Raw genomic sequence first — 57,671 nt, 5'->3', positions numbered from 1 at the left:
CATTATGGAATTGCACAAAACTGGCGAAATCGTTACAGGTTTGGTTACAAGCAAAACTAAAGGTGGTCTTATTGTTGATGTATTCGGTATGGAAACTTTCTTACCTGGATCTCAAATTGATGTTAAACCGGTTACTGATTACGATCAGTTTGTTGGTAAAACAATGGAATTCAAAGTTGTTAAGATCAACGAAACAATTAAGAATGCTGTTGTATCTCACAAAGCACTTATTGAAAGCGATATCGAAGCACAACGTGCTGAAATTATCGGTAAATTAGAAAAAGGTCAAGTACTTGAAGGAACTATCAAAAACATCACTGATTTCGGAGCATTCCTTGATTTGGGTGGCTTAGATGGTTTACTATACATCACTGATATTTCATGGGGTCGTATCAACCATCCTTCTGAAGTATTGAAGATGGATCAGAAAATTAACGTTGTTGTTTTAGATTTTGATGATGACAAAAAACGTATCAGCTTAGGTTTAAAACAATTAACTCCTCATCCTTGGGATACATTGAGCGAATCAATTAAAGAAGGTGAAATCATTAAAGGTAAAGTAGTGAACATCGAAGACTACGGTGCTTTCCTTGAAATCATGCCAGGTGTTGAAGGTTTAGTACACGTGAGTGAAATCACTTGGGCTAATACGCCGATCAACGCTAAAGAATTCTTTAAATTAGGTGACGAACATGAAGCTAAAATTGTTACGTTAGACAAAGACACTCGTAAGATGAGTTTGTCTATCAAACAAATGGCTAATGATCCTTGGAGCGAAATTGACACTAAATTCCCTGAAGGAAGCAAACACAGTGGCACTGTTAAAAACATTACTCCTTACGGCGTATTTGTTGAATTAGCAAGCGGTATCGGTGGTATGATTCACGTAAGTGACCTTAGCTGGTTGAAACGTTTCAATAACCCTAACGAATACACTAAAGTTGGTGCTACTATCGATGTGATCATTATGAACATCGACAAAGAAGGACGTAAACTTCAGTTAGGACACAAACAAATTGAAGAAGATCCTTGGAATTCTTTAGAAGATACTTTTGCAGTAGGAACAGTTCATGAAGGAACAGTTACTAAAAAAGATGATAAAGGCGCTATCGTTTCTTTACCTTATGGTTTGGAAGGATTTGCTCCTGCTCGTCATCTTGCAAAAGAAGATGGTAAAACAGTAAATGCAGATGAAGTTGCACAATTTCAAGTAATTGAATTTGACCGTAATGACAAACGTATCGTGTTAAGCCATACTCGTCTTTGGGAACAAGTACAAGAAGAAGAAAAACAAGCTGTGATCAAAGAGAAAAAAGCTGATGCTGAAGTAACTAAGAAAGCAGTTAAAAATCTTCAAAGCAAAGTTGAAAAATCTACATTAGGTGATATCAGCGCATTAGCTGATCTGAAAGCTAAATTAGATGGCAACGCTGCTGCTGATGCTGAAAAAGAAGGATAATTTTTATCTCTTTTAATAATAGATCCCATCCGTTAATAGCGGATGGGATTTTTTTTGGCTCAATATAAACATGTATTTTTTACACAATAAATTGTAAATTGAGCCTCTAAATGGAGCCATATGCTTACACAACGATTACTGATATTATTAGTGACATTTATTACCTCTATAAATGTTATCAATGCCCAGGCAAAAAAAACAACGGTCAATTCGCCGGATAAAAATATAATACTATCCTTCTGGATCAATGAAGCAGGTACACCGATGTATGCCTGCACGTACAAAACAAAAGATGTCATTTTACCGTCGGGAATGGGCTTTACCATCAAAGAAAATTTCTCCAAAACATTCTTACCATCGTTAAGATTCAATTTGGCCGTTATAAAAACAGAACAACAATCTGTTGATGAAAAATGGCAACCGGTATGGGGTGAGGTAAAAGAAATAAGAGATAATTACAACCAGCTGACTGTTCATCTTACCCAGACAAACAGCACACCGGTTCTAATGGACATTGTATTCAAAGTTTTTAATGATGGTGTCGGCTTTAGATATGAATTCCCTCAACAAAAAAATCTTAATCATTTTACCATTGCAGATGAATACACAGAATTTCATTTAACTGGTAATCATAAAGCATTTTGGATACCAGGAGATTATGACAGCAATGAATTTAATCCTGAAACGACTAATTTAAGTGAAGTTGATGCCAGCAAATCTTTGGCCTATAATCAAATCAATGCCAGGGCCTTTTTTGATAGCAATGCGGTACAAACACCGTTAATGCTGAAGAGCAGCGATGGCTTGTATATTAATATTCATGAAGCTGCATTAGTTAACTACCCGGCAATGAACTTGCATCTTGACAAAACCAGTTACACATTATCGTCAAGATTGGTGCCGGATGCAATTGGTAATAAAGCTTATTTGCAAGCACCTGCTAAAACTCCCTGGCGCACAATTATTGTATCGGATAAAGCCACAGATATTATCGCCTCCAAGCTTATTTTAAATTTAAATGAGCCCTCTGTGATCAAAGATCCCAGTTGGATTAAACCGCAGAAATTTATTGGTGTTTGGTGGGAAATGCATGTAGGAAAATCTAGTTGGGATAGAGCCAGTGGAAAACATGCAGCTAATACGGCTAATGTAAAAAAGTATATTGATTTTGCTGCAAAGTATGGTTTTAGCGGAGTATTGGTAGAGGGTTGGAATGTAGGCTGGGAAGATTGGTTTGGTCAATGGAAAGAAAATGTTTTTGATTTTGTTACTCCTTACCCTGATTTTGATGTAAAAGAATTACACCGCTATGCCGCAGAAAAAGGTGTTAAGATGATCATGCACCATGAAACATCCAGCTCCGTTACTAATTACGAAAGACAGATGGATACCGCTTACAGATTCATGAAAGAGAACGGGTATGATGCTGTTAAAACAGGTTATGTAGGTAAGATCATTCCTCGTGGAGAATATCATGATGGTCAATGGATGGTAAATCATTATGTAAGAGTAGCAAAAAAAACAGCTGATTATAAGATCATGCTGGATGCTCATGAAGCGGTCCGTCCTACAGGATTAAGCCGCACCTATCCTAATTGGATGGCTTGTGAAGCTGCAAGAGGAATGGAGTTCAATGCCTGGAGTACAGGTAATAATCCTGATCATGAAACGATCTTCCCATTTACTAGATTCATGGGAGGACCTATGGATTATACTCCGGGAATATTTGAATTAAAAATGGTGCATTGGGATAGTACGAAAGCAAATAATTTTGTTCATACCACATTAGCTAAACAGTTAGCCTTATACGTTACTATCTGCAGCCCGATGCAAATGGCGGCAGATCTGCCTGAAAGTTATGAATCAAGATTAGATGCTTTTCAATTTATCAGAGATGTGGCAGTAGACTGGGATGACAGCAAATACCTGGAGGCCGAACCGGGAGATTATATTACCGTTGCCAGAAAAGCAAAAGGAACAAACAAATGGTTCATTGGCGCCATAACAGATGAGAACAAACGCAGCACTACAATAAAATTAGATTTTTTGGATGCTAATAAAAAATACCTGGCTACCATTTATGCAGATGCAAAAGATGCTCATTGGAAAGATAATCCTCAGCCTTACGAGATAACCACACAAGTGGTAACAAGTAAATCACAATTAAAATTACAATTAGCCCCGGGAGGAGGCTGTGCTATTAGCTTATTCCCCATTGAATAAAGCAATATATCCTTATAAAAAAAATGTATCGGTTAAAGCCGATACATTTTTTTATAAGCCGGTTTTACCATCCCGTTCCATATGTTCTCTTTTCTTTTTACTGTATTTCTTTTCGTAATCAAGCACTTCCTGAGGCTTCGCTTTTTCCTTAGGCTTTTCTTTTACATCAGATGTAACTACATCAGGCTTTTTGTTTTCATCATCAGCCAGTAATCTGCCTCTGTCATACTTTTCTGCTTTCGTTAGTCTTCCATCTGTAGCAAAATATTTCCACTCACCATGTGGCACACTATATTGCGTAGCCTTTACGATTTTATATTCAACGATCTCATTGCTACCGGTTCCGTAAATAGGAATGGTATCATAAGGCGCATCCGGATTATACGCATGCCACTCTTCCTCTTTGATCAAAGAACCCAGGTAAGAATAATATTGTTGTATCCCATCCTTTCCTCCATATTTATAATTTTCTATTGCCAGCAGATCACCCTCTGTGCTATACCTCCGCCACACTCCTTCTTTTTTATCATCTTTATACACTCCCTCTTCATCATATCCTGGTTCACCTCTTATTTCGGGTACGGTTATCACCCACTTGCCTTGTTTTAATCCCTTTTTATCAGTAGCATTCAATGTATCTCCTTCGGGAGATAAACTGAAATCCTTGTATTGCGCATCACAAGTATTTGCGAATACCAAAAACATCAATCCTATCAAACTTCTAAAAAGTAAATGCTTCATTGCAATTTTAAATTGATTAGTCATCAAATGTAGTTTTTCTTTTCTTAAAATATTCACAACACCCTTACCGGACCTTGGTAAATTTATCGCTGATGATAGAACAAAAGACGACAAAAAATGTTACCCTTTACAAAATAATTATATCATCAAGTAATAAACAATTATGATACCAGAAATCGGACAACAAGCCCCAGAGTTTATTTTACACGCCAGTGATAAAAGCAAAGTAGCGCTTAGCGACCTTAGAGGAAAAAATGTTCTACTCCTTTTCTTCCCCCAAGCATTTACGGGAGTATGCACCAAAGAACTGTGCAGCATCCGCGATAATATGGCTGTTTATAACAATGCCAATGCCCAGGTTTTGGGAATTTCGGTCGATTCGGTTTTTACGCTTGCGAAATTTAAAGAAGAGCAAAACTTCAATTTCACGCTGTTAAGCGATTTTAATAAGAATGTTTCAACCGCCTATGGGGCTATTTATACAGATTGGATACTGGATATGAAAGGAGTTAGTAAAAGAGCTGCTTTTATTATTGATAAAGAGGGAGTTATACAATATGCAGAAGTACTGGAAAGTGCAGGAGATCTGCCAAATTTTACAGCAATTACCGATATCCTGAACTCTTTGTAGGGATTCAGCCCGGATAGGATTCTAGAAACCTGCCGGGCTGAATTATAGATGATTTAATCGCTTTTTTTCTACAAGAATATTCATTAATATTTGAAAAGAAATTATTACTTTTACTGTGTTGACACGACTATTGACCATATTGATTCTATTATTTGGATTGACTTTTACTTCTTTTGCACAAAATAAAACAGCCATACTTGGTGATGGCCCTGCAAAATTGATCAAAGTATATCCTACTCCTGCCAGTACAGCTGTCAATTTCGATTTTCAGCGTGGTTTTGATAAATCATTTGCTTTACAGGTATACAATTTTATGGGTAAAAAAGTATATGAGGTTAAGACAAATACGCAGCATTTTAATCTTCCTTTATTAGATTTTTATCGTGGTATCTATGTTTACCAACTACGTGATAAAAACGGCAAGATCCTTCAATCTGGTAAATTTCAGGTAGTGAAATAAGTTTTACCTGATTTTCCTCTTTTATTTTATTGCAACTATACATCTATTCATCTCTTAACTGTTTATTTATTGGATAATCGCTCAATAAGTCAGTAGAAAGAGTGTCCAATCACACTTAGTCAGCCTAAAGTCCAAAAAATTGTCAATTTGACCGCAAAGCAAGCATTGGCAAAATGTTTGACTATCGTACCTTTGCACACAATTTTTAAATTATGGAAGAAAAAGAAACAATTGTTGAAAACGGAGAAATGAATATCAATGCAGATTCAGACATCCCGGGTAATACACATTTAAGCAACCCCGAAGACACTGAAAATGCAGTTGAAAAAATTCAAAAGGAGCTGGATGAACAAAAAGATAAATACATCCGTCTTTTTGCTGAATTCGATAATTACAAACGCCGTAGTGCTAAAGAACGTAGTGAACTTTTTCAAACAGCTGGCAAAGAAGTGATCAGTTCTTTATTGGATGTGCTGGATGATTGCGACAGGGCCGAAAAACAATTGCAAACCACCGAGGATATTGCTCAAATAAAAGAAGGCATTCAATTAGTGTTTGGAAAACTAAGAAATACTTTGCAGAGCAAAGGCCTTAAAGCGATGGAAAGTATCCATACAGAGTTTGATGTTGAAAAACATGAAGCTATTACTGAGATACCTGCTCCTACAGAAGACCTTAAAGATAAAGTGGTGGATGAAGTAGTGAAGGGGTATTATCTGAATGATAAATTAATACGTTTTGCAAAAGTAGTGGTAGGGAAATAGCACCCCCCTTCACCCCCTAAAGGGGGAATTGGAGTTGGCATCATTAAAGCATTTTTTAAAATAAAAAAACTCTACATTTTTAGAGTTCAAAAATTTCCCCTTTAGGGGATTAAGGGGTATGAAAAAAGATTTTTACGAAATATTAGGTGTATCTAAATCTGCTACACAGGATGAAATAAAAAAAGCGTACCGTAAGGTAGCGATGCAATTTCACCCTGATCGTAACCCGGGAGATAAAGCTTCTGAAGAAAAATTTAAAGAAGCAGCAGAGGCTTATGAAATTTTAAGTGATGCGGATAAAAGAGCCCAGTATGACCGTTTTGGCCATCAGGCTTTTGGCTCGGGAAGAGGCAATGGCGGTGGCGGTGGATTTAGTGGCGGTATGAATATGGATGATATCTTCAGTCAGTTTGGTGATGTGTTTGGCGATGACAGTCCTTTTGGAAGTTTCTTTGGCGGCGGTGGTGGCGGAAGAAGATCTTCGGGTGGCCGTAGCCGTGGTGTAAGAGGCACAAATCTTCGTATCAAAATAAAATTGAATTATGAAGAGATGGCCAAAGGCGCTACTAAAACTGTTAAGGTTAAAAAATATGTATTATGTACTACCTGTAGCGGCAGTGGCGCTAAAGACAAAAACAGCACACAAACCTGTGGTACCTGCGGAGGCAGCGGCCAGGTAAAACGTGTGCAGAATACTTTTTTAGGCCAAATGCAGACTGTTACCACCTGTCCTACCTGTAACGGAGAAGGAAGTACGATCACCAATAAATGTACTGCTTGTAAAGGCGATGGCAGAGTATATGGCGAAGAAACCGTTACAATAGAAATACCTGCAGGTGTACAGGAAGGAATGCAATTGAGTATGAATGGCAAGGGTAACGCCGGTGAACGAGGCGGTGCAAACGGCGATCTGATCGTTTTGATAGAAGAAGAAGCTCATGCAGAATTACACAGGGATGGATTAAACGTTGCTTACGATTTACATCTATCTTTTCCTGAAGCTGTGTTTGGTACGCAGGTAGAAGTACCTACTATTGATGGTAAAGCCAAAATTAAAATACCTGCCGGTACCCAAAGCGGAAAGATATTCCGATTGAAAGGAAAAGGTTTCCCATCTGTAAACAGTTATGAAAAAGGAGACCAGTTGATACATGTAAATGTGTGGACACCTCAGCATATCAGCAGCGAGGAAAAAGAAATGTTGGAAAAAATGCAGCGTAGCCAAAACTTTACACCTAAACCTGAAAAGGGAGATAAATCTTTCTTCGATAAAGTGAGGGAGATGTTTAGCTAAATGTTTTATATAAATTAAAAGAGGCTCGAAAAAAGAGCCTCTTTTAATTTATATACTTGGGTAGTATCTAACTATCAGCAAACACAATTGTTTTCAAAGCATTATTTCTTTTTTATCTTATTCGGATAACAAATCAATCATACCCCTTCTTCCTTTTCTTCGTATAAAATTTTCTTGCTTCTTTCAGCAACTTTATAAAATCCCTTTGCAGATAATTTTCCGGATTAGCAGATGTTGTTGCAATAGATTCAATATCATTCCAATCGGCAATACCTAAATTTTTCGATTGACGAAGCTTCATCCCGAACATAGCTAGTGCAGTACCGAATTGTAATTCCTTGTCTATACTGTTAAATGGAAGATAGTTCTGCCTGCAATCAAACCTTACTTCTTTACGGGTCTTATCCGGAGAAGTATTATAACTTAACACCACCTGTGCCACCGCACCGGATGTAGGGAATTCATTGATCTTATTGATCGCTGACTTATATTCAAAGATTGCCATCACACTGTTACCACTGCCAATCTCCCCTCCTTCCAGTTCTCCTGTACTATCCGCTACCGCATCACGTTTGTTATCGAATCCGATCAAACGATATTCACTCACTAATGCAGGATTGAATTGTACATTTAAAAAAACATTATCTGCAACCGTATAAAATGTTTGTGTTACTTCTTTTACCAATACTTTTTCCGCCTCCTGAATATCATCCAGATAAGCATAATTCCCATTTCCTTTTTTGGCGAGAGTTTCTAATTTGGAATCTTTAAAATTTCCCATCCCCACACCTAAACAGGTAAGATACAATCCAGATTGTCGTTCCTTTACAATCAGATCCTCCAATGCTTCTTCTGTTGTTTCACCCACATTAAAATCTCCGTCTGTAGCCAATATCACTCTATTGGTCCCTCCTTTGATAAAAGTGCTTTTCGCTATTCTATATGCCAGCCTGATAGCAGATTCACCGGGTGTATCCCCATCTGCTGTCAACTCTTCAATTGATTGAATGATCTTCTCCTTTTGACCTCCGCTGGTTGGTTGTAACCATACCTGCACAGGCCCACCATATTTTACAATAGAGACAGTATCAATTGTCCGCAAATTTTTCACTAACATTTGAAAGGCCGCCTTTACCAATGGTAATCTATTCGGCATATCCATACTACCTGACGCATCTATCAAAAATACCAGGTTACTGGGAGGCACTTTGTCCATGTTAATTTTACGGGCACTTATATTCAGATAAAGCAGGTTATTCTTTATATTCCATGGGCATTCACTTATCTGAGACTCCACTCGAAATACCTGATCTTTTTCCGGCTCTACATAGTGTAAATTAAAATAATTCAACAATTCCTCTACCCTAACTGCATCAGGAGGAACAGAACTTTTCATATTGATGAAACGCCTGATATTGCTGTATGAAGCTTTATTTATATTTAATGAAAATCCTGTATTTGGGTATTTTTCTGCATCAACAACAGCATTTTCCACTAAGGAAAAATAAGATTCATCTCCAAAGAACCACTTGTACTTTGATGTTTGGTTAAAATCTTTGGTAATGGAAATTAATTTTTGCCGATTTTTATTATCGTTCGCATTCAGTTTTTTCATTACAATCTCCTGATAGACATCAGACTTGATCCCAACGGTTTGAGTTTCATACCCTTCGTGGATCACTGTTAAAGAATCGTATAAAAAATCTGTGCTGATGCCGAAGCCTCCGGAGTTACCTGCATAGTATGTCAGGTGGGTTGAACGTAAAATCATTTTTACATTCTGAATTGGTTGCCCCGATTTATCTTTTATTTCGCCTCGTAAATAGTATTGCGCCGACAAAGAATTTGCAAAAAAGATGGCAAGAATATATAGGATTGTTCTTTTCAACGGGATAAAATATCCGAAAGTTAAAAAATTTGTATGATATATACGTAAATGACTGTCTTTTTATTGCCTAATCTTCTATTAACTGATATATTTCAGGGATATTACGCCCTAATCCGTCATAATCCAGTCCAAAACCCAATAAAAAAATATTTTCAACACTAAACCCCAGATAATCAACGATCAGATCAGGGTGCTCCAAAGCATCCGGCTTTTGTAATAATGCAGAAATCTTTAATGATGCAGGTTGTTGATTATATAATTGTGGTAAAAATTTAGACAAAGTATTGCCGGTATCTACGATATCTTCTACAATGATCACATGCCTGTCTTTTAACGGCTCATCTAACCCAATGGAAGTTATTACATTACCGGTAGATTTAGTGCCTTTATATGACGCCAGTTTAATGAAACAAATCTCAGCTTCAATAGTAATTTCTTTAAACAGATCAGATGCATACATAAACGACCCGTTGAGTATAGCAATAAACAAAGGCTTTTTCCCTGCATAATCACGATTGATCTCTGCTGCTACTCTTTTTATCTGTTGACTTATTTTTTCTGCACCTATAAATGGTCCGAATTTTTTATCATGTACTTGTATAACTGGCATTAATATTAATTACTATTGTGAAACAATTAGTTGCTGACCTATTTTCAAAGAATCCGTAGTTAAATTATTCCATTCCATCAACTGCTGAACTTTTACTCCATTCTTTTTTGCAATAGAATATAAACCCTCCTTAGGCTGCACTTCATAATATTTGGGAGCACTTGAAGGTTTAACTATTTTATTCGTTTGATCATTTGTTTTGATCGACTTCAAGAAAAGCTTTGTACCCGGGTAAAGCTTAGTGTCTTCTTTTAAATTATTGTATGTCAATAATGCTTGGTAAGTGATCCCATTATTTTGAGCTACATCATATAAGGTCTCTCCATCCTGTGATATATAAAAGTCTTTATTTCCTACACTTTTTTTATGCTGTAAAAAAATGATCTGATCTTTGGATAATAACCCATCTTCACCCAGGTCATTATATTCAAGTAATTTACTAAGGTTGATATTATTTTTTGAAGCTATCACCAATAAAGATGTTCCTTTTTTTGCAAATACACATTTACTGCCATTGATAACAGTAGTAGCATTTTTCAAATCCAATGTTGTTTTCTCTGTATTCTCTGCAGGTGTTGCAACAGCTGTAACAACTCTTTCTTCATCCACAACAGCAGCTGCAGGCGGTTCCTTATCATCGGTAAAATCTTCTGAATTAAATTTAGGCACTTCATCAACAGCTGCTAAAGAATATTGTTGCAGATTATATTGTTCAATATGCTTGATCAGTATCTTAGGATAATTTGGATTGGTAGCATAGCCCGCTTTTTTCAATCCTTCTGCCCATTGTTTATAATCCAGTGGATTTAATCTGAATAAGAATGCATAACGTTCTCCAGCCCTTAAAAAATTACTGTGATCACGGTAAGAATCTTCAGCCGTTTTATACACTCTGAAACATTCACCCGGAGCATCGTCATCATGGCTAACACCACTTGCCGTCCATGTTGTTTTACATTTAATCCCAAAGTGATTATTTGATTTTTTTACCAATGCACTATTACCGCTTTCTGTTTCAAGAATTCCCTGTGCAAGTGTGATCGCTGCAGGCACTCCCATCCTCTTCATTTCTCTGATGGCAATGTCTTTATACAATGCTATATATTGCTCAGGAGTGATTGTCTGAGAAAACAACGCTGTATTGATTAATAAAATAATTCCTATCAGAACTGATCTTTTCATTTCAAATATTTAATAATAAATTATATTTTTCTTAACAAGAGTAAACCATCTCTAACTGTTAATAATACCTGCTCTACTCTTTCATCATTTTTTACTAACTCGTTAAATGCCTGAATAGCTTTGGCATTTTTTCCTGAAATAGTATCTTTCAAAACTTCCCCATGAAACAAAACATTATCAACAATTATAAGACCATTTTTCTTTACCGATGGCAAAATTAACTCGTAATAGCCAATATACCCTGTTTTATCTGCATCGATAAATACAATATCCCAGGTTTCTTTTAGCAAAGGTATAATTGTATTTGCATCACCAATATGCGTTTTAATTTTATCTTTATAAACAGACTGTTGAAAAAACAAATTTGCACCTTCGTCCCTGATATCAATTGTATGTAATATTCCATTGTCTGTCAGGCCTTTGGCTAAACATAAAGCACTATATCCCGTAAAAGTTCCAACCTCTAAAATCCTGGTGGGCTTTAATAATGCACTAAGCATTGACAAAAACTGCCCCTGCACATGACCACTAAGCATATGCGCCAGCGGGTGTGTTTGTACGGTTTTTTCTGCCACCGTTTCCAACAATACTTCATCAGCAGTAGTGTATGCATCTGCATATTTTTCCGCGGCAGTATTTACTAGCTCAATTGCCATCAACTATCCAATTTTCAGTTTTTATTATAAATATAAAATGCCATTTCTCATATTTTGCCGCATGAGAAATGGCACCCACTAACAGTATAAAAGTACAACTATTTTAATTTTTTTATGCTTTTTTAGAGATAATTAACAAGCCGATAAATGTAAGCAGACCATTTATTACCAGCAACTCTAACCCTATCTGGAATCCTCCAAACATATCTGCCTGATACTTATCAATAAAAAAACAAATGATCGGCGCAATTACAGCAACCACGGGAACCACAGGGTCATTCACTGTTCGTTTAGTAAGAATACCAAAGGCAAACAAACCCAACAATGGACCATAGGTATAACCGGCTACTTTTAATATTACACCTATCATGCTGGAACTATCTATCCATTTAAAGATCATCACAAACAATAAAAAAACTGCAGCAAAAGTCAGATGAACAATCTGCCTTGTTTTTTTTTGCTGACTCTCTGACAAATGACTACTACGATGCAGCCCTAAAATATCTATACAAAAAGATGATGTAAGTGCTGTGATGGCTCCATCAGCACTTGGAAACAAGGCAGAGATCAATGCAATGACAAAGATGATAGAGATATAAGGAGGCATATGCATGATGGCCGTTGCAGGAAATAACTTATCCCCTGTTTCTGTAACGCCATTTTTAGCTGCATACAAATAAAGCAAGCCGCCTAACAACAAAAATAAAAAATTCACAACGATCAGTATACCTGAAAACGTGATCATATTCTTTTGAGAATCTTTGAGAGTTCTTACACTGATGTTTTTTTGCATCATTTCCTGATCAAGCCCTGTCATCGTAACAGTAATAAAAGCTCCCGCAATAATTTGTTTCAGTATAAACAACTTATTATTAGGATCAGTAACAAATATATTACTGTATCCCTTCTCAGATAATGAGGACATTGCTGTACCAAAACTCAAATCCAGAGAATGTAGTATGTAAACAATACAAACCACCAACCCCACTAACATACAGGTAGTTTGCAATGTATCGGTATACACAATCGTTTTTACACCGCCTTTAAAAGTGTATAGCAATATCATCAATAAAATAATGAGTGTGGTAAACCAAAATGGCATATGAAATCCTTCACCTAGATTGGCAAAAATACTATCCTGCAAGATCCTCACTACCAGGTACAATCTGGCTGTGGCACCCAATGTACGGGATAAAATAAAAAATGATGCGCCTGTTTTGTAAGAGGTAAAACCCAATCGATTTTGTAAATAATTATAGATCGAAGTAAGGTTCATCCGGTAATACAACGGTAATAAAACATAGGCTATGATGGCATACCCTATTAAATATCCAATCACTATCTGAAAATAAGCAAAGCCCTCAACTCCCATACCCATTGGCTTTCCAACAGCTCCGGGCACACTTACAAAAGTTACTCCACTTAAACTTGTACCGATCATTCCAAATGCTACCAGCATCCAGTTACTGTTTCGATTACCGATAAAAAAAGAATCATTATTACTGCCTTTGGAGGTAAAGTAAGCAACTGTAAGAAGTATCAGAAAATAACCAATTACAAAAGAAAATAAAATAAATGGCGACATGGATTAAATTAAAAATTAAGAATTAGCTTGCTTTAAAATTCAAGATAGGTAAAATATGCAAATAAAATCAATCGCTGTTTTTTGTGGCAGCAAAGCGGGCGCTAACCCCTTATACACACAACATGCAGAACAGCTGGGTTTGTTATTGGCCGAAAAAAGTATCCAACTTATATATGGCGGTGGCAACAAAGGTTTGATGGCTTCTATTGCAAATGCTGTTTTACAAAAAGAAGGTAAGGTAACAGGGATCATGCCGGAGATATTAGCTCAATGGGAACATCAACACGATGGCATCACCGAATTGATCATTGTAGATAATATGCACACCAGAAAAAAAATGATCTATGAAAAATGTGACGCTGCGGTAGTATTAGCAGGCGGCTTTGGTACTTTGGATGAATTATTTGAAATTCTTACCTGGAACCAACTCAGTATCCACAACAAACATATTTTTATTTTGAACACAGATGGATTTTACACACACCTGATTGCACACATGCAAAAACTCTTTGCAGATGGTTTCTTGTATGAATCCCTCGAAAGCAGGATGACCATTCTAAATGAACCGGCGGAACTGGTAAGGTTTTTAAATTAATATTTTTTATTTCTTCCCTGAAACAATGCAATGTTATATCCGGCTCTTACTACAGGCAATACTCTGCCATAAGTATCCAGGTAAGGCGAATAGGGATCTTTAAGCACATCAAACATGAGTGAAAAATAATAATAACTATTATTACCCACAGATCTGCCACTTGTGTAGCCGGCACCGATCAGCAAACTATTGGATTCAACTTTGTAAACTGCAGGTGAGATATAACTCCCAGTAGCGGGAATATATTTTTGCCTGATAAAATTATGCTCATATTGCGCCTGCGCAAATAAAAATTTTACCGGAAAAAGCCTAACAAATGCACCTGGACCAATGGTGGTTTGTCTTAATTTATCATTCACTTCATAATAATCTCTTTGAGAGATATAATTATAATTCACAGAAACGGCTACATCAATCCATTTATTGATGCTATACCCAAAATGTGGACTAATACCAAAGGATGTGGTTCCAGAGCCAAATCCCAATCCGATGTTTCCTCCGGTAAAGAAATTTTCTTTCTTAAATCCTTTCGTTGACTCTGCTGATTTTTCTTCATCCTGTGCCTGAGCAAAAGATATTACACATAATAATGACAGTACTAAAATTGATCTTCTATTCATTGCTATTAAAATTTAGGGCATAAAACTTTACGGGTATCACCGTTATATTCACTATAAAAACCTTTCTTGGTTACATTGAATTCTGATGCACCCTGCAAATTATTGAAATTTTTCAATGCAGAGGTTGTCGCATCATAACTAAAGGTAAAACGAATGTTTTTTATTTCGAAGCCTACCATCGGAATAACAGCATCGCCTACACGATAATACACTCCTGCTATCAGTTGTTTTTCTCCCGCTTCAGATAAATTATAATTGGCATTCAACCCTACCACCAGTTCTGACGCTTTTGCCTGCATAGTATAATAGGCATTAGGATTAATGATCACCCTGTCATTTGGTTTTAAGATAGCATTGACAAAACCAATATGACGCATAGCAATTCTGCTGCTATCGCCATTGGATGAAAAAAAGGTTTCTGTTGGCCTGTTTACATGATGTATAGAATAGCCGGCATTGATGTATGTATTTTCATCAGGGAAATATGCATAATTCAACCCTGCCTGCATGTCAAAATAACTAACATTAGTAGCTACAAAATTTGGATAGTTAGCAGTAATGGAACCATCAAAAAACTTACCATTGAACTGGCTCGGAAAAGTGAGCTTACTAAGATCTATCCGTTTGTTAACCCACCCCAGGTTAAATCCTGCACTCAGTAAACTGGCATCTCCCAACATCTGGTGATAAGCAACCGATCCATATACTTTTGTAGATCTTAAACTTCCTGTTCCGGCAATGTCACTTAATACCACACCACCAACTCCCATCCATCCGTTCTCAAATTTATTCCTTAATATCTGTGCATCTCCATAAATACTGGTCGTTTTATAGGGAGCAGTCAATATAGATGACCATTGACTTCTATAATGGGCGCCAATCCTGTAATCGGCATCTGGAATGAATCCTGTATTAGCCGGGTTAGTAGTTAAAGGCGTATTAAAAAATTGAGAAAAATGCAGATCCTGAGCAAAAGCAACAGGCAATAGACAATAAGCAATACTAATTAGTAGCAATCGTTTCAAAAGAAACGGCATGTTAATTAATTTTACAGTATAATATTTTTGTCTATCGTTAAACATCTCAATCTAAATATCTCTTTTAAAATCGTACATCCAAAATCATAATTCGTAAATAGATCTATCTTAACAAAGATATATCCCCTGTTTTCTTTACTTTTTTCCCATCAGATAAAACCGCTTCTAATGTATATACATATACATCCATAGGCTGCGGCTTATTTTTATACTCTCCATTCCAACCTATCTTCGGACTTGTTGATGTAAACAATAATTGCCCCCAACGATTGTATATATTCCAGGTCATCTTAACAACACCAAACCCTGCCACTCTTATCACACTATTGATATCATTACTGTTAGGGGTAAATGCATTTGGCACATCGATCAATGGCTCTACAATTGCTTCCACAGCCTGACAAAGTGTATCTATACAACCGGCTTCGTTTTTAGCCATTAAACAAACATTAAATGTATCTGTTGCATTAAACTGATGTAGAGGATTAGCTGTTATCGAGCTATCCCCATCACCAAAATTCCATAAATAACTAACAGCATTCAATGAGGAGTTAATAAATTGTGTGGGGGTATTTACCTTCGCCGTTACAGGAGTAAAACTAAAATTCGCTGTTGGCATACTGAATATTTCAATATCAACTGTCATGGTATCTCGTTGATTGCAGGTAAATAGATCAATGGCAATTAAGCGAACGGTGAAATTACCTGCCCTGGTATATAAATGTGTTGGTGTTACGTCTGTAGATACAGGGCTTCCATCACCGAAATCCCAGATAAAATCAGTGCCTCCCAAAGACTTATTTACAAATTGAGCAGTATATGGAGCACATCCTTTTGCCGGGGTACTAAAATCAGCTTTTACAATACTTGCCAATCGAATGGTCTTTGAAAAACTTTGTGGTGTATTACAAAAGATAGAATCTATTACAGACAATTTCACATCATATGTTCCAACCGACGCATAGGTATGTGTAGTATTTGGGCTGTATGCTACTGTATCCAATTTACTACCATCACCATAATCCCAGATATATTTGACAGTTCTTTCTCCTCCAAAAATAGAAGTAGTTGTATTGGTGAACTCAAAACTTAAATTAGTACAAGGCGTCAATTTAGTAGCAGTGAAAGAAGGAAAAACCTCATTGGTTCCTACTTTAACTCTTGCATAAGCTGTATCAGCAATATTACATTTAGAAGAATCAATACCTACCAGCATGATATTATAATATCCAGATGCCATATATAAATGATCTACTGTAGCAACCGTAGTTGTTACGTTTGCAGACCCATCGCCAAAATTCCAGATATATTTTTTTGCTTTAGCAATGGTATCTGTAAATGTTATGGTAAGTGGTGCACAACCGGCAGTATCATTCGGCACACCATCTATTGACACCTGTACAGAAGACGCAATACCCGAAAAATTCATTTCAATTTTTACCGCGGCTTCATTACAACTTCCAGAACCATTTGTTCTTGCCCATGCCCCTGGAGACGTTGGGAAAAAACCCAGGTTTCTCGGACCGCCACAGTTTGCACACAATGCCTGGTAAATAATTCCGTTAGCATCAAACCTGCTTGTACCTCCATCTACGTGGTCGCCAAGTTCTCCGCCCGTTTGCCCGAAGAAACTTCCGAACAACTGGCTATTGGCATTTTTTTCCAATACAAAGAAATAAAAATCATCTCCATCTGTAGTTGACTTAATTGCATCCGGAGTAATGGGTAAACCTCTTGTTCCTGCAGAAGGATATAGTTTACTATTACTGATACCCCCGCCCCAACCAGACACATATACATTCTGACACCGATCTACTAAAAAAGCAATAGGTGAAATATTGGGAACAGGTACATTGGTTCCAAAAACAGTAGAATAAACAAATGCCGAAAGATCGGGTTCCAGCTTACTGATAAATTGCTTACCTCCGTTGCTGCTAAATAATGCATTCTTAACAGGCCAGTTTCCGGTAGTGGTACCCATGATATATGGAAACCCGAATTTATCAAATTGAACTCCGTAGAGCATATCATTACCGTTAGTGCCCAGATAAGTTGTTTTAATAAGCGAATTGCCGGCAGGATTTAATCGAAACACAAAACCATCGGTTGCACCTCCCTGATAATTCCCTGCAATCACACTTGTTTTATCACCAGGTAAATTATTACTGGTTGTAGCCCCTCCTACATAGATATCCCCATTTAACGGATTAGCAGATAAAACAAAACAAGCATCACTTCCACTACCACCAAAGAAAGAACTGGATTGTAGTGCCGTTAATTCTGATGTAAATTTTAAGAATAAACCATCTTGTCGTCCACCTCCAAAAGTATTTTGAAAAGCTGAACCAACTATGGGAAAATCGGGCGACTGTGTACATGACACTAATAATATATCACCACTAGCATTCAGTATTACTTCAGAACGGGCATCATCACCATAATTTCTACGTGTTTCAAATGCGCCATCAGTCTGACCATTAGGAGTGATCCCCGCCAATGAAACATATTTAGGTTTTATATTCACGCCATCGTCTCCTCTTCCGCCAATTCTTATTGACCCTGTCAATAATGTTCCTGTCGCATTAAATTTAGACACTACTATATCATACCCTCCCTGGGTTCCAATAAAAGGAATAGTTGTAGGGTATGGCACCCTGCCGTTAGAATTGGATCGACCGGCTACAACCAAATTACCTTGGGCATCACATATCATACTATGCGGCTGTTCATTACCGTCACCTCCCAGATAAGTGCCATATAATCTGTTAGCGCCATTAGAAGACAACTTAATGATCGCAATATCATACGGTCCATTGCCATCTTCATCTACACCATATTTAAAGTTCATTTGATAAGCTCCCGGAGAAACAGGAAAACCAAAATCAAAAGCAATACCAGCAGCAAACATAGTCCCATCGGGCCCAGGGGTTGCAGTATACCCCCAATTATCAGCAGTGCTTCCGGTGAATGTGCTGAAAATTAATGTAGGATCGATGACAATAGTTGCATCAGGAGAATAATCTCTCACTTTAAATTTGATACGATTTTTCTTTAATTGATAGCTGCACTTCAGTACCTGCTTTTCGTTATTATGTAATTGATAAGTATAAGGATATAATTCCTTTATTTCTCCCACCGATGTCTGCACCAACAATTCTTCATTTTTAATACTAAGTTGATCTGCTCCTTCATATTGCATAACAATATCATTAATCCGGCCACCCGGATTAACAATGATATCATATTTTAACGTTGTGCCATCTGTATAATAGCGTACATCAATATTAGGATAGATATTCTTATACAATACTGCCTGGTAAATTTTGCAATCTCCCTGCCATTTACTTTTATCATTCCCGATAAAGTAATTGTTATAAGTAGGTAATATTTTTTCAGGCAGTACCTGAACATTATTGGAAGCACCAACAAAATTGACTTTATATGCATGTGAACGAATGGTAATGGGTTGATCCATTTTTACCACTTCTTCTTTATCACTTTCTTTGTCGCTTCTGTTGTCAATTTTACTTTTGTTATGGCTATGACCATGTATCTGCTCGGAGAATTTTTGCAGATCATCAGGATGATGCAGCGAAACAGTAAAACCATTCTTTTCAAGAAAAAAAGCACCCGACTGTATGTCGGATTTAAAGTTTATTCTGCTATTCCACTGACCTTTATTTTCTATGAACGAAAGTTGAGCATGAGCAGATGTAACCACAAAAAAAATTGAAGCGATCAGCAATACAGATATGGATATTTTTCTCAACATAAATATTTTAACGGCTCAAATTATCTTAACAAAACATACTACCGGAATGTTCTCATTCATTTAAACCCGGATAAAGCTCTTCAATTTACGATATTTTACTCCAGATTGTTTTACCCTTTTGCCATTGCAAATATTCCTTTACAGGCAAATTTTCAGCCATTGTAAATTCAGGGTCATTTTCAACGATCACATTGGCTGCCTCTTTAGCTGCTTCCAGCATAATTCGGTCTTGGACTATATTCGCTATCTTAAAGTTTAAATCACCGCTTTGCCTTGTCCCTTCTATATCTCCCGGCCCCCGTATCTCCAGATCCTTCTCAGCAACAGCAAAACCATCATTAGTAGCGCAAAGTATTTTCAATCTTTCTTTCGCTTCTGCAGACAATTTGTTGCCTGTTAATAAAATGCAAAAACTTTTCTCAGCCCCTCTTCCTACCCGTCCACGAAGCTGATGCAGTTGCGATAAACCAAATTTTTCTGCACTTTCAATTACCATTACAGATGCATTCGGAACATTTACTCCCACCTCAATTACGGTAGTACTCACCATAATATTCGTATCTCCTGTAACAAAACGTTTCATGTTTACTTCTTTTTGTTCTGCCGGTTGTTTTCCGTGTACCATACTGATCCAGAATTTTGGTTCAGGAAAAAACGACTTCACTTCTTCAAAACCTTTCATCAGGTTTTCGTAATCCACTTTAGAAGATTCTTCAATTAACGGATACACCACATACGCCTGTCTTCCTTTTTCTATTTCCTGCCGCAAGAAATCCATTACCTGCGGCCGCTTGCTTTCAAAACGATGGATGGTATTAATTGGTTGTCTGCCCGGCGGCAATTCATCAATTACACTGTAATCCAGATCTCCGTAGGCAGTTAGTGCAAGTGTTCTTGGTATAGGCGTTGCCGTCATTACCAGGATATGCGGGGGTAGCGAATTCTTTTTCCAAAGTTTAGCTCTTTGTGCCACTCCGAATTTATGTTGTTCATCTATCACCGCAAACCCAAGATTTTTAAACTGTACTTTATCTTCTATCACCGCATGTGTACCAATTAAAATATGCAAAGAGCCATCTTCACATTTTGTCAGTATTTCTTTACGCTCTTTGGTTTTAGTAGACCCTGTCAATAACCTCACTTCAATATTCATTGTTCCTAACACCGCTGTAATTCCATTAAAGTGCTGCTGAGCAAGAATTTCTGTAGGCGCCATCAGTACACTCTGAAAATTATTATCTGCCGCAATCAACATACTCAATAAAGCCACAATGGTTTTCCCACTTCCCACATCCCCCTGTAAGAGTCGGTTCATTTGTTTGCCGCTGCCTGCATCTTTTCGTATTTCTTTCAGCACCCTCTTCTGGGCATTGGTCAATTCAAAAGGAAGAAATTCGTTGTAAAAAGTATTGAAAAAATCACCTACTTTATCAAAGATCCATCCTTTACTGAAACGATGCCGGGTACTGCGTATCAATCCTAATCTTACCTGGGCAAAAAACAGTTCCTCAAATTTTAATCTGCGTACAGCATGTTTATACATTTCTTCTGTTGCAGGAAAATGGATATGACAATTGGCTTCCCAGCGACTGATAAAACGATATTGTTTAATGATACTTTCGGGCAGATTCTCGGGCAGGTCTTTTGGAGATAATTGTTGCAATAACGCATACGTTAATTTCGCAAGCATTCTTCCATTCAGTCCCCTCACTTTTAATTTTTCTGTAGATGGATAGATAGGCTCCAGGAATTTTTTCCCTCCTGCCTTTTCTTCTGTGTAAGGCTCTATCTCGGGATGCACAATCTGTATTTTACCCATAAATGAGCCCACCTTACCAAACACCAGGTAATGATGTCCTGTATGCAAGGTTTTGGTGACCCAGTTAATCCCCTGAAACCATGTCAGTTCTATTTCGCCGGTATCATCCTGTAAATACGCCACCAAACGTTTGCTTCTCTTTTCTCCCACAATATCAAAATGCATTAACTTTCCGGCAACCTGCACATAGTCTGCATTAAAATTGATTGAGCGTATCTTGTCTACCTTTGTTTTATCCAGATGTCTTAACGGATAATGTTCCAACAAGTCTTTATACGTAAAGATGTTCAGCTCTTTCTTAAGCATATCTCCCCTTAAAGGACCCACACCCTTTAAATACTCTATCGGACTAAATAATATGTTTTGAGAAGATGAGATAGTAATTCTTTTTACAAAGATATTTTATTTGAAGCAGCTATTGCCGTCATTCTAACCAGCAGAAATAACACTATATAACAGGGTTATTGTGGTATATTATTATAAAACAACAGTAGCCAGTTCTTTATCAATTTTTTTATTCCACTCTGCCTGTTTTTCTTTATCAATTCCATTCTTTGTTTCGATATCATAACTACGCTGCATATTATTTAACGCATACGATACATCATTATATATCTGTTGGATTTCATTGCGATAATTGTTTAAAGAAAAAGTGGTTGTTCTTAATTTTTGTATAAACAAAAATGTATTGATGTAACTGATATCAAAATGTCGTTGCTCATGATTTAATACATAATCGTTAGTACTCCCCGGCTCTACCCACGATTTAAGTTTGGAGAAAGTACAATTAACTGTAAACGTAAATGTCGCCAGTTCTTCTGTACGATGCAGTTTGAATTTATATCCCAGCCCGGAAGAAGTGATGGCGGATGTATTAGCCGTATCGGTAGGTATCCCCTGGAAATCTGCCCACCTTAGTTTTTTGCCTGGCTTATATGGTATAAGTAAATTATCTGCAGGATCTGCCGGCACGTACTTCACTTCCACCGAGATCTGTTGGGCTGAAATTGCAGAAGAAATAAAAAGAAAAAACAAACCGAATAAGTATTTGTACATCATTGAATAAGATTATGATTCACCAATGCAAATATTATTCTTATTTCCCAATGGCAGGGTATTTTACAATAGTCTTAACATTGTCTTATTCTTCAACATAATTCAGATCCTTACCAAATGTTTCTTTAGTAAAGATGGCTGCAACGATCGCTATCGTCATCACGATAGCACCGGTCACCATTCCTGCCTGTACATAACTCATACTGGTTTGCAAACCGGTAAAAAGAATGGTGGTAAGAACGAGTGATCCTCTAACCATATTAGGAACAGTAGTAGCAACGGTAGCCCTCAGATTAGTACCAAATTGCTCTGCCGCCATGGTAACAAATATGGCCCAAAAGCCGGTAGCAAAACCAAGCATGGCACATACCCAATACAAATTGGCTGCGGTAGAATTATACAATTGAGTAAAGAAAATAAATATTGCTATAATAGAAAGTGAATAGAAAATATACAATGCTTTTTTTCTGCTTTTTAAATACTGACTCAGCAGGCCCACTAAAATATCTCCAATAGAAATAGCAACATAAGCATACATCACCGACTTACCACTATCAATTTTATCTTTAATATTAAAATTAGCAGCAAATTTATTAGAGAAGCTTACTAAAATCCCGATCACAAACCATGTGGGTAACCCGATCAAAATGCAGAGCATATATTTTTTAAACCGCTCTTTATTGGTAAACAGCATCAAGAAGTTCCCTTTTTGTACCGACGTATTTTTTACCTCATTGAACATACCACTTTCGGCGACAGATATACGAAGGATCAACAATAATAACCCCAATCCTCCACCAATAAAATAACAGATACGCCAATCGAACAATTGCTTGAAAACAAATGCCAGCACTGCACCACTCAACCCAATGCCGGCCACCAGTGAAGTGCCAACTCCTCTTTTATCTTTAGGTAATAATTCTGCCACTAAAGTAATTCCTGCACCTAACTCTCCGGCCAAACCAACACCTCCGATAAAACGACACCAGGCATATTGCGGCACCGTTTGTACAAAACCATTGGCAATATTTGCTAAAGAATATAAAAGTATGGAACCGAATAACACACTCAATCTGCCTTTTTTATCTCCCAACACACCCCACAAGATTCCACCGATAAGCAAACCGATCATCTGAATATTAATAATAAACAAACCCTTGCTGTCTATCTCATCGGCACTCAAACCGAAACTAGCCAAGCTAGGTTGACGAAGTATACTAAATGCCAGCAGATCATAAATATCTACAAAGTAACCAAGTGCAGCTACTAATACGGCAATATTGAAGATCGAAGAATTCTTGTTTTGCATTGCAACAAATTATACAGAAGTATTATCAGGTTTTTTTTTCTTTACAAAAAACAATTTAAAAGCAACAGGAGCTGTCGTTACTACAACTATACCTATTACAATTACTTCTAAATGTTTTTCCAGATCAAAATTAAATTGACTTTTGCAAAAAGTATTTAAGTAATGGCCAGCAAAAAGCATCGTTACTACCCATGCTACGCAGCCGATGACATTAAAGAAACCGAATTTCTTTTTATCCATACCTACAATACCGGCAACGATCGGCGCAAAAGTCCGTACAATAGGTAAAAACCTTGCCATTACAATGGCACCGCCGCCATGCTTTTCATAAAACTCATGTGCCTGGTACAGGTATTTTTTCTTGAACAAAAATCTGTCTCGCCAGTTATACATCGCAGGACCGATCTTTCTGCCAAAAATATATCCCACCGTATTTCCTAAAATTCCGGCTATGATACAAAGCGCACTAATGATCAGTAAATTAAAAAAATCATTGCCGGTATTTAAAGAAACAGAATTCACCAAAGAAGTACTTAAGATACCCGCCACAAACAGCAGCGAATCTCCGGGCAAAAAGAAACCAACAAACAAACCCGTTTCCGCAAAAACGATGAACAACAATAACCACAAGCCGCCATTCTCAATATACCATTGCGGTTGCAATAATTGATGCCAGTTAAAAGCCAACAAAATAAAATCCATCATAAAACGTAGTTGTTATTATTAATTTATGAATGCTCTAAAGCACCCTCCCATTTACTAACCGCAGCTGTTGCCAATGCATTACCTAATACATTGGTCATACTTCTGCCCATATCACAAAAAGTATCGATCGCCAAAACTAAACCAATTCCTTCAGGAGGAATGCCAAACATACCACCTGTTGCCAACACTACTACCAGCGACGCTCTGGGCACACCGGCAATACCTTTACTGGTAAGCATAAACACCAGCAGCATCGCAATCTGTGTTCCTACATGTTCCGTTACAGCAGTAACATTATATGCCTGTGCAATGAACATACTGGCAAAGGTCATGTACATCATGCTGCCATCTAAATTAAAAGAATAGCCTAATGGCAATGTAAAGGAAACAATTTTATTGTTGCAACCAAAACGTTCCATCTCTTCCACCAATTTCGGAAATACTGCTTCGCTGCTGGCTGTATTAAATGCAATGGCCATCGGATCTGAGATACGACGCATCAATACTATTAATCTTCTTCTCAGGATCAGCCACCCAACAAATAACAAAACACCCCACAACACAGCCAATCCCAAATAGAACGAACCAATATAATAAGCATAGGTTTTTAAAATACCCAAGCCTTTAATAGCGATCACTCCCGTCATAGCACCAAACACACCAACCGGTGCCAGGTTCATTACATAGCCAACCATTTTAAGTACCACATGTGTTAATGAGTCCAGTGCATTAATGATCGCATCCCCTTTTTTACCGATCGCTGTTAATGCCACCCCAAAGAAAACAGAAAAAATAACCAGCTGTAATATCTCGTTATTCGCCATGGCCTCTATCACACTCCTTGGCACCACATGTTCAACAAATTTATCTAAAGAAAATTCTTTGGTCTTACCCATCAGGTCTTTTGCTCCTTCCAGATCGGCATTAGCCAGGTTAACACCTACTCCGGGTTTTGTAATAGTAACCAATACCAACCCCAGCAGCAAACTGATCAGCGAAGCTGATATGAACCAGATCATTGCTTTACCTCCAACTCTGCCCACCGTTTTAAGATCACCGAGTTTAGCAATACCCACCACCAGCGTAGCAAATACCAACGGCGCAATGATCATCTGCACCAATCGCAAAAATATAGTAGCCAGTAATTTTATCTTGGGAGCAAAATCTTTTACAAACTCAGGAGAAGCTTTTTCATGAATGATATAACCTGCCACTATACCCAACACCATCGCAATTACAATATATAGTGTAAGGCGGTTGGGTTTAGAATCAGTTGGCTTTATAATTTCCATAAAAGCTAATTAGGTTGCAATATAAGGATGATTTGGAGATTTGATGATTTGGGAATTTGGAGATTTGATAATTTGGAGATTTGATGATTTGAAGCATTCTTGTAATCTAATAGCACCAATCATTTCCAAATCTCCAAATCTCCAAATTTTCAAATTAAAAATATATTGCTTATTTTTCCAGATCATTAAAACAACATTAATATTCATCATATGAGTTTATTTATAAAGAAACCATTACATCTTTTGATGGCTGATGCAGGAGATACAGACAAAAAAGGATTAAAAAGAACATTAACGGCAACTTCATTGATTGCTTTAGGTATCGGCGCCATCATCGGTGCCGGTTTGTTTGTAAGGACGGCTGCTGCCGCTGCACAAAATGCAGGACCTTCTGTAACACTTGGTTTCATTTTAGCTGCTATCGGTTGCGGATTAGCAGGATTATGTTATGCTGAATTATCTTCTTCCATACCCATTGCCGGTAGTGCGTATACGTATAGCTATGCCACTATGGGAGAATTTGTTGCATGGATCATTGGATGGGATCTGGTATTGGAATATGCTGTAGGTGCTGCCACCGTTGGTATTGCCTGGAGCGAATATTTAAATAATTTACTGGTAAACGTATTGCATTGGAAAGCCATTCCCTATGCCCTCTGTCATTCTCCGTTTGAGCACAGTGTAGATGGATTAGAACATGGCATGATCAATTTACCGGCCTTAGGTATTGTTGCCGCATTAAGTTTATTATTGATAAGAGGTACACAGGAATCGGCTGTTGTAAACAACCTGATCGTAATTGCAAAAGTGAGCATCGTTATTTTGATCATCATCATTGGCTGGGGTTTTATGAACCCGGTAAATCATGAGCATTATATTCCTGCCGCTACAACCTATGTAGATCATCAAGGTATCAGTCACCACTTCGGAGGCTTTTGGGGAATAGTAGGTGCCGCCGGTGTAGTGTTCTTTGCCTTTATTGGTTTTGATGCGGTGAGTACGGCAGCGCAGGAAGCCAAGAATCCCAAAAGGGATATGCCCATAGGTATTCTCGGTTCATTAGCAGTTTGTACCATCTTGTATATTTTATTTGCACACGTGCTTACCGGGGTTGCCACGGTACAAGATTTCAGAACTACCGGTAAAGAAGCATCAGTAGCATTTGCCATCAACAAATACATGATGGGCTATGGCTGGCTTGGTAAATTAGTTACCGTTGCCATCCTTGCAGGTTTCTCTTCTGTAATACTGGTAATGTTATTAGGACAATCAAGGGTTTTTTACTCTATGAGTAAAGATGGTTTATTACCAGGTGTTTTCAGTAAAGTGCATCCAAAATTTAAAACACCATACAAAGCCAACTTAATTATCTTGGTCTTGGTAGGTTCTTTTGCTGCATTCATTCCCGGAGATATTGTGGGTGATATGACAAGCATCGGAACGCTGTTTGCTTTTTGCCTGGTATGCATTGGCGTTATCATCTTACGCAAAACAGATCCCGATCTTCCCCGTCAGTTCAAAACACCATGGGTACCGTTAGTACCTATCCTTGGCGTAGCTGCTTGCCTGTTAATGATGCTTGGCCTTGGCTGGACAAACTGGTTACGTTTATTCGGATGGTTGGCCATAGGTATTGTTATCTACTTTTCTTATAGCGCTAAAAATAGTAAGCTGAGAAATCCCGATAAGAAAGCATAAAATATTTTTTTCTTTTTGGGACAAGCATTTGTTTTTCATGGCGTCATCGTTGTGTCACTCACTTGTGCGGCATACCTATGTTGAGCTTTGATTGATGCGGATATAATAATACTATAGACTTTTATTTTTTCTATGGCACAAACTTTCGCATATATTTGAGTTAGGCGTAATTAATACCCGATTATCAGATGGTGGACAATGAATATGAAAAAGTTTGCTTAATAACAGGAGCAGGAGCAATAGAAAATGCCTGGAAACCAATTATTAGGATATTAGAACCTGAATACAAGTTTGTATTTGACATCGATTCTTCTAATTTTTTCTTATCACTACTTGTATATCAATTAAGGACTATAGCTTTTGATGACAGCCCAAATTCTAAGCAACATCTTGAATTGATGCTTAGAGATTACCATCTTATAAAAAGTGAACTTTGTAGAAGTTTGATTTTTGCAGAGAAACATAAAGAGATATTTATACGCAAACAATTTTTCTCAGTTCTGGATAAATTTATTTTTCAGAAGCACATAAAATCTGTTCAGATAACCACTAATTGGGACACAGTAGTAGACAATGCAGTTAATTATTATGGACATTCAACTGAAGGTGGAATAGTTGGACGACTTGAGACATTTCACTTACACGGAAGCGTTCAAAATTCTAAAACACTTTATTTGCCCTCCGAAATTACGAGAGAACCTTACAGGTCGAAGGAAGAAAGTGTTCAAATGCTGAAAAATCATTCATCAGTACTTAATGCAGTTTCAGAATGCAATAGAACAATACTTTATGGAATTTCGCTTGACCCTTTAGACGCAGAATTAGCACAAATATTATCATTAGGTTGGGATTCTATAAATACCAAAGAAATTGTAGTAATAAACCCAGACTATAAAAAAGTTGCGAAACGAATCAGGCTCTTACTAAATGATGAAGAACGTAATATCAAAGTCACTGCTTATTTGCCTGACGACTTAGAAAATGAAGTCCAAGTTTGACTATTCCGTTAGGCGCAGGACTCTGTCCTGCAGCCGGCGAGTTACTAAAATATCATCATTTTAACGTTAATAAAGTAACGTATAGACACAGGACGGAGCCCTGCGCTTATAAAAACTCCCTCTTCTGCAATAAATCATTACTCCCCCCTCCTCGGTACGATCACTTGTAAAACTTCACCCTATCAATAAAATATCCCACCAACAAATCTGTAATACTAACAAACATAAAATAGCACTTCAATAATCCTCCACTTAAGAACCCTATAAACAATTCAAATACACTTCATGTGGCGTTGGCAGGACAAAGCGCCGGAGGCGTTGCTGTTGTCCTTGATTTTTTTTGTTACTTTTTTTTGTCAAGAAAAAAAAGTAAAGAAAACTCCTCCCTCCCGGCGGGGTTTTATCCTTGGTTGGTACTCCCCCACTCATCGTCGATCGGTGACGACACCGACCTTAGGGCCCGGAAAGCTTCCTGCAACTCAAAGCAACACATCCGCCTATAGCGGAAAGCTTCCCACAACCCAAAGCAACACATCCGCTTATAGCGGAAAGCTTCCCACAACCCAAAGCAACACATCCGCCTATAGCGGAAAGCTTCCCACAACCCAAAGCAACACATCCGCCTATAGCGGAAAGCTTCCCACAACCCAAAGCAACACATCCGCCTATAGCGGAAAGCTTCCCACAACCCAAAGCAACACATCCGCCTATAGCGGAAAGCTTCCCACAACCCAAAGCAACACATCCGCTTATAGCGGAAAGCTTCCCACAACTCAAAGCAACAAATCTACATTAGATAGAAAGCTTCCCACAACTCAAAGCAACAAATCTACATCAGGTAGAAAGCTTCCCACAACCCAAAGCAACACATCTACATCAGGTAGAAAGCTTCCCACAACTCAAAGCAACGCATCTACATTAGGTAGAAAGCTTCCCACAACCCAAAGCAACATATCTACATCAGGTAGAAAGCTTCCCACAACCCAAAGCAACACATCTACATCAGGTAGAAAGCTTCCCACAACCCAAAGCAACACATCTACATCAGGTAGAAAGCTTCCCACAACTCAAAGCAACATATCTACATTATATGGAAGCGTCTCCCTACCTTGTTTCCTGGCATACGAAACAGCAAAATAAAATGTAACAAAATTATTTCCTGTGCCACGAAACAAGGTAAAGTCCTTGACTTTTTTTGTGACACATGCCAATCATTTCGGGATTACTTTCTTTTGTCAGGAAAAAAAGTAAGGCCCCGCCGCCAGGTGAAAGCATTACAAAAAACTTTCTTATTGCTTTCTATTTTTTAATACTGTACCTTATACGGGTCGTTAACTTAAATAATGCTGCCATGTTACTACGTCCCATCTGCTTCATAGCCATACTATTCCTTTTTTCATGTTCAAAAGACCCGGCTCCTTCAGCCACTGTCGGCGCTGTTAGTTTTACCGCAAATGGCACCGCATATAGTTGGACCCAAAACACAGATTACAATGCAGAAGCGTTTATGGCCATGTATATTTACGAGCATCATGCAGGTTCGTTCCGTCTTTTCATCAGCAACGATTACAGTAATCATTTGCTTCCTCTAAGAGAAGTTAACCTAACGTTGGAAACAAGTTCGCTAGCCATTAATACACCTTACACTTATACTAATACTATTGCAGATAATACACTCCCGCCTCATTCCGTTTCTGTTTCTGCTATCACTATCAATGATCCTGCTCATTTTTATGGCGCTTCAAAAATAGGAGATGCTGCAACAGTAACGATTACCAGTATTCATAGCGGTATGGCTGATGGCACTTTCAGTGCCACATTAACACGTGGCAGTGATAACGCTGTCGTTACTATTACTGGTGGCACATTCAGGAATATAACAATTGGTCCTTAGTTACAAGGGCAACATTTTATAATGCTTACGGCACTTCTTTTGCCGTTATCATTTTTTGTTTGTAACCAACGTAACAATGATCTTGTCCATAACTCATTGTTGCAAAATTTTTACCATTTCTTACATCATTCACACCTTCTTTCCATTACCCGAAACATAGCCATACCTTGTATTAAAACAAACATACAAATATGGAAAAGCGTGTACTTGGGATCATATTATCCCTCTTCGGTGTTGTCAGTTTAGTTATTGCCGGAATGAACTTTATGGACGGTGGCACAGGCACAAAAAATGTAAAAATGGTTATTGTGTTTGGTCTTATCGGAGCCATCTTCTTTTTTTCAGGTATCAGCCTGGTAAGAAATACAAAAGACAAAGCAACCTAGAATATTCATCAACAAAAATTATCACTTTCCTGTGCTGTTAAAATCATTATTTTTAAATAATGACAGACGAAAAAGCACAACAGGAAAGAGCTGCACAATTGCGCAAACCCACCGGGGAAAATGGCATCGCCACTGCAGAGTGGATGAACCAGGGAAACCGACAGATGAACCTTGATACGATCAAAGTATTACAGGCCACTGAAGGCGACACCATTTTAGAGATAGGTATGGGTAATGGATTTTTTGTGACTGATATTCTATCACAACATAACTCCATCACTTATACCGGGTGTGATTTTTCTGAACTGATGATCACAGAATCTGAAAAGATAAATGAAGCCTGGATAGCTAAAGGCCTTGCAAAATTCTTTTTGGCCGATGTCGCTTCTCTCCCATTTGCCAACAATACATTCAACAAAATATTTACCGTTAATACCATTTATTTTTGGGATAATGCAATTGCAGTATTACATGAGATAAAAAGAGTACTCACTACCGGGGGTATATGCATCATCGCACTTCGTCCAAAACACCAGGCAGAAAAATACGAATTTACAAAATACGGATTCACTTTATATTCAAAAGAAGATCTTACAGAACTACTTACTGCCAATGGATTCAATGTTATCAAGACAATTGAAAATAAAGAACCCGACCTGGAGGTTAATGGAGAGATCTTCCCAATGGAAAACCTGATCGTTGCAGCTAAAAAAATATAATTCATTGCATCACTACAGTTAGTGCCTCATCTTTTTGTAAAGAATTGGTAAAACCAATCTTTAAATGATATATTTGAATGATCTATCTCTACCCCTTCGAACACTGCTACCGTTTATTTACTTCATAAAATAAGCAGCAATGAATATGCTCAAAATAAAAAGAATTGAATCCATCGACCTGTTAAAGGGGCTGGTAATGGTAGTAATGGCACTCGATCATACGAGAGATTATTTTCATTTCTCCGCATTCCTTTACGATCCTACAGATCCTGTCCATACCACATGGCCGATATTTTTAACCAGGTGGATCACTCATTATTGTGCACCAACATTCAGCTTTCTGGCGGGCATGTCTGCCTTTTTAATAAGCAGAAGAAAAAGTACTCCGGAGTTATCGCATTTTCTTTTTACCCGTGGGTTATGGCTTGTTTTTATTGAATTAACTATTGTGAATTTTGCCTGGTTTTTTGATATTCAATTCAGAACGCCTTCGCTCATCACCATCTGGTCGTTAGGCGTAAGTATGATCGTGCTATCAGTTATGATCTACTTACCAAAAAGAATTATTTTGATCATTAGCTGCCTGGTAATTTTCGGTCACGATCTGCTCGACAATATTCATTTTAAAGACAATATGCCTTGGGCAATGATTCATGACGGAGGCCTTTTCAATCTTTCACATGGCTATCAAATGTTAGTGGGATACCCTGTTATTCCATGGATCGCTGTAATGTCTTTAGGATATTGTTTTGGTTCATTTTATGATAAATCATATAGTAGTGTAAGACGCAGAAAAATTCTGACTTATATCGGTATTACTGCTATCATCACTTTTATCATTGTAAGATCCATCAATATATATGGCGACCCTATAGGCTGGAAATCGTATGATGCCATTTCGAAATCAATGATGTCTTTTTTAAATCCTCAAAAATATCCGCCATCACTTTTGTATCTGCTAATGACATTAGGACCATCACTTATTTTTTTGGCAAACTCAGAGCAGTTAAAAGGAAGGATCGTAAATTTTTTCTGCACTTTCGGAAGGGTGCCTTTTTTCTTCTATGTTCTGCATATATACGTTATCCATGTTCTTGCATTGGTGGCTGCTCAACTTACCGGGTATGGCTGGAATAAAATGATCTTTCATGGCGGCTGGCTAACCGATCTCCCCGGCTTAAAAGGCTATGGCTTTCCTTTATGGATCGTTTACCTGGTATGGATCGGCATCATTGCCATCTGCTATCCGCTATGCAAAAAATTTGATGCATACAAAATGAATAATAAAGAAAAAAGATGGTTGAGTTATTTATAACATAACACTTAAGGGTATTTTCAGAAAAATATTAATACTTATCTTCATCGCATAATTATTACACGTTCTGGTATGGCATTGAACATCAAAAAATTTCATCAGCTGATCATTGCTATCGCCCTACTTGTTTATTGCATAACAGCATATAATAGTCATGGTTATTTACAGGAAGATGAACATTACCAGATCATCGAATTTGCTCAACTAAAATCAGGAGCAAATATCCCACAGGACATGCCCTGGGAATATCATGCAGCCATGAGGTCTGCCGCCCAACCTTTTGTAGCCTATTGTTTGTTTAGATCCTGCTCCTGGGTAAATATTACCGATCCGTATACATTAGCTTTCCTACTCAGACTAATGAGTGCGTTGTTGGCTATATTCATTATCAACAAATTTGTAAAAGCCACAATACAACGCATCAACGAGAAATATCAACAGCTATATATATTTTGCTCATATCTGCTATGGTTTCTGCCTTTTTTAAATGTCAGGTTTTCATCAGAAACATGGTCAGGGTTGTTTTTTCTTTGGGCTACCGCCATTGTTGTAAAAAACAAAAATGAAAACTTTTTGATCGGAGTGTTGTTAGGCATAAGCTTTTTATGCCGGTTTCAAACTGCAATATTAACAGTGTCTTTATTGTCGTGGTTACTCCTCATCAAAAAAGAAAACCGGGCAAATATTTTAAAAATATGCGCCGGAGGAATAATTATTGTTCTTGCAGGAATCATACTCGATCATTGGTTATATGGTAAGGTCACTTTTACCGCATGGAATTATTTCTACAATACTTTACTATCCGACAAAGTAATTCAATTCGGAAATTCTCCATGGTATGCATATGTAAAACCGCTGATAGTAAAACCTTTTTTGCTTTTAGGAACGGCTATTGTAGCTTCGGTAACAACACTCATACTTAAGGATAGAAAAAATATTTTTCTGTGGATCGCACTTCCCTTTCTGGTAATACACTCAATTATACCACATAAGGAATTCAGGTTTTTATTCCCCCTGATGAATTTTATTCCTGTTATCATATTGATAGCATGGCAAACGATCGAACCAAAACTATCCGGAATAAATCAAATTTTATCACGAACATTCTTCAGCAATATCATTGTTATAATATTGTTTCTTATAAATGCAGTTGCATTAGTTGCTGTAATGAGTAGAGCTGCAGACGGAAGGGTGGCAATTTCCAGGTATTTACACAACACCTATCCTTTACAACCAAAAAAAATAGTATATAGTCGTTGGTGCGATTATGTTACACCAGAACTTCCTGCTACATTTTATACAGATAAAAATACCGCATTGGTTCAGTTAGATGCTTTATCATTATTCAACATCTCTTTTATAGATACCACAAAACTTAATTTTTTTGTCCTTCGGAGAGGAATTGATCAGGCGCAAAATGATGCTAAGGGCAATCTGCTTGAAACATTGGGTTATAAAAAAGTAAAACAGAGTCTTCCGCAATGGATAGCCAATATAGGCATTCCCTGCAAAATGATTTACGAAACAGAGATCCTCGAACTGTATCAGAAGCAATAAAAAAGTCCCGAAAAATCCGGGACTTTTTTTATTGCTCTTTTAAAATATTTTAGAACGGCAGATCGTCTGCAACAGGCGAATCACTTGCTATCGATCCGCTTGATGGCGAACTGGTAACTGATGATGAAGAAGAAGCCGGACGTTGAGCCGGAGCGTCTCCGCCACTACCGCCAAGCAATTGAACACTTTGCACTCTCATACGCAAAGTAGCTGCCGCCTGATTATCTTTATTCATATATGCTTCTGCTTCAGGCGCCCCTTCAGCATACACTGTTTTTCCTTTAGTAAGATATTGTGCAACGGCTGTTCTATCTGTCCAGTAAGCACATTCTACCCAGGTTGTTCTTTCTTTTTGATTTCCCTGACTGTCTTTAAAACGCTCTGTGTGAGCAACGCTGAAGTTAATTACGTTCTTTCCGTTTACTTCTTTTACAATGCAATCCTTACCAAGGTTGCCTACAATTTGTAACTTGATCATAACTGTGTGTTTTTAAATGTTTAATCGATGTATCTGAATCTGAAAATTATGAAAATTACTTTTGATTGATAAGGTTTGTAAGAACTATTTAGTCACCGGTTTTTCAGGTTTTAAAAGAATTCTCTCTTTATTCAAAAAAAGACTGTTTTAATATTACTTAATAACTCTAATGTAAGGCACTAATTCATTTTCTTTTTCAATGTACTCACCTGGCTCTGCAAATTGTTCACCATACTTGCCAGCGAATTCACATCCCAGCGTTGCTGTGCACTAACTTTACTGATGACCATCTGTGCTGCCCACAATTCCACCACATCCTCGGCATTCACCTGGTAAGGCTGATACTGCGGATTATCACTTACCAATGTTAGTTTATTCTTTGTTTTATTATTTTTTACTATTCTTTTATATACGATCCCTTCGTTTCTGCTTACCACTATATACGCCTGATTATTTTTTACATCTTCTGTATCGTCAACTTTCTCACCAACAATAATACTACCGCTTGGGGTTGGCAACATACTGTCTCCGATTATTTCAAAAGCCCTGTAATTACCACCGCTCAGCATTGGCAGCGTAAAAGTGTTTAACTCATCGATAAATTCATTGTCTGCATAACCGGCCAGGTAACCCGCCGCCGCTTTTACCGGTACAAAATGAATGACATTCCTGTCGGCAGTCATCATTTTTTGCTGGCGACGTTTAGCCAAATAGCTTCCGCCTGTATTGCTTACATCCTTTAACAGCAGTTCATCTAAACTCAGTTTAAAAATATCACTGACTATTTCCAACACTTCGAGGCGGGGATCTGCTCTCTCCTCTTCGTAAGCACCAATTAAAGAACGCTTGATCCCTAGTTTTTCTGCGAATTCCTCTTGTGTCCATCCACGCAACTTGCGAAGATATTTAAGGTTTTGACCGGCTTGAGACATGGTTTAACTAATTTGGTTAGCACAAATATACTAATTTTTTTAGTTTACCAAAATTATTTTTCAACTATTTTTTTTAGTTGTTAGCAAGAAAGATTTTTTGTTTCATTTAAAATATGGTTCTTCTTTAATACAGATCATCTACTTAAAAATGATAAACAATTATTTACCTTTCAAGTATATAGCCCGTATTTTTGTAAAAAATATTTTATGCAAGCAATAACTATTTTACATAGCCTCATCAGATGGGCTGTTTTATTATTCGGTGTATGGACTTTAATCAATGCACTGACCGGTGTCTTTACTAAAAGAAATTACTCTGCCGGCGACAACAAAAGCAATTTGTTTTTTATGATCAGTTGCGATATTCAATTACTGATCGGTTTGATATTATATTTTTCTAATGGTTGGTTCGACAGACTAAAACACCTTGGTGAAAATATGAAAGACCCTACCAGCCGGTTCTTCACAATGGAGCACATGAGCATGATGCTGCTTGCCTGGATATTGGTCCACATTGGCCGTTCTTCAGTAAAAAGAGCAACTACCGATGCTGCAAAACATAAACGCATGCTGATATTCTTTGGATTGGCAATTGTATTGATACTTGCCGCAATACCTTGGCCGGGCAGGGAAGCAATCGGTAGACCATTATTAAAATGGTTTAATTAATTCACTTATTTATTTTAAAGAGAACGAAAAATGGCGAAAGCAAAAAAGATCCCAACTATATTAATTACAAATGATGATGGTATTACAGCACCGGGAATACGTAACCTGGTTGAAGCTGTAAAAGACCTGGGAAGAGTAGTGGTAGTAGCACCAGACAAACCTCAAAGCGGAATGGGACATGCCATTACAATTGGTCAGCCGTTAAGATTGAATAAAGTAGTAGATATGTTTGAGGGTGTAGAAAGCTGGGTAACCAGTGGCACACCCGTTGACTGCGTTAAATTGGCAGTTGATAAGATATTGCATAAAAAACCCGATCTGTGTTTAAGCGGTATTAATCATGGAGCCAATCATTCTATCAATGTTATTTACAGCGGTACAATGAGTGCTGCTATGGAAGCTGCAATCGAAAGTATTCCCAGTATTGGTTTTTCGTTGGTAGATTATAATTACGAAGCAGATTTTACCGGCGCTAAACATTATGTACATGAAATAGTAAGTACTTTTTTAAAAAAGAAACTGGATAAACATTTCTTATTGAATGTAAATTTCCCATCTGTACCGCTTGAGCTGATCAAAGGCATCAAGATCTGCCGCCAGGCTTATGCTAAATATGAAGAGGATTTTACACAACGTAAAGACCCACATGGAAAAAAATACTACTGGCTTACCGGTGCATTTGTAAATTTTGATAAAGGAAAAGACACAGATGTATGGGCTTTAGACAACAACTATGTGAGTATTGTTCCTGTACAATTCGATCTGACTGACTACAAATTAAAATCACAATTGGAAAAAACGTTCAAATAAGATGATATTTAAAAAGGATAATTTTTTGCTCGGATTTGTGTTTGGTCTGTTAGCTCCGCTTATAGGATTTATATTTTTTAAATATCGAAACCTTGGACCTTTAAATTATTGGGAAGCATTACAATTTGTTTTTGTACAACCCGGTCATACCATACTAACTGCAGCTATCAGCGTGTCATTATTAGCCAATGCTGTTATTTTTACTTTGTATGTAAATGCAAAAATTGACAAAACAGCCAAGGGTATCTTTGTTGCAACTTGCCTATATGGCATTGTGATGCTGCTGTTTAAATTTTTGGGTTGATAAAATAATATTCTATGGAAAATGCTACTTGGTTTAAAGATTGGTTTAACTCTCCGTACTATCATCAACTGTATTTTAACAGGGATGAGGAGGAAGCCGGTGCATTTATTGACAGGCTGATCACTCATTTAAAGCCTCCTGCAAATTCACTCATGCTGGATGTGGCCTGCGGAAAGGGCAGACATTCTATACATTTAGCCAAAATGGGATTTGATGTAACGGGCATAGATCTTAGTGAAGACAGTATTACTGATGCCTTGCAATACCAAACCGACAAGCTGCACTTTTTTAGACATGATATGCGTTTGCCATTTTGGATAAACTATTACGATTACGCCTTTAATTTTTTTACCAGCTTCGGTTATTTTAATACGCAAAGAGAAAACGATAATGCCATACGCACAATCGCACAATCATTAAAACCTACTGGTACATTTGTATTGGATTATTTGAACGTGGAATATTCGGTTAATAAACTAATTCCGTCATTTACAAAAGAGATCGATGGAGTTAACTATATCATTACCAAATGGCACGATGAAAAATATTTTTATAAAAAAATAGTGATCGAAGACCCTCAATTAAAACAACCACTTATATATACTGAGAAAGTGGCCAAGTTCTCTCTTCACGATTTCACTGTAATGTTTGCCAAACAAGGCCTCGTAATTAAGGAGGTTTTTGGCGATTATCATTTTGGTGCCTACAACACCTTAACCTCTCCAAGATTGATCGTAGTGGCAGAAAAGTCTGCCAATCAATAAAAAACAATCAACATAAATTCGTAACTTTAGCAAGCATTTTACCTTGCTAGCAATCATTTTTATACACTCCATTTGATACTTATCCAGAAAATGTAACAAAACCAATGCCTGCAAATAACTTCCATATAAAAGGATTAACAGATCAGCAGGTTATTGAATCAAGAAAAAAATACGGACAAAACAAACTGGATTATAAGAAAGAAATAGGCCTTTTAATAGCACTCAAAAGTGTTATAAAAGAGCCAATGGTCATCTTATTGTTAGCCACTTCTTCTATTTATTTTATCAGTGGGCAAACTGGTGATGGTACTTTTATGGCGGCTGCTATTGTACTGATAGCAACCATCTCCATCTATCAGGATTCCAGAAGCAGGAATGCATTAGAAAAATTAAAAAATCTTACAGAGCCAAACTGCAAGGTTATACGAAATGAAGAAACAATTGAAATAAAAATTGAAGAAATAGTTATCGGCGATAATTTAATGCTGGAAGAAGGTACTTCTATTGCTGCTGATGGTATCATTATACATTCAAATGATTTTTCGGTAAACGAATCAATATTAACGGGTGAATCATTATCCGTTTTTAAGGATAAAGAAAAAAACGAGAATCAAGTATACCAGGGAACTACCGTGGCAAGTGGATTGGCCATTATAACAGTAACCGACATCGGTATCAATACCAAACTAGGCAAGATTGGCAAAAGTTTAGAAAGCATTAAGGAAGAGCCCACTCCATTGGAAAGACAGATAAGCAATTTTGTAAAGAAAATGGTGCTTGCCGGAGCGATCGTTTTTTTGATAGTATGGGCTATCAATTATTTCAGAACATATAATGTACTGGACAGTTTGATCAAAGCTCTTACACTGGCCATGAGTATTTTACCTGAAGAGATCCCTGTTGCTTTCACCACCTTTATGGCATTGGGAGCATGGCGCCTGATGAAAATGGGGGTTGTAGTAAAACAAATTAAAACGGTTGAAACACTTGGCAGTGCCACCGTAATTTGTACGGATAAAACCGGCACTATCACTGAGAACAAAATGAGCCTGGCAAAATTGTTTGTATTATCCTCGCAAAAAATTTCTACTCCCGAAGAATTAATTGGCAATGAAGAAAAAGAACTGATCACATTAGCAATGTGGGCCAGCGAACCTATCCCCTTCGACCCGATGGAGATAGCATTGCATCAGGTTTATACAAGCTTTGGCAATACAGATGAAAGAAAGCATTTTAAAATGGCGCATGAATATCCATTGGATGGTAAACCTCCAATGATGACGCATATATTTAAAAATGAAACAGGCAATCGTATCATTGCTGCTAAAGGAGCTCCTGAAGCTTTGATGACAATTGCTAATTTATCTGCCATTGAAGAGCAGGCAATCAATGATGCCATTGATTCATTTGCCACCGAGGGCTACAGAGTGTTAGCTGTAGGTGAATCCGAATTTGAAGGCGAAAACTATCCTTTAACACAGCAGGAATTTCAATTTAAATTTAAAGGTATCGTTGCCTTTTATGATCCTCCGAAGAAAAATATTCAATCCGTATTTGAACATTTTTACAATGCCGGTATTGAAGTAAAAATTGTGACCGGAGATAATGCTGCTACCACAATCGCCATAGCCAAACAAATCGGCTTTAGGGGATATGAGAAAAGTATCAGTGGTGATGAACTGATGCTTTTAAAAGATGCAGAACTGCAGGAAAAGGTAATGAACACAAATGTTTTCACACGGATGTTTCCTGAAGCAAAACTAAAGATCATCAATGCATTAAAAGCAAAGAATCAAATTGTTGCAATGACCGGCGACGGCGTAAATGACGGCCCGGCGCTAAAAGCCGCTCATATTGGCATTGCAATGGGGAAAAAAGGAACAGAGATTGCCAAACAAGCGGCTTCACTGGTATTGATGGAAGATGATCTTTCAGAAATGGTAGATGCAGTAGCTGCCGGAAGAAAAATTTACAGCAATCTTAAAAAAGCAATTCAATACATTATCTCTATCCATATCCCAATCATTTTAACTGTTTTTATACCGCTATTATTGGGATGGATATACCCGAACATATTTACTCCGGTTCATATCATCTTTTTGGAATTGATCATGGGACCAACCTGTTCTATTGTATATGAAAACGAACCGATGGAGAAAAACGCCATGTTACAAAATCCACGTCCGTTCACAACCACTTTTTTTAATTGGAAAGAATTAGCAACAAGCGTTTTGCAGGGATTGATGATAACCATTGGAACCTTATCCAGTTATCAGTTTGCTGTACATCAGGGATACGATGAAAACCTTACAAGAACAATGGTATTCACAACATTGATAGCTGCTAATATTTTTCTAACGCTGATCAATCGCTCTTTCTACTACTCTGTTTTTACTACATTAAAATATAAGAACAAGCTCTTGGTATTTATTATTGGCATCACAATAATTATAGCCGGACTGCTCCTGTTTGTACAATCTCTGTCGCAGTTCTTTCAATTAAAAACACCGGATATTCAACAACTGTTTATTAGCATTATAATCGGTTTCTTATCAGTAATATGGTTTGAAATAGTGAAATGGAGAAACAGAGTGAAGTATATTAAAAGCGCCATTTAAAAGCAATTATCACACTGATTGCTGCAACAATTAATACAATACCTTAAAGGCTTTCTCCTGTTTATCGGGAGCAATTACTTTAAACTGATAGATACCCGTTGCCAATTTCCCTGTTGGTATAGTCATTACTGCATTACCCCCATTATGCCCGATATGTTTATTGAATAATAGCTGACCCAACCCATTTATGAGTTGTAAATGATAGTCGCCTTTAGCCGCATTATTCAATTGCAACGTAATTGCCCCGTTTGTAACAACAGCTGGATACACACTTATTGATGGCACATTATTCCCTCTATTTATTTTTGCAATAGCACTATAATGTACCTCTCCGGTTTGATTGATGATCTTAATACGATAATAAGTAATTCCATTTACCAGTGTTTCATCTAACCAACTGTATTGATTTACAGTTGCGACCGCAACTGATGTAATTCTCTTAAATGTTATTCCATCTGAGGATCTTTCTATTTCATACTCTTTAACACCAAGTTGATTTTCTACATTCCATTCCACCTCATTGCCCTGAACTTGTTGGTTAATTTTAATACTACTGATAACAACCGGCAACGTACTTGGATTGGGAAGCCTGAAAACAACTTTAAACCTGTTAATATCAAGGCTTGTGGCAGTTGCATCAGTTTCAAAATTATGCCGTGTAATGCCCGTAGTTGAAATAACCGTTTTTGTTCCTAAATACTCATCTATCAGATATGCGGCTAAGTTCGGAGTGAAATTTTCTCCCTTAAATTGTAATTGATAATGATAGTTATAATCCAATTTATTCATCTGAAGGAAGATTGTATCATCAATTGTAATCGTTCTTCTTTTTTCTATAGCAAGGTCATTCGCATTTCTTAATAAACTTATTTTTTCTTTAGAAGAAAAAGTCAGCATTTTTTCTACGTCCTGTTCATCCACTTCGTTATTATATTCTTCTGCATACACTGTTGCTACACCATCAGCCAAAATTGGCTGATCAGATGAATTTCTATATGCAAGATTGGTATATAAAACTGAAAAATTATTTTGATCGGGTCTATTCTGTATGCCCGGCCTGCTTGCCAATCCTATTGTAGTACTGCTTGCAATTTTATCAGATTCATGAAATACAAAGCTACCGGATGATGGCGCATTTATCAGGAATGCTCCACCAGATTCAATTAACCCTGTTGTGCCATAGCTACTCATATAACCTGAATCAATCGGATTGGGAACATACAGATAAGTATTATTTGCATTACTGGTAAAACTTACCCATGACCCTACATTTTTACTTCCCCATAACTTAGGATCCCACAGATAATATTTTTTTGTATTGTTAGATCCTATTGCAACACCGTTATATAAAACTTTATTTAAGCTGATTGATGATGCATAAGGGTTACACAATACCTGCTTCCCTGCTGATATAGTTTTGGTTACGTCGCCAACATTCATATTTCCTTTAATCCGCAAATTGGCACCGCCGGTTGTATTAATATATGGACTTGACACTACTATACTTCTGTCTCCTCTCACAAAGATCATGTAAGCATTATAGTTAGTTATAGCACTTGTTGTAGTTCCTGGTACTGTCCACTGCCCCACCCCAGGTTCCATTTTATAAATAGATGGGTTGTTTGTTGACCCAGCATCAAAACCGTTACCATTATTTGAGCTTCCTGTGCCATTGGTTATGTGTGTACCATAACCGGGATTAGGGTTATATATACTTGTTCCGCTGGTTGCAGATGTTGTTGTGGGAGTAGGTGTGGCCCCTTCCTGCCAGGCCTCTTTTAATGTAGGTGTTCCGGTGACACTTACAGGCACCCCTATCAACCGCCATCTGCGACTATCCCAATTCACATTCATCGGCAAGTAACGCTCTACTGTAATTTTTCCTGTAATAGTACCTAATGCTACTCCTGAGCCATCTACAGGTATAGAATCAATTCTTGCGGTACCATTAGCATCTGATTTTAATGTCAGCTGATCATTCGTCGTCAAAATAGCAGATGTATCAATTTTAAGTGTTCCAAATCCACTTCCTGCAGTAAGCGCTAATGTTGTTCCTAGGGTAGCTTTACAGGTATCATACAAAGAAAAATTCTTCAATAATTGATACCCACTTAAAAAATTCAACACATTTGTGGTGTCATTTTTAGAATGCCCCTGTGATCCGATACTTAAATTAGAAGTACTCGATCCAGCAAATAATCCGCTGGCAGGAGAAGGATATGATACAGGGCCATTAATAGTAAGCGTATTAGCCCCGATATAAAAGTTACCCTGACTTAATTTACATCTGTAAGTCTTTACATCGCTACCTAAAGTAACACTAACAGGATTGTTAATAATAAAATCAATATCACCGACAATATTATTAAATCGGGCAGGCTGATTACTTGTTCCTCCAAAAATAATTTCTGCTTTTGAAGAAGTACCTATTCTTGAAAGACTTGCAGAAGAGATATTACTGTGCATGTCTACAATACCATTTACAAATAGCCTTCCGGTAATATTTTGCGAAGAGGGTTGATTGATGATCTGGAAGTCAGCTCCACTTACAATTGAATCTGTCACATAAAAGGTATTCGTAACCGTTAGTGATCGCTGAGTGCCCCCATCGTCGGTATTATAAGTAACTGCAACATTACCTCCATATTGAAAAAAGTTTCCAACAACAAAATCTCTCTGCCCACCAGTAGAAGTTATCTGTAATATTTTCCCCCCTGTTCTTTTAACAATAAAACTATCCGTGATAACACAATTTGGAGCAGTGCTACTTGAATTGGCACCTAATACAAAATGTGTTGCAGACTGTCCGGGACAATCCCATACAAACTTGCTAAAAGTTTGTTTATGTCCGCTTATACTCCCTGCGCTAGCAATTCCGGAAATCAGGCAGGTAGATCCTGTATTCCAGGTTCCCGTAGGAATTGTACCTCCATCTACATTATGGCGATAAGTACCGGTAGAAGTAACTATCATATTCGACGAAGATGTACAAGTAACCGTTCCCGAATTATCCAACGTTCCAGAAATAGTAGTTACAGCACCACTTGCATCGGTGTTGTATGTTGTACTACTATTCATAGTAAGTGTACCACTGATATCTGCAGTTGTGTTTGCTGCAAGAGTAATATTCACTCTGCTGGCCTGAGTGGTTAGTGAAGACCCTGAATTAATTTCCAGATCTGCAGCTGATCCATTGGCAGAAGTAATGGTAAGTGTCTGGCTACTCCCAGCATTAAGAGTTACATTGGTGTTGTTACTGATTTTTAATTTGCTTATGCTTCCATATGTTGATGCTGTAAAATTGGTAACCGAAACAGTACCTCCGGTATTAAAATTAAGTATGTCATCTGATACAGGACTCGTACGATCGGGAGTCCAATTGGAGGCAACAGTCCAATCTGTAGAAGTACTTCCATCCCAGGTGTATTCACCCTGAGTGGTACCACTGGTAGTTGCTGCCGCCGAATATGAATGATTCGCATTTGAATTTGCCGCATCTACCACCACTACTATCATAACATAATAAGCTGTACCCGTCGATAAACCGGTAACAGTTGCTGAAGTTCCATCTCCCTTATACACACAATGAGCAGATGCATCTCCCTGATAAGCTGTACCTGCATTTAAAGCAGTATTAGCTGTATAGGTAGATGGATTATTTGTTGGCGTTCCTACTGTAATGCTGCTCGTAGGTTTTACAAAAACCATCGTGGTATGATTAGCACTGCTGTAACCCGAAGCTGCTGTCCAGCTAATTGTACCTGTACCGGCCGAGAATGTAATACCAGGAGATGTTACTGCATTTGGTAAAGTTGCTGCATACAGTGTTGGTCCGGGAGTAGAAGGACTTGATGCTGCATTTAAAAAATTAATATTCGCTCCTGAGTTGGTATATGAATTAATGCTGAAATAATACATTGTACCGGCAGTAAAATTAGTAAAGCTGCTATAGCTTGTTGCAGATTGTGGTGTTGCTTTAGCATTAGCTGTTCCTCCGGATAAACTCACTTGTACACCAGGATCTGTAGCATCTACAGGTTCTGCAGGTGTTGATGTATTACTTGCTTTAATTAAGTAACCAGATGGAGCTTGAGTACCTGTAACGGCAGATGTCCAGGTAAGAGGAATATTTGTAGTGGTAATAGTACCTGTTGCAAAACTTGTTGGTTGATTGGTTGGTTCAGGATCTATAACTGCTACTGTAGTGAAACTAATTTCCGGACCGTAATAAGTTCCGTTACCATTGGTAGCATAGGCCTTTACGTAATATGTTGTGCCTGAAGCTAATCCTGTCATACTCCCATTAAAATTTCCATTGGTGGTAGCACCATCTGTAGTCTTACTTCCGGATATAGACTCTGCTCCTTGTATATCACTCCAACATATACCCGACACCGTTACTGCCGAAGCAGACCCATTTTCTAATACATTAGTAGATATTAATGCAGAATTTGTTGTAATAGAGCCAGCTGTACCTGTTTTAACTCCAGAAAGAGATGGCGTAATAATGATATCATCTATCCACATACCATTACTTCTAAAAGCCAACCCACATGGACCTGTAAAATTAGGGGACAATATTGTTGACGTTCTTCCTGCGCCACCACTTGTAAAAACACTTGATGAAAGACTAAAGTCGCCGGTAACGTAAGTACTAGCTGTGGTTGTATTGGTATTTAATGCTAAAGTTCCCCCAAATCCTCCTCCTGTTTTACTGCTCCAAAAACTTACTGAAGCAATTCCTGTTGGTAATACTGGACAAATCAGATATCCACCACTACTCGTCATAGCCAGAACGGTTTTGTATGAATGTACCAAAGAAAGAGAAGTAGAGTTGGCTACAGTTTGTATAGTTAATACTGAGGCCTTTGAATATGCCCACGTATAATTACCTGTGATAAGATTTCCTGTCAATGTAGTCGCAACTGAATTTGCAGCAGTACTACTTGCATTAGATGTAATATTAAATGCCGTTGTAGTAACAGCAAAAGTTGTTCCGATTGTACCACTCGATGCAGCACCCACACTAGTAAGTGAAGTCCATGCTGCATTCTCGAATGTTTCAACAATAACCTGTGATTTTGCCTGATTGATAAAACACAAAAAGACTATAACCAAAAGACAAAGCTTAATTGGCTGAAGTAATGGCATGTAAGTAATTCTCGATACAACTTTTATCCAATGAATAAAAGCAAATAAAATTTTTAGCATGTTTTTCATATGAAAATTGCACAATACACAAGCTCCCGAAACACAAGCAGTCGTTTTTTGTATCACTTTCGGGACTATTAAATTAGCGGTATTTTTCGATACGCTATCTCTCAGTTGCGTACTTTTTTACGCAATCGTTGTCGGAATGCCTCTCTTATATAAATATTGTAGAAATGGTCTTTTATTTTACATTTTTTTCGGTGTTCATTTGTATGAAACCTGCTTTGGTTTATTTCTTACTTTTTATTCAGTCGTTTTTTTAATCCGTTGAATAGTATAGATATATAACAAAGATCCCCCGAAAATTCGGGGGATCTTTTATAAAATAAAGTTTGTAAGATTATACTCTAAAGTGAGCAAATGCTTTATTCGCTTCGGCCATACGATGTGTATCTTCTTTCTTTTTGTAAGAAGCACCTTCACCTTTGCTTGCTGCTACTATTTCGTTTGCTAATTTATCTGCCATGCTACGTCCGTTTCTCTCTCTGCTGTAACGTACCATCCATTTAATGCTTAAAGAAACTTTTCTATCAGCACGAACTTCACTTGGAATTTGGAAAGTAGCACCACCGATACGACGGCTACGTACTTCTACTCCCGGAGTGATGTTAGCTAAAGCTTTCTTCCACACTTCATACCCATTTTCATTGGTAATTTTAGCTACTTTGTCTAAAGCATCATAAAAAATAATGTATGCACCGCTTTTTTTACCATTCCACATTAAGTTATTTACAAAACGGGTTACCAGTTTGTCGTTAAACTTTGGATCCGGTGCTAAAGGAATTTTCTTTGGTTGTGATTTACGCATTGTTATTATTTATTACAATCAGTAATTATTCATTACCAATTCTTAATTTTTTAATTATTTTTTGTCTTTTGCTTTTTTGGTACCGTATTTACTACGACTTTGTTTACGATCTTTTACACCAGCAGTATCTAAACTACCACGTACAATATGATAACGTACACCTGGAAGATCTTTTACCCTTCCACCACGGATCAACACGATACTGTGTTCCTGTAAATTGTGTCCTTCACCCGGAATGTAGGCAATAACCTCAATTTTATTGGTTAAACGTACTTTAGCTACTTTACGCAAAGCTGAGTTTGGTTTCTTAGGCGTAGTTGTATACACCCTTGTACATACACCACGACGTTGTGGGCATGCATCCAAAGCTCTTGATTTGCTTTTAGCTTTAATAATTTCTCTTCCTTTTCTTACTAACTGTTGTATTGTAGGCATCGTAAAACCCTTTATTTTTAGGACGGCAAAGGTAAGGAAATAATTAATAATTAAAAATAAAAATAAAAAAATCTGCTACTTTCTTAATATTTAATCAAAAACCGCCTTCACAGGCGGTTTTATGAATATTATGTATGGTAAAATCTATACTTTGTATAGCCAGCCATGAGTATCTGGCAATTCTCCATTACGCAACGCATCTAGTTTTCGTTTCAATTCCGGAGAAATAGTCCAGGTATTCACATCAAATTTCATTTCCAAATCTCTGTAAACCAATTCTTTAATTGGAGAAATAGTAGCGGCTGTACCTGTACCGAACACTTCTTTTAATGTACCGGCCTTGTATGCAGCAACCACTTCATCAATACTTAGTGGCCTTTCTTCTACTTTCAGACCGGCTTCTTTCAACATGGTAATCACGCTATCCCTCGTTACACCGGCTAAAGTCGTTCCTTCATTTAGGTCAGGGGTTACAGCGGTATCTCCAATTATAAAAAATACATTCATCGTACCGCATTCATGTATATACTTATGCTCCTCTGCATCTGTCCATAATACCTGGTCAAAACCTTCCTTTTGGGCAACAGTAGCACCATACAAAGAAGCAGCGTAATTGCCGGCACATTTAGCAGACCCCACCCCTCCTTTACTTGCTCTAACATAATACTCTTCTACACGGATACGCATTGGCGCTGAGTAATAAGGACCAGTTGGACTTAATAATATCATGAATTTATAAGAGCCGCTAGGTTTTACTCCCAGTGCTTCATCATTACTGATCATGAACGGACGAATATATAAAGCATGATCCGGCTTTTGAGGAATCCATTTATTATCAATGCTGATCAACTGGCGCATGCCCTCCATAAAAATTTCTTCTGGCACCTGTGGCATCACCATTCTTTCAGCAGAAAGATTGAATCTTTTAAAATTATCATAAGGACGAAAAATGTATACATTTCCATCAGGAAATTTATACGCTTTAATTCCTTCAAATATTGCCTGGCCATAATGCAACACAGATGAGGCTGGTGACATAGGTATAGGCCCGTACGGCATTATCTGCGGAGTTTGCCATTCGCCATTTGTATAATCAACCACCAGCATGTGGTCCGTAAAATATTTTCCGAAGGGGATTTCCTTTACATCAAAATCTTTTAGTCTGCTTTGTTGGGTAAGTGTAATATTAAAATCTGCTGCTGCAATCATAATCCTTAATTTTACAACAAATGTAACAAAAAAATTGTAGAGTTATATGGGCTTGAATGATATCAAATTGGAACCGTTTATTTTACAGGATTTATATAAAAAAACCTTGGTGGAGGAGTCGGTAAAAAAAGTACAGGCACCCGAAAGTCCAACAGTTCTATCTTTTTTGGGTAACAATAAAAAAGGAATTGCGATAGTAGTGGAAAGTAACAATTCATTATACTTACCTGATGAAGAATTGAATTTTTTATTGGGTATTTTATCAGCATGTAAACTGAGTATGGAAGATGTGGCTGTGCTTAATATTGATAAGAACAATTCCGCAACTTACCAAACCATTGCAACATCATTAGATGCTCATGTTGTTTTGATCTTTGGTATCAATTGTGAGCAGATAGCACTTCCGTTACAGTTCCCTCATTATCAGATACAATCCTATAATAATCAGGTATATTTATCTTCGCCTACACTAAATGCGATCCGGAATGATAAAGTTGAAAAAACAAAACTCTGGAATTGCTTAAAACAGATTTTTTCAATCGCATAAAATTCTTACACCCATATGGATATACTGATTTTTGCCACCAACAATCAACACAAAGTTGACGAGGTAAAAAATATTTTAGGAGATCGTTTTAAAATTTCTTCACTAAAAGAAGCCGGTATTGATATCGATATTCCAGAGCCTCATGACAACCTGGAAGAAAACGCACGGGAAAAATCTTCAGTTATTTACAATTTAACCGGTAAAAATTGTTTTAGTGAAGATACAGGACTTGAAGTAGCCGCTTTAAACGGGGCCCCCGGAGTAAAAAGTGCTCGATATGCCGGAGATAATGCTGATTCAGAAGCAAATATCAATAAATTATTAAACGAGATGTCCTCAAAAAATAATAGAGAAGCCCGTTTCCGAACAGTTATCTCTCTAATTCATAATGGGCAAGAACATCAGTTTGAAGGTATCTGTAACGGAATTATACTGGATGCAAGAAAAGGAGGCAGCGGTTTTGGGTATGACTCTGTCTTTGTGCCAGAAGGAAGTAATAAATCCTTTGCAGAAATGGAAATGAAGGAAAAGAGTTTATTTAGTCATCGTAAAAAAGCCATGGCTAATCTTATAGAGTTTTTATTACATATATATTAATTGTGACTTAAAAAACAACTAAAATTGCATTTAAAAAAAAATTGAGCACCGAAAGCAACCATATCATCTCAGATTCCGACTTAATAAGAGAATGTATTACCGGCAATAGAAAAATGCAGGAGTTGTTATACAACCGTTTTTCTTCTAAAATGTATGCAGTTTGCTTGCGATATTGCAGTAATTCGGACGATGCACAGGATCTATTACAGGAAGGATTTGTAAAAGTTTTTAACAACCTTGAGAAATATCGTGGTGATGGTTCATTTGAAGGCTGGATACGTCGTATTTTCGTAAATACTTCAATTGAGTATTTCAGACGAAAGGTTACACTAACGACGGTTACAGAAACTCAGGAGACAGCAATACAGGATAAAGATTGGAATGCGTTGGAATCAATGGCTGAAAAGGATATCATTAAAATGATCCAACAATTGAGCCCGGGTTATCGTCAGGTTTTGAATATGTATGTTATAGAAGGATATTCACACAAAGAGATTAGTGAAATTTTAGGAATAAGCGAGGGGACCAGTAAATCTCAATTAGCAAGAGCTAAAGTAATTTTAAAAAAAATGATTGAAACAAGGACCACTACACCATAAACTCCAACCATGTCTACAAATTGGCAAGATAAAATTTTTAACCATGAAGAAACGCCTCCAAAAGGTGCATGGGAAAATATTGCTAAAATGTTAGATGAGGCAGATAATGCAAAAAACATAACGGCTACCACAAATTGGCAAAATAAAATTTTTAGCCATGAAGAAACGCCTCCAAAAGGTGCATGGGAAAACATTGCTAAAATGTTAGATGAGGCAGATAATACAAAGAACATAACCGCTACCACTCCTCCGGTTAAAAAAACAACAAAAATTATTTATTGGCGGATGGCAGCAGCAGCCTGTATTGTAGCTATAATTGCAACAACAGCTGTTTGGTTGAACTCAGATAAAAAAACGAATGTAACTGACCCCGCTTTTTCAAATGCAGTTGCAAAAAAATCTACAGAAGTAAAAGCTGCAGATCAGCAAAATATTCTTCCGGTAAAGGATAGCGAATCTTTATCTGCAGTAGTTACGAAAAAAATTACACCATCTATTTCAAGCACTAATAAAACAATTACCAGCAGGTCAATAGAGTATGTTAAAGTTAATACAGTAGAACCCCTGGCTAAAAACCCGGCACTAAACAAAACTGAAAAACTGGCAAATACCAGCGGAGACGTACCGAATGATATTGCTTTGATGAATACACCTAATAATTATGTAAGCTTCATTGGGCCTAATGGACAAGAAATCAAAGTGTCATCTAAATTCGCTAATTTACTTGGCTATATGGATGGCAAAGAACCTGAATCTCAAGAATATCTTGACAAGATCATTAATGAGAGTAATTTCTGGAGAGGTAAATTTAAAACATGGAGAAACAAAATGATCAATAACAATGTTGCTCCATCACCATCAAATTTTATGGACATCATAGAATTAAGCAAACTATTACAAGAAGACAAATAAAATATTTATTACTATCGATCCATATATTAAAACCTCACAATGTGAGGTTTTAGTTTTTTAATTAAGAAGGATTGGTATAATTTTATTTCGCAACTCCTATTATGGCCAGAATAAAAATTGTGATCCCTGAAAAAAAAATTGCAACAGTTTCAATACCTGTTCGCATTTACGACATAAATTATGGCAATCATGTTGGCAATGACTCTTTTGTTTCAATCATTCACGAAGCAAGAATTCAATGGTTAAAACAATATAATTTTTCTGAATTAAACATTAATGGTGCGGCCGTAATTATGAGAGGGCTTTCTGTAGAATTTAAAAGCGAAGCATTTTACGGAGATGTGTTATCAATTGAAATCAGTTCCGGAGAAATTTCAGCGTTAAGCTTTGAGTTATTTTACAGGATCACAACAACAAGAAACGATAAAAGTATTTTAATTGCTCACGCAAAAACAGATATGGCCTGTTTTGACTACACAAAGAAAAAAGTAATGCCAGTTCCTATTGTATTGAATGAAATATTAGGCAACAATACAGACTTTAATTAACTATTCCAGATTGCCCAACTAGCTTCAGCCTGTAATAACAACATATCATAACCGTTCTTTACAATAGCACCGATTGCAGCTCCTTTTTCCAGAAAAACAGTTTCGGCCGGTTTGTATACAAGATCGTAGAGATAATGTGATGGTGTTAAAAGATAATATGGAATATCGGGATAAGCATCTTCATTTGGAGACATCCCTACGGGTGTTGTATTAACAATAACAGTATGTGTAGACAGCAGCGGCGCATCAATCATTGAATAATCAATAATATTTTGAGTGGCATCTTTTTTTCTTGAAACAATAATAAAATCGATACCCATCTTTTTAAAAACATATTGTACCGCTTTGGAAGCACCGCCGGTACCAAGTATCAATGCTTTTTTATGAGAAGGTTTATAAAATTCTTTAAAAGATCTTTCAAAACCAATAATATCTGTATTGTAGGCAATTAGTTTATCTCCCGAAATCTTAATACTGTTGGTTGCTCCGATTACCTTCACCTCATCACTCAATTCTGTAACAAACTGCAAGACCTGTTCTTTATAAGGAATTGTTACACTTAACCCTTTTAACGAAGGATTATTTTTAATTAATGCAGGGAACGCTTCTATGGTAGAGATGGGGAACGCTTCAAACTTTGCATCAGCGATACCTTCCCTTTCAAATTTTTCGGTAAAGTATTGTTTTGAAAAAGAATGTCCGAGAGGGTATCCGATCAATCCGTAAAGTTTCATGTATAACTTATTTATTAAGATACAATTCGAAAGTATCTCCACGTAAACCAATACGCATCGCTTCCAAAGCGATTATTTCTGTAGGAGCTATATTACCCAGATTTACATTACAGCCGATCAGCTCCAAAAAGTATAGTTGTTGGGCTTTTTGAGGAGCTTCCCATAATATTTGTTCTTCGGGTATCTGCGTTAAAATTTCCTGCACCAACCCCTCTCTTACTTCACCACTGCCCCGATAGATACCAACATTACCAGCCTCTCTTGCTTCAGCTATCACGTAGGTAGAACCGGCGCTTAATTCTGCACTCATCAATTCAATCCATTTATACGGAGGTATAATATGCGCTGCGTCTTTACTACCTACCTCACTATACACAGTAAAATGCTTGGTTAGTTTTTCTATATAGCCGCATTTTTCGGCATGAGGAATAGAAATAGAACCATCACTTACTTCTACGTGTTGTATGCCGAATTCTTTACAAACATTTATATAATCCTCAAACTGATTACGAATTAAAAATGCTTCAAACAATGTTCCGCCAAAATAAACAGGAATATCATAAGAGGCATATACTGCCAGCTTATCTTTTAGATTAGGAGTAACGAATGCAGTACCAAAACCCAATTTCACTACATCTACATGCGGAGCACCTATACTCATAAAATTTTTCGCCTCTTCAATACTTAGCCCTTTATCCATCACCATTGTAATACCATGATTACGCGGTTTCTTGATTCTTTCCGGAATTTGTGTAAGATTAAAATTCATGCTCACTTTTTTTGATAGCTGCAAAGATAAAAGGATTTTATCAATGTGGCGGCATATCAAGCACTTACAGTTGGTAAAGTTTAATGAGATTAATCATAATTGTGACCATTTCATAATAATTTCACAAATTCAGTTAATAGTCCTCACTTTTACAAAACTTCGCAGTCTGATAAAGGACAGAAAAAAATATGATAAAATCTATAGTAATTACATCAGGATTTTTTTTAGCAAGTTTGTTCGTAACAGCACAAGACATTAGCCTGTCGGGAGTATTGACCGACAAGTCAGATGAATCCGCAATTGTGGGAGCGACCATTAAATTATCATCTGCTTCCGATCAGGCATTTACAAAATCAGTGGCTACAAATGCAACAGGTAATTTTCAATTTGGTAATCTTTCAGTTGGCAGCTATGTAATAACGATCAGCAGTGTAGGTTACGAAACTATATCTCAAAAAATCAATTTACAGGCAAGCAACAAAATACCTATCCCTTTTTTTCTTACAAAAGCCGAAAACACACTGGCAGATGTGGTGGTTACTGCAAAAACGCCACCAGTAAAGCAAAAAAATGATACACTTGAATTTGCCGCCAATCAATTCAAGGTTAATCCGGATGCTACTGCAGAAGATATCATAAAAAAATTACCAGGAATTGTAGTAGACAAATCGGGCAATGTAACGGCAATGGGTGAAAGTGTAAAGAAAGTAACTGTAGATGGAAGAGATTTTTTTGGCGATGATGCAAGTGCCGCTTTAAAAAACTTGCCGGCTGATGTGATAGATAAGATACAGGTTTTTGACAGGTTAAGCGACCAGGCTCAGTTTACGGGTTTTGATGATGGCAATACGGTCAAAACAGTAAATATTGTTACCAAGGCCAATATGCGAAACGGAAGTTTTGGTAGATTTTATGCAGGCATTGGTACTGACAGCAGATATAGTGGAGGAGGCAGTTACAACATTTTTAAGAATACCACCCGGCTTTCATTTGTTGGCATGTCTAATAATATTAATCAGCAAAATTTTTCTTCACAGGATCTATTGGGTATAAGTAGTGGAGGTAAAAACAGCGGTTCAAATAATTTTATTGGGCAACAAAGTGGTATCAGCAAAACAAATGCTTTTGGTATCAACTACTCAGCTCTTTGGGGTAAAAAAACAGAAGTAACGGGGAGTTACTTTTTCAACAATAGCAATACGAATAACAATCAAATTTCAAACAGTGAATTTTATCAAACATCAGGGATCAACCAGTTAAATAATGAATATACTATTTCGGGAAGTAATAATTATAACCATCGGATCAATTTCAGGATAGAGCATAAATTTGATGACAAAAATTCTCTAAATATTACTCCTTCGTTCAGTTATCAGAAAAATAATTCTTCCAATTACCTCACAGGAACGAGAGTATACAGCAATGGTGATCCTATCAGTAACACTATCAACAACAGCGACAGAAAAACTTCCGGATATAATTTCAATAATAACATATTGTATCGTCATGCTTTTGCAAAAAAAGGAAGAACGATCTCTTTTGGCATAGGAACTTCCGTGAATGAAAAACAGGGAGATACCTACAGACTGAATGATAACCTTTATACTAAGATACCCAGCGATATAGCCGACTCATCAAATCAGTTCACGGATGTATTCAATAATGGATATCAGCTCTCAGCAAACATAGCATACACCGAACCTGTCGGCAAAAAAGGTCAGTTACAGTTCAACTATTCTCCTTCTTATTCAAAAAGCAAAAGTGATCAGGAAGTAAATCAATATGATTATCTAACTTCTAAATACGAGCTGTTTGACACAGCGCTTTCTAACAAATTCGATAATATAGTTACCAAGCAAAACATTGGCACCAATTATCGTGTAGGAAGCAAAGACAATATGTTCACTGCAGGAGTATCATATCAACATACAGACTTAAGCAGTGATGAAACATTCCCTGTCATTACAACTGTTCGCAAGTCATTTGATAACATCTTACCGAACTTAATGTGGAATAAAAAATTTGATGCAAAGAACAGGATCAGAATTATGTTCCGTAGCAATACCAATACACCGTCTGTTTCTCAATTACAAAATGTGATCAATAATACAAATCCATTATCACAATATGTAGGTAACCCCGACCTGAAACAACAGTACAGTAAAACTTTGTCTACAAGATATACGTTCACCAATACAAGCAAATCAAAAAGTTTTTTTGCCAATTTATTTTTAACCCAAACAAATAATTATATCGGTAATGCCACTTACATTGCCGGCAGTGATAGTGTATTGAGTTCTAAAGACACATTGTATAAAGGATCTCAATTAAGCAAGCCCGTAAACCTGGATGGATACTGGACTCTACGCACCTTCTTTACCTATGCAGTACCTGTTAGCTTCATAAAATCTACCGTTAGTTTTAATGCAGGATACAGCTACTCAAAAATGCCCGGGTTGATCAACAATATCTTATTTAAAGCAAATTCAAATACATATTCCGGTGGCATGAGTATTGCAAGCAATATCAGTCAATATATTGATTTTAATCTTTTGTATAATGCAAACTATAATGATGTTAAAAACAGCAACAAGGCATTAAACAGTAATTATTTAGCACAAACAGCCGGTGCTCAATTAAATTTATTGTCAAAAAAAGGGTGGTTCTATAATTCTGACCTAACCTATCAGACATACAGCGGATTGAGTAGTGGATTTAATCAGGATTACTGGTTATTGAATGCAGCAATTGGAAAAAAGTTTTTAAAAAATCAACAAGGAGAATTGAAACTTTCAGCATTTGATATCTTAAAACAAAATCAAAGCATTACCCGTACTGTTACAGAGGCGTATCGCCAGGATCTACAAAGTTTAGTATTACAACAATATTTCATGCTTACATTTACCTATAAATTAAAAACAATAGGCAACGTTAGTCAGCAAAAAACAAATAGTAAAAGAAATGAATACGGGCCGCTACGAGGCGACAATGGGATATAAAAAAATCCACCTGATTACCAGGTGGATTTTTTTATATCTGTAAAAGTATTAAGATTTTTTATTCCTTTTATATCTTGCTAAAATATCCACTACAGCTTGATTTTGCAATAGTGCAGGGTTTAGCTCCAGCATTTTTTTTATCAATTTAGGACTTAGCTCCATTCCCAGCTCTAATTGCAGAACAGCTTCCTTGGTTTTACGTAAAGCAAATAAGAAAGCACTTTTATAAAACAGAAATATCGTTTTCCCTGTGGTCAACTCCAATGCATGATCAGTATACTCTAACCCTTCTTCATAACAATTTACACTATACAAACACTTTAATAATTCTATCCAGCCATTACTGTTTTTAGGTCTTGTACGAACAACATTTCCGAAATATTGTATCGCATCTTCTATTTTACCAATTTGCATATAGCATTGCCCTATGGCCAAATTATACTCTGGCTGCAGACGATGAATACGCATCGCCGTTTGTAAATTCTTGATAGCACTGTCCCATACTCCTTCATTCATATAAGTACAGGCTATTTTGTAGTACAATTGACTATCATCCTGATTAAGGTGAGTGGCTTTTCTGTAATGAAATCTTGCTTGTGCGTAGTTCTTTAACTTATCATAACAATGGGCTATAGCCTCATAAATAACATCCTCCGGACGGGCAAGTTCTAATACTTTCTGCAATACCTCAATTGCCTCTTTATATTTTCTTAGCCTTAGATAGGCATCCCCCATATTACGATAAGCATAATCAAACTTTTCATCGATAGCCACAGCGTATTGATAGGCATCAATTGCCTTTTCGTATAATTTAATACCCTGGTAGGCTGCAGCAAGATTAAACCAGGCCAGTTCACTAAAAGGATACTCCTCGATGATTCTTTGATGTAGACGTATCCCCTCCTCATTTCTTCCGGTAAAATCTGTCCAGAAACAAATTTTATAGAGAGCCTCCTCATTATTGGGATCAATGTCAAGGATCATCACCAAACAATCAAAAACTTTGTCAAAATTCTCATAATCATCGTAAACATCTGCCAATTCAAATAATAATTCCAGTTTTTCTTCTCCGTCAAAATAATCAATGGCCATTTCCAGCACCATTGCTGCCTTTTCCTGCTGATCTAATGCCAGATAGGCGTCTGTTTTTAAAATATATAGGTTTATATCGCTGCTATCGAGGATTTCTGACTGTTCCAGCACATCCAACGCCTCTTTATAGCGTTTGTCGGCAATCAAAAGATCTGCCTTTTTAAGCAATAATGCAGATGAATAAGGGTATTGCTCTGCAGCATATTCAGCTGCTTCCAGCGCATTGGCCAACTCATCTTTTTCATCAAAATAATCAATAATTAATTCGAAAGCATCCTCATCTATAAAGGAGTGACTTCGGCCGGATTTGAGGTTATCGTATTGCTGCAATAACTCTTGCAGTTCATCCTGGTTTTGACGATTTGGATATT

49 protein-coding genes (2 of these 49 only partly in view) are annotated in these 57,671 nt (G+C 37.2%); 26 read left to right on the top strand and 23 right to left on the bottom strand.

Translation table 11 applies throughout. The features are described from left to right. Together rpsA and LK994_RS07925 are read left to right on the top strand one after the other, a co-directional pair. Positions 1-1,459, top strand: partial view of a 30S ribosomal protein S1 gene (rpsA, locus tag LK994_RS07930; RefSeq protein WP_229759536.1) — the 3' portion only. Its footprint begins 464 nt before the window's first position; the window shows 1,459 of its 1,923 coding nt (coding positions 465-1,923); the start codon falls outside the window, past its left edge; its stop codon occupies positions 1,457-1,459. 120 nt (positions 1,460-1,579) lie between these two features. Then, positions 1,580-3,682, top strand: a complete 2,103-nt coding sequence (locus LK994_RS07925) for a glycoside hydrolase family 97 protein (RefSeq protein WP_229759535.1) — start codon at positions 1,580-1,582, stop codon at positions 3,680-3,682. 51 nt (positions 3,683-3,733) lie between these two features. Here the strand turns inward: LK994_RS07925 and LK994_RS07920 are convergent, their stop codons facing one another. After that, positions 3,734-4,447, bottom strand: coding sequence for a toxin-antitoxin system YwqK family antitoxin (locus tag LK994_RS07920; RefSeq protein ID WP_229759534.1), 714 nt, complete (start codon positions 4,445-4,447; stop codon positions 3,734-3,736). Positions 4,448-4,586: 139 nt separating this feature from the next. On the opposite strand from LK994_RS07920, the gene LK994_RS07915 reads away from it, so the two are divergent. From LK994_RS07915 to dnaJ, 4 genes are all read left to right on the top strand, one after another. Beyond that, positions 4,587-5,054 (top strand): redoxin domain-containing protein, encoded by a 468-nt coding sequence (locus LK994_RS07915; RefSeq protein WP_229759533.1) that lies wholly within the window; start codon positions 4,587-4,589, stop codon positions 5,052-5,054. A gap of 115 nt (positions 5,055-5,169) precedes the next feature. Further along, the gene (locus tag LK994_RS07910; protein WP_229759532.1) at positions 5,170-5,514 is read left to right on the top strand and encodes a T9SS type A sorting domain-containing protein; all 345 of its coding nucleotides are present in this window, start codon (positions 5,170-5,172) and stop codon (positions 5,512-5,514) included. Between the two features lie 212 nt (positions 5,515-5,726). Continuing rightward, complete coding sequence (locus tag LK994_RS07905) at positions 5,727-6,278, top strand: nucleotide exchange factor GrpE (RefSeq protein ID WP_229759531.1); 552 nt, start codon at positions 5,727-5,729, stop codon at positions 6,276-6,278. A 118-nt stretch (positions 6,279-6,396) separates the two neighbouring features. After that, positions 6,397-7,572, top strand: coding sequence for a molecular chaperone DnaJ (dnaJ, locus tag LK994_RS07900; RefSeq protein ID WP_229759530.1), 1,176 nt, complete (start codon positions 6,397-6,399; stop codon positions 7,570-7,572). Positions 7,573-7,705: 133 nt separating this feature from the next. On the opposite strand, the gene LK994_RS07895 is transcribed toward dnaJ, so the two are convergent. From LK994_RS07895 to LK994_RS07875, 5 genes are all read right to left on the bottom strand, one after another. After that, complete coding sequence (locus LK994_RS07895; RefSeq protein WP_229759529.1) at positions 7,706-9,460, bottom strand: vWA domain-containing protein; 1,755 nt, start codon at positions 9,458-9,460, stop codon at positions 7,706-7,708. Positions 9,461-9,527: 67 nt separating this feature from the next. After that, on the bottom strand, positions 9,528-10,070 hold the full coding sequence (hpt, locus tag LK994_RS07890) for a hypoxanthine phosphoribosyltransferase (protein ID WP_229759528.1): 543 nt from the start codon (positions 10,068-10,070) through the stop codon (positions 9,528-9,530). A 12-nt stretch (positions 10,071-10,082) separates the two neighbouring features. Continuing rightward, a complete protein-coding gene (locus tag LK994_RS07885; protein ID WP_229759527.1) occupies positions 10,083-11,252 on the bottom strand; it encodes a glucosaminidase domain-containing protein in 1,170 nt (389 codons plus the stop codon). Between the two features lie 20 nt (positions 11,253-11,272). Next, a complete protein-coding gene (locus LK994_RS07880) occupies positions 11,273-11,908 on the bottom strand; it encodes an O-methyltransferase (RefSeq protein ID WP_229759526.1) in 636 nt (211 codons plus the stop codon). Positions 11,909-12,020: 112 nt separating this feature from the next. Next, the gene (locus tag LK994_RS07875; RefSeq protein ID WP_229759525.1) at positions 12,021-13,493 is read right to left on the bottom strand and encodes a sodium:solute symporter; all 1,473 of its coding nucleotides are present in this window, start codon (positions 13,491-13,493) and stop codon (positions 12,021-12,023) included. Between the two features lie 55 nt (positions 13,494-13,548). On the opposite strand from LK994_RS07875, the gene LK994_RS07870 reads away from it, so the two are divergent. Next, positions 13,549-14,088 (top strand): LOG family protein, encoded by a 540-nt coding sequence (locus LK994_RS07870; protein ID WP_229759524.1) that lies wholly within the window; start codon positions 13,549-13,551, stop codon positions 14,086-14,088. On the opposite strand, the gene LK994_RS07865 is transcribed toward LK994_RS07870, so the two are convergent. The 8 genes from LK994_RS07865 to LK994_RS07830 all read right to left on the bottom strand — a co-directional run bounded on the left by LK994_RS07865 (position 14,085) and on the right by LK994_RS07830 (position 25,698). Then, a complete protein-coding gene (locus LK994_RS07865) occupies positions 14,085-14,708 on the bottom strand; it encodes a hypothetical protein (RefSeq protein ID WP_229759523.1) in 624 nt (207 codons plus the stop codon). The genes LK994_RS07870 and LK994_RS07865 overlap by 4 nt on opposite strands. A 5-nt stretch (positions 14,709-14,713) precedes the next feature. Then, on the bottom strand, positions 14,714-15,745 hold the full coding sequence (locus tag LK994_RS07860; RefSeq protein ID WP_229759522.1) for a PorP/SprF family type IX secretion system membrane protein: 1,032 nt from the start codon (positions 15,743-15,745) through the stop codon (positions 14,714-14,716). A 103-nt stretch (positions 15,746-15,848) separates the two neighbouring features. Next, positions 15,849-19,517, bottom strand: coding sequence for a DUF7948 domain-containing protein (locus LK994_RS07855; protein ID WP_229759521.1), 3,669 nt, complete (start codon positions 19,515-19,517; stop codon positions 15,849-15,851). Between the two features lie 85 nt (positions 19,518-19,602). Beyond that, on the bottom strand, positions 19,603-21,696 hold the full coding sequence (gene recG, locus LK994_RS07850; protein WP_229762282.1) for an ATP-dependent DNA helicase RecG: 2,094 nt from the start codon (positions 21,694-21,696) through the stop codon (positions 19,603-19,605). A 117-nt stretch (positions 21,697-21,813) separates the two neighbouring features. Then, positions 21,814-22,395, bottom strand: a complete 582-nt coding sequence (locus LK994_RS07845) for a hypothetical protein (RefSeq protein ID WP_229759520.1) — start codon at positions 22,393-22,395, stop codon at positions 21,814-21,816. 82 nt (positions 22,396-22,477) lie between these two features. Beyond that, positions 22,478-23,701: an MFS transporter gene (locus tag LK994_RS07840; protein WP_229759519.1), complete on the bottom strand. Its 1,224-nt coding sequence runs from the start codon at positions 23,699-23,701 to the stop codon at positions 22,478-22,480. Positions 23,702-23,710: 9 nt separating this feature from the next. Further along, positions 23,711-24,406 (bottom strand): DedA family protein, encoded by a 696-nt coding sequence (locus tag LK994_RS07835; RefSeq protein WP_229759518.1) that lies wholly within the window; start codon positions 24,404-24,406, stop codon positions 23,711-23,713. Between the two features lie 23 nt (positions 24,407-24,429). Beyond that, complete coding sequence (locus LK994_RS07830) at positions 24,430-25,698, bottom strand: dicarboxylate/amino acid:cation symporter (RefSeq protein WP_229759517.1); 1,269 nt, start codon at positions 25,696-25,698, stop codon at positions 24,430-24,432. Positions 25,699-25,908: 210 nt separating this feature from the next. Here LK994_RS07830 and LK994_RS07825 point away from each other — a divergent pair, with 210 nt between their 5' ends. From LK994_RS07825 to LK994_RS07790, 8 genes are all read left to right on the top strand, one after another. Further along, entirely contained in the window at positions 25,909-27,396 is a 1,488-nt protein-coding gene (locus tag LK994_RS07825; protein WP_229759516.1) for an amino acid permease, read from the top strand. Positions 27,397-27,584: 188 nt separating this feature from the next. Continuing rightward, a complete protein-coding gene (locus LK994_RS07820) occupies positions 27,585-28,394 on the top strand; it encodes a hypothetical protein (protein ID WP_229759515.1) in 810 nt (269 codons plus the stop codon). Positions 28,395-28,832: 438 nt separating this feature from the next. After that, complete coding sequence (locus LK994_RS07815) at positions 28,833-29,534, top strand: hypothetical protein (RefSeq protein ID WP_229759514.1); 702 nt, start codon at positions 28,833-28,835, stop codon at positions 29,532-29,534. Positions 29,535-29,745: 211 nt separating this feature from the next. Beyond that, positions 29,746-30,288, top strand: coding sequence for a hypothetical protein (locus LK994_RS07810; RefSeq protein ID WP_229759513.1), 543 nt, complete (start codon positions 29,746-29,748; stop codon positions 30,286-30,288). Between the two features lie 191 nt (positions 30,289-30,479). Further along, the gene (locus LK994_RS07805; RefSeq protein WP_229759512.1) at positions 30,480-30,674 is read left to right on the top strand and encodes a hypothetical protein; all 195 of its coding nucleotides are present in this window, start codon (positions 30,480-30,482) and stop codon (positions 30,672-30,674) included. 59 nt (positions 30,675-30,733) lie between these two features. After that, on the top strand, positions 30,734-31,393 hold the full coding sequence (locus tag LK994_RS07800) for a class I SAM-dependent methyltransferase (RefSeq protein ID WP_229759511.1): 660 nt from the start codon (positions 30,734-30,736) through the stop codon (positions 31,391-31,393). A 139-nt stretch (positions 31,394-31,532) separates the two neighbouring features. Beyond that, the gene (locus LK994_RS07795) at positions 31,533-32,708 is read left to right on the top strand and encodes a DUF1624 domain-containing protein (protein WP_229759510.1); all 1,176 of its coding nucleotides are present in this window, start codon (positions 31,533-31,535) and stop codon (positions 32,706-32,708) included. 72 nt (positions 32,709-32,780) lie between these two features. Beyond that, positions 32,781-34,265 (top strand): glycosyltransferase family protein, encoded by a 1,485-nt coding sequence (locus tag LK994_RS07790; protein WP_229759509.1) that lies wholly within the window; start codon positions 32,781-32,783, stop codon positions 34,263-34,265. 49 nt (positions 34,266-34,314) lie between these two features. Here the strand turns inward: LK994_RS07790 and LK994_RS07785 are convergent, their stop codons facing one another. Then, a complete protein-coding gene (locus LK994_RS07785; RefSeq protein ID WP_229759508.1) occupies positions 34,315-34,743 on the bottom strand; it encodes a single-stranded DNA-binding protein in 429 nt (142 codons plus the stop codon). Positions 34,744-34,922: 179 nt separating this feature from the next. Then, positions 34,923-35,675 carry an XRE family transcriptional regulator gene (locus LK994_RS07780; RefSeq protein ID WP_229759507.1) on the bottom strand — a complete coding sequence of 251 codons (753 nt, stop codon included), beginning with the start codon at positions 35,673-35,675 and terminating at the stop codon, positions 34,923-34,925. Positions 35,676-35,882: 207 nt separating this feature from the next. Between LK994_RS07780 and LK994_RS07775 the strand changes: the two genes are divergently transcribed. The 5 genes from LK994_RS07775 (at position 35,883) to LK994_RS07755 (ending at position 40,840) form a co-directional block, all read left to right on the top strand. Continuing rightward, on the top strand, positions 35,883-36,344 hold the full coding sequence (locus LK994_RS07775; protein ID WP_229759506.1) for a hypothetical protein: 462 nt from the start codon (positions 35,883-35,885) through the stop codon (positions 36,342-36,344). Between the two features lie 30 nt (positions 36,345-36,374). Then, positions 36,375-37,154: a 5'/3'-nucleotidase SurE gene (gene surE / locus LK994_RS07770; RefSeq protein ID WP_229759505.1), complete on the top strand. Its 780-nt coding sequence runs from the start codon at positions 36,375-36,377 to the stop codon at positions 37,152-37,154. 1 nt (position 37,155) lies between these two features. Beyond that, positions 37,156-37,458, top strand: a complete 303-nt coding sequence (locus tag LK994_RS07765; protein ID WP_229759504.1) for a hypothetical protein — start codon at positions 37,156-37,158, stop codon at positions 37,456-37,458. A 14-nt stretch (positions 37,459-37,472) separates the two neighbouring features. Further along, positions 37,473-38,222, top strand: a complete 750-nt coding sequence (locus LK994_RS07760) for a class I SAM-dependent methyltransferase (protein ID WP_229759503.1) — start codon at positions 37,473-37,475, stop codon at positions 38,220-38,222. Between the two features lie 104 nt (positions 38,223-38,326). Next, the gene (locus LK994_RS07755) at positions 38,327-40,840 is read left to right on the top strand and encodes a cation-translocating P-type ATPase (protein WP_229759502.1); all 2,514 of its coding nucleotides are present in this window, start codon (positions 38,327-38,329) and stop codon (positions 40,838-40,840) included. 30 nt (positions 40,841-40,870) lie between these two features. Here LK994_RS07755 and LK994_RS07750 read toward each other — a convergent pair whose 3' ends face one another. The 4 genes from LK994_RS07750 to LK994_RS07735 all read right to left on the bottom strand — a co-directional run bounded on the left by LK994_RS07750 (position 40,871) and on the right by LK994_RS07735 (position 48,503). Next, the gene (locus LK994_RS07750; protein WP_229759501.1) at positions 40,871-46,051 is read right to left on the bottom strand and encodes a beta strand repeat-containing protein; all 5,181 of its coding nucleotides are present in this window, start codon (positions 46,049-46,051) and stop codon (positions 40,871-40,873) included. 340 nt (positions 46,052-46,391) lie between these two features. Beyond that, positions 46,392-46,859: a 30S ribosomal protein S7 gene (gene rpsG / locus LK994_RS07745; protein WP_229759500.1), complete on the bottom strand. Its 468-nt coding sequence runs from the start codon at positions 46,857-46,859 to the stop codon at positions 46,392-46,394. 54 nt (positions 46,860-46,913) lie between these two features. Next, entirely contained in the window at positions 46,914-47,294 is a 381-nt protein-coding gene (gene rpsL / locus LK994_RS07740; protein ID WP_229759499.1) for a 30S ribosomal protein S12, read from the bottom strand. A gap of 144 nt (positions 47,295-47,438) precedes the next feature. Next, positions 47,439-48,503: a branched-chain amino acid aminotransferase gene (locus tag LK994_RS07735; RefSeq protein ID WP_229759498.1), complete on the bottom strand. Its 1,065-nt coding sequence runs from the start codon at positions 48,501-48,503 to the stop codon at positions 47,439-47,441. A 67-nt stretch (positions 48,504-48,570) separates the two neighbouring features. Here LK994_RS07735 and LK994_RS07730 point away from each other — a divergent pair, with 67 nt between their 5' ends. From LK994_RS07730 to LK994_RS07710, 5 genes are all read left to right on the top strand, one after another. Continuing rightward, positions 48,571-49,050, top strand: a complete 480-nt coding sequence (locus tag LK994_RS07730; RefSeq protein ID WP_229759497.1) for a hypothetical protein — start codon at positions 48,571-48,573, stop codon at positions 49,048-49,050. 15 nt (positions 49,051-49,065) lie between these two features. After that, a complete protein-coding gene (rdgB, locus tag LK994_RS07725; RefSeq protein ID WP_229759496.1) occupies positions 49,066-49,647 on the top strand; it encodes an RdgB/HAM1 family non-canonical purine NTP pyrophosphatase in 582 nt (193 codons plus the stop codon). A gap of 41 nt (positions 49,648-49,688) precedes the next feature. After that, on the top strand, positions 49,689-50,246 hold the full coding sequence (locus LK994_RS07720) for an RNA polymerase sigma factor (RefSeq protein ID WP_229759495.1): 558 nt from the start codon (positions 49,689-49,691) through the stop codon (positions 50,244-50,246). Between the two features lie 9 nt (positions 50,247-50,255). Continuing rightward, positions 50,256-51,158: a hypothetical protein gene (locus LK994_RS07715; RefSeq protein WP_229759494.1), complete on the top strand. Its 903-nt coding sequence runs from the start codon at positions 50,256-50,258 to the stop codon at positions 51,156-51,158. A gap of 101 nt (positions 51,159-51,259) precedes the next feature. After that, on the top strand, positions 51,260-51,706 hold the full coding sequence (locus LK994_RS07710; protein WP_229759493.1) for an acyl-CoA thioesterase: 447 nt from the start codon (positions 51,260-51,262) through the stop codon (positions 51,704-51,706). Here the strand turns inward: LK994_RS07710 and LK994_RS07705 are convergent. Together LK994_RS07705 and LK994_RS07700 are read right to left on the bottom strand one after the other, a co-directional pair. Continuing rightward, positions 51,703-52,440 carry a shikimate dehydrogenase family protein gene (locus LK994_RS07705; protein ID WP_229759492.1) on the bottom strand — a complete coding sequence of 246 codons (738 nt, stop codon included), beginning with the start codon at positions 52,438-52,440 and terminating at the stop codon, positions 51,703-51,705. The two genes, LK994_RS07710 and LK994_RS07705, sit on opposite strands and share 4 nt — an antisense overlap. Before the next feature lie 7 nt (positions 52,441-52,447). Beyond that, on the bottom strand, positions 52,448-53,209 hold the full coding sequence (locus LK994_RS07700) for a phosphosulfolactate synthase (RefSeq protein WP_229759491.1): 762 nt from the start codon (positions 53,207-53,209) through the stop codon (positions 52,448-52,450). A 188-nt stretch (positions 53,210-53,397) separates the two neighbouring features. On the opposite strand from LK994_RS07700, the gene LK994_RS07695 reads away from it, so the two are divergent. After that, complete coding sequence (locus LK994_RS07695) at positions 53,398-56,208, top strand: TonB-dependent receptor (RefSeq protein ID WP_229759490.1); 2,811 nt, start codon at positions 53,398-53,400, stop codon at positions 56,206-56,208. A gap of 48 nt (positions 56,209-56,256) precedes the next feature. Here the strand turns inward: LK994_RS07695 and LK994_RS07690 are convergent, their stop codons facing one another. Next, positions 56,257-57,671, bottom strand: partial view of a tetratricopeptide repeat protein gene (locus LK994_RS07690; RefSeq protein WP_229759489.1) — the 3' portion only. It continues 7 nt past the right edge of the window; the window shows 1,415 of its 1,422 coding nt (coding positions 8-1,422); its start codon lies beyond the right edge, outside the window; the stop codon is at positions 56,257-56,259.

Origin of the sequence: Ferruginibacter lapsinanis, assembly GCF_020783315.1 — a bacterium.
In the GTDB taxonomy this organism is placed as follows: Bacteria; Bacteroidota; Bacteroidia; order Chitinophagales; family Chitinophagaceae; genus Ferruginibacter; species Ferruginibacter lapsinanis.
The sequence above is the reverse complement of the archived record's forward strand: the minus strand, read 5'-3'. Positions and strand labels throughout refer to the sequence as shown.

What these genes read in the sequence shown, in the direction of transcription:
- LK994_RS07825 (WP_229759516.1), top strand. Translation starts at nt 25,909, where the DNA reads ATGAGTTTATTTATAAAGAAACCATTACATCTTTTGATGGCTGATGCA.
- LK994_RS07855 (WP_229759521.1), bottom strand. Translation starts at nt 19,517, where the DNA reads ATGTTGAGAAAAATATCCATATCTGTATTGCTGATCGCTTCAATTTTT.
- LK994_RS07915 (WP_229759533.1), top strand. Translation starts at nt 4,587, where the DNA reads ATGATACCAGAAATCGGACAACAAGCCCCAGAGTTTATTTTACACGCC.
- LK994_RS07805 (WP_229759512.1), top strand. Translation starts at nt 30,480, where the DNA reads ATGGAAAAGCGTGTACTTGGGATCATATTATCCCTCTTCGGTGTTGTC.
- LK994_RS07790 (WP_229759509.1), top strand. Translation starts at nt 32,781, where the DNA reads ATGGCATTGAACATCAAAAAATTTCATCAGCTGATCATTGCTATCGCC.
- LK994_RS07755 (WP_229759502.1), top strand. Translation starts at nt 38,327, where the DNA reads ATGCCTGCAAATAACTTCCATATAAAAGGATTAACAGATCAGCAGGTT.
- LK994_RS07735 (WP_229759498.1), bottom strand. Translation starts at nt 48,503, where the DNA reads ATGATTGCAGCAGCAGATTTTAATATTACACTTACCCAACAAAGCAGA.
- LK994_RS07765 (WP_229759504.1), top strand. Translation starts at nt 37,156, where the DNA reads ATGATATTTAAAAAGGATAATTTTTTGCTCGGATTTGTGTTTGGTCTG.
- LK994_RS07840 (WP_229759519.1), bottom strand. Translation starts at nt 23,701, where the DNA reads ATGCAAAACAAGAATTCTTCGATCTTCAATATTGCCGTATTAGTAGCT.
- LK994_RS07780 (WP_229759507.1), bottom strand. Translation starts at nt 35,675, where the DNA reads ATGTCTCAAGCCGGTCAAAACCTTAAATATCTTCGCAAGTTGCGTGGA.
- rpsG (WP_229759500.1), bottom strand. Translation starts at nt 46,859, where the DNA reads ATGCGTAAATCACAACCAAAGAAAATTCCTTTAGCACCGGATCCAAAG.
- LK994_RS07700 (WP_229759491.1), bottom strand. Translation starts at nt 53,209, where the DNA reads ATGAATTTTAATCTTACACAAATTCCGGAAAGAATCAAGAAACCGCGT.
- LK994_RS07760 (WP_229759503.1), top strand. Translation starts at nt 37,473, where the DNA reads ATGGAAAATGCTACTTGGTTTAAAGATTGGTTTAACTCTCCGTACTAT.
- LK994_RS07695 (WP_229759490.1), top strand. Translation starts at nt 53,398, where the DNA reads ATGATAAAATCTATAGTAATTACATCAGGATTTTTTTTAGCAAGTTTG.
- LK994_RS07830 (WP_229759517.1), bottom strand. Translation starts at nt 25,698, where the DNA reads ATGGAAATTATAAAGCCAACTGATTCTAAACCCAACCGCCTTACACTA.
- LK994_RS07870 (WP_229759524.1), top strand. Translation starts at nt 13,549, where the DNA reads ATGCAAATAAAATCAATCGCTGTTTTTTGTGGCAGCAAAGCGGGCGCT.
- hpt (WP_229759528.1), bottom strand. Translation starts at nt 10,070, where the DNA reads ATGCCAGTTATACAAGTACATGATAAAAAATTCGGACCATTTATAGGT.
- LK994_RS07810 (WP_229759513.1), top strand. Translation starts at nt 29,746, where the DNA reads ATGTTACTACGTCCCATCTGCTTCATAGCCATACTATTCCTTTTTTCA.
- LK994_RS07865 (WP_229759523.1), bottom strand. Translation starts at nt 14,708, where the DNA reads ATGAATAGAAGATCAATTTTAGTACTGTCATTATTATGTGTAATATCT.
- rpsL (WP_229759499.1), bottom strand. Translation starts at nt 47,294, where the DNA reads ATGCCTACAATACAACAGTTAGTAAGAAAAGGAAGAGAAATTATTAAA.
- LK994_RS07785 (WP_229759508.1), bottom strand. Translation starts at nt 34,743, where the DNA reads ATGATCAAGTTACAAATTGTAGGCAACCTTGGTAAGGATTGCATTGTA.
- dnaJ (WP_229759530.1), top strand. Translation starts at nt 6,397, where the DNA reads ATGAAAAAAGATTTTTACGAAATATTAGGTGTATCTAAATCTGCTACA.
- LK994_RS07775 (WP_229759506.1), top strand. Translation starts at nt 35,883, where the DNA reads ATGCAAGCAATAACTATTTTACATAGCCTCATCAGATGGGCTGTTTTA.
- LK994_RS07925 (WP_229759535.1), top strand. Translation starts at nt 1,580, where the DNA reads ATGCTTACACAACGATTACTGATATTATTAGTGACATTTATTACCTCT.
- LK994_RS07715 (WP_229759494.1), top strand. Translation starts at nt 50,256, where the DNA reads ATGTCTACAAATTGGCAAGATAAAATTTTTAACCATGAAGAAACGCCT.
- LK994_RS07750 (WP_229759501.1), bottom strand. Translation starts at nt 46,051, where the DNA reads ATGCTAAAAATTTTATTTGCTTTTATTCATTGGATAAAAGTTGTATCG.
- LK994_RS07905 (WP_229759531.1), top strand. Translation starts at nt 5,727, where the DNA reads ATGGAAGAAAAAGAAACAATTGTTGAAAACGGAGAAATGAATATCAAT.
- surE (WP_229759505.1), top strand. Translation starts at nt 36,375, where the DNA reads ATGGCGAAAGCAAAAAAGATCCCAACTATATTAATTACAAATGATGAT.
- rdgB (WP_229759496.1), top strand. Translation starts at nt 49,066, where the DNA reads ATGGATATACTGATTTTTGCCACCAACAATCAACACAAAGTTGACGAG.
- LK994_RS07710 (WP_229759493.1), top strand. Translation starts at nt 51,260, where the DNA reads ATGGCCAGAATAAAAATTGTGATCCCTGAAAAAAAAATTGCAACAGTT.
- LK994_RS07705 (WP_229759492.1), bottom strand. Translation starts at nt 52,440, where the DNA reads ATGAAACTTTACGGATTGATCGGATACCCTCTCGGACATTCTTTTTCA.
- LK994_RS07795 (WP_229759510.1), top strand. Translation starts at nt 31,533, where the DNA reads ATGAATATGCTCAAAATAAAAAGAATTGAATCCATCGACCTGTTAAAG.
- LK994_RS07835 (WP_229759518.1), bottom strand. Translation starts at nt 24,406, where the DNA reads ATGATGGATTTTATTTTGTTGGCTTTTAACTGGCATCAATTATTGCAA.
- LK994_RS07860 (WP_229759522.1), bottom strand. Translation starts at nt 15,745, where the DNA reads ATGCCGTTTCTTTTGAAACGATTGCTACTAATTAGTATTGCTTATTGT.
- LK994_RS07920 (WP_229759534.1), bottom strand. Translation starts at nt 4,447, where the DNA reads ATGACTAATCAATTTAAAATTGCAATGAAGCATTTACTTTTTAGAAGT.
- LK994_RS07880 (WP_229759526.1), bottom strand. Translation starts at nt 11,908, where the DNA reads ATGGCAATTGAGCTAGTAAATACTGCCGCGGAAAAATATGCAGATGCA.
- LK994_RS07875 (WP_229759525.1), bottom strand. Translation starts at nt 13,493, where the DNA reads ATGTCGCCATTTATTTTATTTTCTTTTGTAATTGGTTATTTTCTGATA.
- LK994_RS07845 (WP_229759520.1), bottom strand. Translation starts at nt 22,395, where the DNA reads ATGATGTACAAATACTTATTCGGTTTGTTTTTTCTTTTTATTTCTTCT.
- LK994_RS07885 (WP_229759527.1), bottom strand. Translation starts at nt 11,252, where the DNA reads ATGAAAAGATCAGTTCTGATAGGAATTATTTTATTAATCAATACAGCG.
- LK994_RS07820 (WP_229759515.1), top strand. Translation starts at nt 27,585, where the DNA reads ATGGTGGACAATGAATATGAAAAAGTTTGCTTAATAACAGGAGCAGGA.
- LK994_RS07800 (WP_229759511.1), top strand. Translation starts at nt 30,734, where the DNA reads ATGACAGACGAAAAAGCACAACAGGAAAGAGCTGCACAATTGCGCAAA.